The organism is Streptomyces sp. NPDC003034 (assembly GCF_053591375.1).
The window spans coordinates 167719-224176 of record NZ_JBSFTS010000003.1 but is presented as its reverse complement, the minus strand read 5'-3'; the positions used below and the strand labels follow the sequence as shown (position 1 = coordinate 224176).

General features: G+C 69.6%; 49 protein-coding genes and 5 pseudogenes (2 of these 54 running past the window's edge). 32 read left to right on the top strand and 22 right to left on the bottom strand.

Translation table 11 applies throughout. The features are described from left to right. The 16 genes from ACWDX7_RS05535 to ACWDX7_RS05460 form a co-directional block, all read left to right on the top strand. A protein-coding gene (locus ACWDX7_RS05535) for a hypothetical protein (RefSeq protein WP_451488207.1) crosses the window boundary here: on the top strand, nucleotides 1-163 show its 3' portion. Its footprint begins 155 nt before the window's first position; the window shows 163 of its 318 coding nt (coding positions 156-318); the start codon falls outside the window, past its left edge; it ends in the stop codon at nucleotides 161-163. A gap of 589 nt (nucleotides 164-752) precedes the next feature. Beyond that, nucleotides 753-1088 carry a hypothetical protein gene (locus ACWDX7_RS05530; protein WP_451488206.1) on the top strand — a complete coding sequence of 112 codons (336 nt, stop codon included), beginning with the start codon at nucleotides 753-755 and terminating at the stop codon, nucleotides 1086-1088. A gap of 152 nt (nucleotides 1089-1240) precedes the next feature. Further along, complete coding sequence (locus tag ACWDX7_RS05525; RefSeq protein WP_451488397.1) at nucleotides 1241-1708, top strand: DUF6233 domain-containing protein; 468 nt, start codon at nucleotides 1241-1243, stop codon at nucleotides 1706-1708. 124 nt (nucleotides 1709-1832) lie between these two features. Next, nucleotides 1833-2786: a hypothetical protein gene (locus ACWDX7_RS05520; protein ID WP_451488205.1), complete on the top strand. Its 954-nt coding sequence runs from the start codon at nucleotides 1833-1835 to the stop codon at nucleotides 2784-2786. A gap of 250 nt (nucleotides 2787-3036) precedes the next feature. After that, a complete protein-coding gene (locus ACWDX7_RS05515; protein ID WP_451488204.1) occupies nucleotides 3037-3849 on the top strand; it encodes a hypothetical protein in 813 nt (270 codons plus the stop codon). Continuing rightward, complete coding sequence (locus tag ACWDX7_RS05510) at nucleotides 3846-4628, top strand: hypothetical protein (RefSeq protein ID WP_451488203.1); 783 nt, start codon at nucleotides 3846-3848, stop codon at nucleotides 4626-4628. The genes ACWDX7_RS05515 and ACWDX7_RS05510 overlap by 4 nt, the downstream gene beginning before the upstream one ends. A gap of 338 nt (nucleotides 4629-4966) precedes the next feature. Beyond that, the gene (locus tag ACWDX7_RS05505; RefSeq protein WP_451488202.1) at nucleotides 4967-5647 is read left to right on the top strand and encodes a hypothetical protein; all 681 of its coding nucleotides are present in this window, start codon (nucleotides 4967-4969) and stop codon (nucleotides 5645-5647) included. A gap of 404 nt (nucleotides 5648-6051) precedes the next feature. After that, nucleotides 6052-7332 (top strand): cation:proton antiporter, encoded by a 1281-nt coding sequence (locus ACWDX7_RS05500; protein ID WP_451488201.1) that lies wholly within the window; start codon nucleotides 6052-6054, stop codon nucleotides 7330-7332. A 503-nt stretch (nucleotides 7333-7835) separates the two neighbouring features. Beyond that, nucleotides 7836-9242 (top strand): alanine racemase, encoded by a 1407-nt coding sequence (locus ACWDX7_RS05495; protein WP_451488200.1) that lies wholly within the window; start codon nucleotides 7836-7838, stop codon nucleotides 9240-9242. Nucleotides 9243-9292: 50 nt separating this feature from the next. Beyond that, nucleotides 9293-10273, top strand: coding sequence for an ornithine cyclodeaminase (locus tag ACWDX7_RS05490; RefSeq protein WP_451488199.1), 981 nt, complete (start codon nucleotides 9293-9295; stop codon nucleotides 10271-10273). After that, nucleotides 10270-11721 carry an MATE family efflux transporter gene (locus tag ACWDX7_RS05485; RefSeq protein WP_451488198.1) on the top strand — a complete coding sequence of 484 codons (1452 nt, stop codon included), beginning with the start codon at nucleotides 10270-10272 and terminating at the stop codon, nucleotides 11719-11721. Before ACWDX7_RS05490 ends, ACWDX7_RS05485 begins: the two co-directional genes overlap by 4 nt. Continuing rightward, nucleotides 11718-12860, top strand: coding sequence for a histidinol-phosphate transaminase (gene hisC, locus ACWDX7_RS05480; protein WP_451488197.1), 1143 nt, complete (start codon nucleotides 11718-11720; stop codon nucleotides 12858-12860). The genes ACWDX7_RS05485 and hisC overlap by 4 nt, the downstream gene beginning before the upstream one ends. Continuing rightward, nucleotides 12824-13840, top strand: a complete 1017-nt coding sequence (locus ACWDX7_RS05475) for a PLP-dependent cysteine synthase family protein (RefSeq protein WP_451488196.1) — start codon at nucleotides 12824-12826, stop codon at nucleotides 13838-13840. Before hisC ends, ACWDX7_RS05475 begins: the two co-directional genes overlap by 37 nt. Before the next feature lie 212 nt (nucleotides 13841-14052). Further along, entirely contained in the window at nucleotides 14053-15069 is a 1017-nt protein-coding gene (locus tag ACWDX7_RS05470) for an ABC transporter substrate-binding protein (protein WP_451488195.1), read from the top strand. Between the two features lie 81 nt (nucleotides 15070-15150). Continuing rightward, entirely contained in the window at nucleotides 15151-16179 is a 1029-nt protein-coding gene (locus ACWDX7_RS05465; RefSeq protein ID WP_451488396.1) for a FecCD family ABC transporter permease, read from the top strand. Next, nucleotides 16179-16994: an ABC transporter ATP-binding protein gene (locus ACWDX7_RS05460; protein ID WP_451488194.1), complete on the top strand. Its 816-nt coding sequence runs from the start codon at nucleotides 16179-16181 to the stop codon at nucleotides 16992-16994. The genes ACWDX7_RS05465 and ACWDX7_RS05460 overlap by 1 nt, the downstream gene beginning before the upstream one ends. 184 nt (nucleotides 16995-17178) lie before the next feature. Here the strand turns inward: ACWDX7_RS05460 and ACWDX7_RS05455 are convergent, their stop codons facing one another. Further along, nucleotides 17179-17784 carry a class F sortase gene (locus ACWDX7_RS05455; RefSeq protein WP_451488193.1) on the bottom strand — a complete coding sequence of 202 codons (606 nt, stop codon included), beginning with the start codon at nucleotides 17782-17784 and terminating at the stop codon, nucleotides 17179-17181. Between the two features lie 5 nt (nucleotides 17785-17789). Then, on the bottom strand, nucleotides 17790-18452 hold the full coding sequence (locus ACWDX7_RS05450) for a DUF4142 domain-containing protein (RefSeq protein ID WP_451488192.1): 663 nt from the start codon (nucleotides 18450-18452) through the stop codon (nucleotides 17790-17792). Nucleotides 18453-19287: 835 nt separating this feature from the next. On the opposite strand from ACWDX7_RS05450, the pseudogene ACWDX7_RS05445 reads away from it, so the two are divergent. The 3 genes and pseudogenes from ACWDX7_RS05445 to ACWDX7_RS05435 all read left to right on the top strand — a co-directional run. Then, nucleotides 19288-19716 (top strand): annotated as a pseudogene (locus tag ACWDX7_RS05445) (IS5 family transposase); the annotation flags it as partial. Nucleotides 19717-19831: 115 nt separating this feature from the next. Beyond that, complete coding sequence (locus ACWDX7_RS05440; protein WP_451488191.1) at nucleotides 19832-20242, top strand: hypothetical protein; 411 nt, start codon at nucleotides 19832-19834, stop codon at nucleotides 20240-20242. Nucleotides 20243-20841: 599 nt separating this feature from the next. Further along, nucleotides 20842-21807: a YihY/virulence factor BrkB family protein gene (locus ACWDX7_RS05435; protein WP_451488190.1), complete on the top strand. Its 966-nt coding sequence runs from the start codon at nucleotides 20842-20844 to the stop codon at nucleotides 21805-21807. Nucleotides 21808-21978: 171 nt separating this feature from the next. Here ACWDX7_RS05435 and ACWDX7_RS05430 read toward each other — a convergent pair whose 3' ends face one another. Beyond that, nucleotides 21979-22218 carry a hypothetical protein gene (locus ACWDX7_RS05430; RefSeq protein ID WP_451488189.1) on the bottom strand — a complete coding sequence of 80 codons (240 nt, stop codon included), beginning with the start codon at nucleotides 22216-22218 and terminating at the stop codon, nucleotides 21979-21981. A 6-nt stretch (nucleotides 22219-22224) separates the two neighbouring features. Beyond that, on the bottom strand, nucleotides 22225-22455 hold the full coding sequence (locus ACWDX7_RS05425; protein WP_451488188.1) for a hypothetical protein: 231 nt from the start codon (nucleotides 22453-22455) through the stop codon (nucleotides 22225-22227). A gap of 328 nt (nucleotides 22456-22783) precedes the next feature. On the opposite strand from ACWDX7_RS05425, the gene ACWDX7_RS05420 reads away from it, so the two are divergent. Then, nucleotides 22784-23230, top strand: a complete 447-nt coding sequence (locus ACWDX7_RS05420; RefSeq protein ID WP_451488187.1) for a hypothetical protein — start codon at nucleotides 22784-22786, stop codon at nucleotides 23228-23230. 457 nt (nucleotides 23231-23687) lie between these two features. Continuing rightward, a pseudogene (locus tag ACWDX7_RS05415) lies at nucleotides 23688-23849 on the top strand (ATP-binding protein); the annotation flags it as partial. A 287-nt stretch (nucleotides 23850-24136) separates the two neighbouring features. On the opposite strand, the gene ACWDX7_RS05410 reads toward ACWDX7_RS05415, so the two are convergent. The 3 genes from ACWDX7_RS05410 to ACWDX7_RS05400 all read right to left on the bottom strand — a co-directional run bounded on the left by ACWDX7_RS05410 (nucleotide 24137) and on the right by ACWDX7_RS05400 (nucleotide 27898). Further along, nucleotides 24137-24862 carry a DUF4241 domain-containing protein gene (locus ACWDX7_RS05410; protein ID WP_451488186.1) on the bottom strand — a complete coding sequence of 242 codons (726 nt, stop codon included), beginning with the start codon at nucleotides 24860-24862 and terminating at the stop codon, nucleotides 24137-24139. 1084 nt (nucleotides 24863-25946) lie between these two features. Further along, nucleotides 25947-27383 carry a hypothetical protein gene (locus tag ACWDX7_RS05405; protein WP_451488185.1) on the bottom strand — a complete coding sequence of 479 codons (1437 nt, stop codon included), beginning with the start codon at nucleotides 27381-27383 and terminating at the stop codon, nucleotides 25947-25949. A gap of 182 nt (nucleotides 27384-27565) precedes the next feature. Continuing rightward, entirely contained in the window at nucleotides 27566-27898 is a 333-nt protein-coding gene (locus ACWDX7_RS05400; protein WP_451488184.1) for a hypothetical protein, read from the bottom strand. 952 nt (nucleotides 27899-28850) lie between these two features. On the opposite strand from ACWDX7_RS05400, the gene ACWDX7_RS05395 reads away from it, so the two are divergent. From ACWDX7_RS05395 to ACWDX7_RS05375, 5 genes are all read left to right on the top strand, one after another. Further along, the gene (locus tag ACWDX7_RS05395) at nucleotides 28851-29336 is read left to right on the top strand and encodes a MarR family winged helix-turn-helix transcriptional regulator (protein WP_451488183.1); all 486 of its coding nucleotides are present in this window, start codon (nucleotides 28851-28853) and stop codon (nucleotides 29334-29336) included. 98 nt (nucleotides 29337-29434) lie between these two features. Next, nucleotides 29435-30925 carry an MFS transporter gene (locus ACWDX7_RS05390; protein WP_451488182.1) on the top strand — a complete coding sequence of 497 codons (1491 nt, stop codon included), beginning with the start codon at nucleotides 29435-29437 and terminating at the stop codon, nucleotides 30923-30925. A gap of 65 nt (nucleotides 30926-30990) precedes the next feature. Next, nucleotides 30991-31431: a pyridoxamine 5'-phosphate oxidase family protein gene (locus tag ACWDX7_RS05385; protein ID WP_451488181.1), complete on the top strand. Its 441-nt coding sequence runs from the start codon at nucleotides 30991-30993 to the stop codon at nucleotides 31429-31431. 397 nt (nucleotides 31432-31828) lie between these two features. Then, nucleotides 31829-33001 (top strand): PP2C family protein-serine/threonine phosphatase, encoded by a 1173-nt coding sequence (locus ACWDX7_RS05380; RefSeq protein ID WP_451488180.1) that lies wholly within the window; start codon nucleotides 31829-31831, stop codon nucleotides 32999-33001. Nucleotides 33002-33349: 348 nt separating this feature from the next. Further along, nucleotides 33350-33781 (top strand): MarR family winged helix-turn-helix transcriptional regulator, encoded by a 432-nt coding sequence (locus ACWDX7_RS05375; protein WP_451488179.1) that lies wholly within the window; start codon nucleotides 33350-33352, stop codon nucleotides 33779-33781. Between the two features lie 123 nt (nucleotides 33782-33904). Here the strand turns inward: ACWDX7_RS05375 and ACWDX7_RS05370 are convergent, their stop codons facing one another. From ACWDX7_RS05370 to ACWDX7_RS05320, 11 genes and pseudogenes are all read right to left on the bottom strand, one after another. Continuing rightward, complete coding sequence (locus ACWDX7_RS05370; RefSeq protein WP_451488178.1) at nucleotides 33905-35101, bottom strand: PP2C family protein-serine/threonine phosphatase; 1197 nt, start codon at nucleotides 35099-35101, stop codon at nucleotides 33905-33907. Between the two features lie 163 nt (nucleotides 35102-35264). Beyond that, a complete protein-coding gene (locus ACWDX7_RS05365; RefSeq protein WP_451488177.1) occupies nucleotides 35265-35660 on the bottom strand; it encodes a MarR family winged helix-turn-helix transcriptional regulator in 396 nt (131 codons plus the stop codon). A 252-nt stretch (nucleotides 35661-35912) separates the two neighbouring features. After that, a complete protein-coding gene (locus ACWDX7_RS05360; protein ID WP_451488176.1) occupies nucleotides 35913-37265 on the bottom strand; it encodes a PP2C family protein-serine/threonine phosphatase in 1353 nt (450 codons plus the stop codon). Further along, nucleotides 37262-38281, bottom strand: a complete 1020-nt coding sequence (locus ACWDX7_RS05355) for a SpoIIE family protein phosphatase (RefSeq protein WP_451488175.1) — start codon at nucleotides 38279-38281, stop codon at nucleotides 37262-37264. The genes ACWDX7_RS05360 and ACWDX7_RS05355 overlap by 4 nt, the downstream gene beginning before the upstream one ends. Beyond that, entirely contained in the window at nucleotides 38278-38757 is a 480-nt protein-coding gene (locus ACWDX7_RS05350) for an anti-sigma regulatory factor (RefSeq protein ID WP_451488174.1), read from the bottom strand. Before ACWDX7_RS05350 ends, ACWDX7_RS05355 begins: the two co-directional genes overlap by 4 nt. Next, nucleotides 38741-39151 (bottom strand): STAS domain-containing protein, encoded by a 411-nt coding sequence (locus tag ACWDX7_RS05345; protein ID WP_451488173.1) that lies wholly within the window; start codon nucleotides 39149-39151, stop codon nucleotides 38741-38743. Before ACWDX7_RS05345 ends, ACWDX7_RS05350 begins: the two co-directional genes overlap by 17 nt. Beyond that, entirely contained in the window at nucleotides 39148-40020 is an 873-nt protein-coding gene (locus ACWDX7_RS05340) for an STAS domain-containing protein (protein WP_451488172.1), read from the bottom strand. Before ACWDX7_RS05340 ends, ACWDX7_RS05345 begins: the two co-directional genes overlap by 4 nt. 733 nt (nucleotides 40021-40753) lie before the next feature. Then, a pseudogene (locus ACWDX7_RS05335) lies at nucleotides 40754-41220 on the bottom strand (integrase core domain-containing protein); the annotation flags it as partial. A 749-nt stretch (nucleotides 41221-41969) separates the two neighbouring features. Next, complete coding sequence (locus ACWDX7_RS05330) at nucleotides 41970-42356, bottom strand: VOC family protein (RefSeq protein ID WP_451488171.1); 387 nt, start codon at nucleotides 42354-42356, stop codon at nucleotides 41970-41972. Nucleotides 42357-42666: 310 nt separating this feature from the next. Continuing rightward, a pseudogene (locus tag ACWDX7_RS05325) lies at nucleotides 42667-43850 on the bottom strand (IS701 family transposase). A gap of 399 nt (nucleotides 43851-44249) precedes the next feature. Continuing rightward, entirely contained in the window at nucleotides 44250-44768 is a 519-nt protein-coding gene (locus ACWDX7_RS05320; RefSeq protein WP_451488170.1) for a MarR family transcriptional regulator, read from the bottom strand. A gap of 62 nt (nucleotides 44769-44830) precedes the next feature. Between ACWDX7_RS05320 and ACWDX7_RS05315 the strand changes: the two genes are divergently transcribed. Continuing rightward, nucleotides 44831-45691 carry an alpha/beta fold hydrolase gene (locus tag ACWDX7_RS05315; protein ID WP_451488169.1) on the top strand — a complete coding sequence of 287 codons (861 nt, stop codon included), beginning with the start codon at nucleotides 44831-44833 and terminating at the stop codon, nucleotides 45689-45691. A 125-nt stretch (nucleotides 45692-45816) separates the two neighbouring features. Here the strand turns inward: ACWDX7_RS05315 and ACWDX7_RS05310 are convergent. Continuing rightward, a pseudogene (locus tag ACWDX7_RS05310) lies at nucleotides 45817-46037 on the bottom strand (IS481 family transposase); the annotation flags it as partial. Nucleotides 46038-46319: 282 nt separating this feature from the next. Here ACWDX7_RS05310 and ACWDX7_RS05305 point away from each other — a divergent pair. Both ACWDX7_RS05305 and ACWDX7_RS05300 read left to right on the top strand, forming a co-directional pair. After that, nucleotides 46320-48188 carry an ABC transporter transmembrane domain-containing protein gene (locus ACWDX7_RS05305; protein ID WP_451488168.1) on the top strand — a complete coding sequence of 623 codons (1869 nt, stop codon included), beginning with the start codon at nucleotides 46320-46322 and terminating at the stop codon, nucleotides 48186-48188. Then, nucleotides 48185-49966, top strand: a complete 1782-nt coding sequence (locus tag ACWDX7_RS05300) for an ABC transporter ATP-binding protein (protein WP_451488167.1) — start codon at nucleotides 48185-48187, stop codon at nucleotides 49964-49966. Before ACWDX7_RS05305 ends, ACWDX7_RS05300 begins: the two co-directional genes overlap by 4 nt. Nucleotides 49967-50075: 109 nt before the next feature. Here ACWDX7_RS05300 and ACWDX7_RS05295 read toward each other — a convergent pair whose 3' ends face one another. Further along, nucleotides 50076-50867 (bottom strand): metal-dependent hydrolase, encoded by a 792-nt coding sequence (locus tag ACWDX7_RS05295; protein ID WP_451488166.1) that lies wholly within the window; start codon nucleotides 50865-50867, stop codon nucleotides 50076-50078. A gap of 145 nt (nucleotides 50868-51012) precedes the next feature. On the opposite strand from ACWDX7_RS05295, the gene ACWDX7_RS05290 reads away from it, so the two are divergent. From ACWDX7_RS05290 to ACWDX7_RS05280, 3 genes are all read left to right on the top strand, one after another. Continuing rightward, nucleotides 51013-53535, top strand: a complete 2523-nt coding sequence (locus tag ACWDX7_RS05290; RefSeq protein WP_451488165.1) for a DEAD/DEAH box helicase — start codon at nucleotides 51013-51015, stop codon at nucleotides 53533-53535. Nucleotides 53536-53614: 79 nt separating this feature from the next. Further along, nucleotides 53615-54505 (top strand): acyl-CoA thioesterase, encoded by an 891-nt coding sequence (locus tag ACWDX7_RS05285; RefSeq protein WP_451488164.1) that lies wholly within the window; start codon nucleotides 53615-53617, stop codon nucleotides 54503-54505. Nucleotides 54506-54688: 183 nt separating this feature from the next. Further along, a complete protein-coding gene (locus ACWDX7_RS05280) occupies nucleotides 54689-55093 on the top strand; it encodes a YchJ family protein (RefSeq protein WP_451488163.1) in 405 nt (134 codons plus the stop codon). Here ACWDX7_RS05280 and ACWDX7_RS05275 read toward each other — a convergent pair. Together ACWDX7_RS05275 and ACWDX7_RS05270 are read right to left on the bottom strand one after the other, a co-directional pair. Beyond that, nucleotides 55057-55911, bottom strand: a complete 855-nt coding sequence (locus tag ACWDX7_RS05275) for a DUF6397 family protein (RefSeq protein ID WP_451488162.1) — start codon at nucleotides 55909-55911, stop codon at nucleotides 55057-55059. The two genes, ACWDX7_RS05280 and ACWDX7_RS05275, sit on opposite strands and share 37 nt — an antisense overlap. Nucleotides 55912-56064: 153 nt before the next feature. Next, nucleotides 56065-56458: the 3' portion of a roadblock/LC7 domain-containing protein gene (locus ACWDX7_RS05270; protein WP_451488161.1), read on the bottom strand. 5 nt of this gene lie beyond the right edge of the window; the window shows 394 of its 399 coding nt (coding positions 6-399); its start codon lies beyond the right edge, outside the window — the gene reads right to left on this strand; its stop codon occupies nucleotides 56065-56067.

Here is a 56458-nt window from a genome sequence, read left to right as displayed (position 1 = left end):
AAGCCTGAGCCCCTCCGAGATCATCGCCTTCCGGGCACTACCGGGCAACGATGTTCTGACCTTCCCGATGACCGACCACGTCGATCCTTACGCGTACGTGCCGTACGTCGGAGCCGTAGCCGTAGCCGTAGCCGAGTGCGCAGCGGCCCACTTCCACCCCTGATCCCCAGTCAGCGCTAGTAGGCTCCGCACGCGGCCGGGGCCGCAAAAAGGGGCCCCGGACGGCGAGCCTGATCACCATGTCCTCGGATGCTCCCGAGGCGACCAGTCCGCGGCGTTCAGCTCAGCCCAGATCAGCCATGTGGCCCCGTGCACGTCCTGGGACCGCCATAGAGGCTGAACTCGCCTCGAAACCCGCCCGAGGCGTCATCAGGGAGGCCACCCCGGCCTGCCGCCCCTCCTGCCCAAAACAACGTCAGCCGTTCGCGGGCCACTGGCCGTGCGGCTGCGGTGGCCGACCTCGCGACGCTCTCCCAGCCTCAGGCCAACGCGCACTCCGCGTACCGAGCCGACAGATCCCGCACCCCGCATCCGTCCCGACGACCGGCAGATCCCTGCCCGGCCCTGGCGGTGCGGTCGTCCAACAGAGAAGGCCACTGGTGGCCGGCGAGTGGTCCCGACGAGGTGAGGTCGCGTGCTGCGCCGACCGCCCGCACGCCCGTCCGTCGCGTGTTCCGGGCAACTCCGATGATTGCGTCGATCAAGGTCTCGGCATCCATCTAGCTGGTCGGCAGCTACGAGAGAATGCCGCTATGGACCGAAAGATCAAGAAGGAATACGAGAAGACCAAGCGGGTTCTCGCCGAGAGGGAGCAGGCTGCGCATGATGCCAGCGGCAGCCTCTACACCATCACGCTCGACGCACCGCCTCATCCACACACCGCCGTCGGCATGGCCGTCGGAGCGGCGAGGCCGACTCCGATGGAAGCGGTGGTAAGCATGCAGCAGTACGCGCGTGCGCTCGGCGCCGATGGTGTGCTCGGTGTGGCGATATGCACTGATCCCGGAGGGGTCGGGATAGGGAGCTCGGAACTTACTCCGCGGTTCGTGGCGTATGGAACCGCCGTGCAATGGGCTCAGTCGGAGTGACCGGGGAAGTCCCGGTGCCAACGACGGACTGCCCGGACCCGAAGCGCCCTGGCTCAGGTCAGCCTTCGCTGCGATCAGCGAGTGGCCCCGCGGGCGAACTGGAAGGCGTCTGGCTGCCGAGTGGCCCGTAGGCCCCCGCCTCCACCGCCAGACTGGAAACTCGAATCCATCCGGACCGGGGCCGTACCGAAGGCGCTGCGGGTCCACGTCGGGGGCTGCCCGGTGAGGGGCGGGAAGGCCTCGGTCGTGAGGAGGCCCGCCGGATGCTCGCCGAGGGCGTCGGGCCCTGCCCGTACTGCAGCCCCGAGAAAGCACGCGGCATGACCTGCCGACGGCCGCCTCCGGGCGGTGGGTACGTGCGGAGGTACGGAAGCGGAGGTACGGAATGGGGGTGCGGCCTTGGCCAGCAGAGGCCGCGACGGGGGCCGCGCCCCGACCTGATGACTTCTCCTGCCTCGGGTCGGGACGGCGTTCAGCCGATCCGCATGGGCGGCCCTCCGGTGTACGGCCGGTCAGCCGGCTCCGCAGTACCTCTTCGGGACCGCCCTGGTGGCGACCGAGGTGAACTCGCGGTGAAGCCGGTGGCGAGCTCGGCCTCCTTGATCGACATCACCGTCTGACGGCCACGGACCCGGCCAGCCGGCGGCGGCCTGTTCGTCGGCCAGCGCCTGAGCGCCGTGGCGGGAGCGTGCCTACGCTGGGAGAGGCTCGCAGATCGTCTCCCAGCGAGGGTGATCGATGACAATGAAGCACATCGCTACCGCTGCCGCCGTTGCCGTCGTGTGCCTGCTGCCCGGATACACGCACGCGCCCACCCCGGACGGCGGTTCCTGTCCGACCTCGCCGTCGGACAGCTTCTGGCGTGCACCCGTGGACGCGCTGCCCGTGCACCCGAACTCCGCCCAGTACATCGCGTCGATCGGTTCCACGGAGCCACTGCACCCGGACTTCGGGTCCGGGCTCATCGACGGCCGGCCGTTCGGTATCCCCATCACCGTTTCGGACAAGCTGGTGCCGGAATCGAAGGTCTCCCTGGACAACACCGAGGAAAGCGAGACGTCCGGGTACCGCATCCCGCAGAACGCAAGGATTGAGAACGGTCCGGCGAGCGACGGGGACCGGCACGTCATCGTCTGGGACCGCGTCCTGTGCAAGTCCTACGAGCTCTGGGACGCACGCCAGCAAGGCGACAACGCCTGGCATGCCGGCTCGGGAGCGATCTTCGACCTGCGGAGCAACCAACTACGGCCCGACGGGTGGACGTCGGCCGATGCCGCCGGCCTCGCCATCCTCCCCGGTCTGGCGCGCCACGATGAGGCCGTGACCGGGCGGATCGACCATGCGATCCGCATCACCGTGCCTCGCTCGGACCAGAGCTACGTCTGGCCCGCACGGCACCAGGCGGGCTCCGCGGCGGACGAGTCGCTGCCTCCCATGGGGCTGCGGATGCGTCTCAAGAGCTCGGTGGACACCTCGCAGCTGCCTCCGCAGGCGAAGGCCGTGGCCGAGGCGCTCAAGAAGTACGGCGCCATCGTCGCGGACAACGGCTCCCCCTGGTTCATCTCCGGTGAGGAGCACGCCGGCTGGGACAATACCCAGCTCAACGCCCTCAAGGACTTCAAGGGATCCGACTTCGAGGCGGTCGACGCGTCCGGACTCATGCAGTCCCCGGACTCGGGAGCCGTCACGCCGAGGTGACCCCCACCAAGCCTTGATCGCGGCTCTCAGCTGCGACTCTCAGCTGCGGCTCTCAGCGTTCGGATGAGCTGGGACCGAAGCCGTTCGCGGAGGTGGATCTCCTCGCCGCTGAGCGGGTCATCGGTTCGGCGGATGCGTACGGGCTTGGGCAGCAGCCACTTCTCCTCGGTTTCTGTGCCGTACGGGCATAAATGCCCGGGTTGGTATTGAATGTGACATTGGGTGATCTTCGAGGACGTGGGAGTGCGTGATGGCTGGACCGGCGAACCTCGATGCCGCCGCACAGGTCTGGAAGTCGCTGCTGCCCGCGGCGGTGCCACTGGAATTCGGCCCGCCGCCCGTGAAGGTTCTGAGGAAGCGGTTCGAGGACGCCGCCGAACAGGTGCATCTCCTCACCCGTCAGTCAGTCAACTCCATCGGGACGGAGCTCTGGTACCTGAGCGGGGTGGCAGCAGAGGCCGAGACCGCCTACAGCCGCGGGCTGCACGCTCTGGCCGTCGAGCAGCTGAAGACCTACAACACGATGGCCCGGGCACTCCAACAGCAGTGGGACAAGGTCCCGGGCAGGGCGGAGCTGTCCGTGGCGCAAGACGAGCTGGCCCACGCCGCGAGGGACCTGTGGAAGGCCCTGGCTCCTGACGGGGTGCCGTACAACTTCCTTCCGGGCCACCGGGTCAGCCCCCAGGACGAAGGAGCGGCGAGCCAGAGCCTGCAACTGCTGGACACTCTCTGCCAGACCCTGTCCGAGGTGGAGGGCGCCCCTGACCTGAGAGGAGCCCTGCTGGAGGCGCAAGCAGCCACAGACTCCTTCGGTACCGCTGATGCCGAAACTGCGATCAAGGACCACTTGGAGCAGTTCAACACCCACCTGTCCCATGCGACGTGGACCGCCCGGAACACGCCCCACGAGCAGGACGTCGGCGCGCACATCGACGCTTGGAACGACGCCGCGAAGGACCTCTGGGAGCTCATCGCACCCGGCCAGTACTGGCAGCTGCTGCAGTTCCGGGTCAGCAGCCCTCAACCGCCCACTGCGCCTGCCCCCGATGAGCGCCAGCGGTGACCGCGATGCCGATGGCGCAGCTGCTGCAGGCCGTGGGCCAAGAGGTGCTCGCCGGGCAGGTGGAAGCCCTGTCATGCTGCCTGGCCGCCATCGACCACGAGGCGCTGCGCACCGGCGCCGAGGGCTACCCGGTGCCCCGCGTCGAGCGGGTGAGTGTGGAGCGGCCGGTCGCCGCGGCGACCGGGGGCGCGGTGCTGCCCGCGCAGCGGCACGCGCACGCCTCACTGCTGGAACTGATGGACCTGCCCTGCCTCACCGTCGAGCGTGCCGAACTCACCCTGTACCTGAACGTCCCCGAGCCGCCGGCCCCCGGCCGGCCGCTTCACTTCGTCTTCGCCCCGCCCGAGCAGGCCACCGTCACCGTGACCGTCCACCTCAGGCAGCTACCGCGGTCCCAGGAGCCGGCCTTGCCGGCTCTTCTGGCGATCAGTCTGGGCGCGGCCGGCAGCGCCGCCCCCTGGGACTTCACCGGCCACCCCCCGGGCACGCAGCAGACCGTGCAGGCCTGGAGTCTGCTGCTGGGCGTACGTCTGACCGCTCACCACCTGCCGAAGACGCTGCCGCCCGTCGCGGCCGCCGCGCTTGAGGAAGCCCTCGACGCCCTCACCCGGGCCACCTACCACTACTGCACCGGCGGCCGCCGTCTCCCACCGGCCGCCCTCGGCCCGCTCTTCGCCCAACTGGACGCGCGCCTGGCGCCGCATGCCAACGCCATGCCGGCACTGGCAGAGTTCGCCGCCACCGCACTGCCGCTGCGCAAGATGCTCACTCAAACTTGACGGGACCGCCTGCGGCTCTTCGCACACCCCAACGGCCGGCTGGGATGGTCCAGTCGCATCAGGTGTGCCGGGTCGTGGCCGTGTGTGGGTCGTCCCCGCGCACCCGCTGCGTCCTTGCCGCCTGGAACGGGGCACGGTTCCCGTGTGCCGGCCTGGTGCGCCCTTGGACGCTCTGGCCGGCGCTACGACATCTGCCACAGGAAGAAACGCTTCGCCGGTATCCGAAGGGGTGACTCCTCGCTTCAGATATGGCGGCTGCGTGCCGACTCGCCATAGTCATGGCTGTCGCGCCAGACATGTGCGCTGTTCCCCTATGCAGACACCGGAGGTGACCAGAAATGTTCGAAACGCGACGTGAGTTCAGGGACGCCGCCGAAGAAGCCCGCCCCGCGTACCTGCGCGCAGCCGGCGAACAGGACCAGGAAGGAGTGCGGCAAGCTTTCTCGCCCGAAGGGCTGGAGGTGGCTTTCGACGTCTACAAGGCCGCGCAGTGGGCTGTCGAAACCAAAAAGGGCGCAGGGCTGATCGTCGGCAATAGGCTGGACATGGACCATGTCGTGGCCACCGAAAAAATCGCGGGCATTGACGCCTCCATGATCAAAAATTTTGAAACAATGAGCGAGGCCACCAAGGAGAGCGGTCGGGGAGAAATCCTGGACTCCGGAAAATGGACAATTCTGGTTAACGACGCATGGCTGCTCGGCGGCATCCATTACATCGCGCAGTTCTTCCTCGCCTCCCCCCGCACCAAGGAGAACATCTACAGGACAGTACGCCCGGACTGGTTCAAGTCGGGCAGGCGCTTCCGTCCCGGCTTCACCGTATTCTCACGGGAATTGATCGGGCTTGTGGCATGCGGCTACTCATTCGACAGCCATAAGACCACCGGCGAGATCGCCTGGCTCCCTCACAAGAGCCATCACCCCGGAACCTTCACCTTCTCCCACTATCAGGCCAAGGTGAACGAATACACGAAGGGCACCAAGTGGCACGCATTGATCAGCAGCCTTCACCAGTAAGAGACGGGTGGTGGCGGCCGTGGCGGGCGTCTGCAACCGTCGCGCTATCGGCGGATCCGCCGCCGGATCCGCCGCGCCCACCCGCCGCCGCAGGAGGCCGTGCAGCCCGTCACCGGCGCGGCCAGCGGGCGCTCCTGGATCAAGGCGACGATCTAGGGCAGCCGGTCGTCCATCGGCTCTACCGGGGGCACCGGGGGTGAGTTGCAGGCCAGCCGGTCTCCTCGACCTCCGCGGGCATGCCTGTCAGGACGCGCGCCTGCCGGTCGCTGCGGGGGCCGACGAGCGGGAGGGAGCTCGGCTTGACCCCAGGGGTTCGCTGACCACCTCACGCTGTGTTCTCAGAACTGCGGCGTAATCGGGCAAGGCCCCTCATGAAGTGATCCGATTCGGACAGGCTGGGCCAGATGACAACACTTTCCGACGTCGTGTACCTGGCCATGGGGATCGGTGCGCTCGGTGCTGCCGTGCTTCCCCGGCTTGTCCTCCGCCGGCCGTTGTCGATGCCGATGGTGTTCCTCGCAGCGGGAATGCTGCTCGCTGTGCTGCCGACGTGGGTGCCTGTGTGGGTGCCGGTGGTGGAACCGGGGCGGGACCGGCTGTGGGTGGAGCACGCGACGGAGCTGTGCGTGATCGTGTCCCTGATGGGGGCCGGGCTCGCCCTCAACCGGCCCGTGGGCCGCCGTTCCTGGAGGGGGCCTTGGCGGTTGCTGGGCATCAGCATGCCGCTGACCATCGCGGCGATGGCCGTGGTCGCGGCGCTGGTCCTCCAGTGGCCGCTCGCCCCGGCCCTGTTGCTGGCGGCCGTGCTCTCGCCGACGGATCCCGTGCTGGCGGCGGAGGTGCGGGTGGGTGAACCCACCGACGCCGAGGACGACGAGGACGAGGTCCGGTTCTCCCTCACCGCCGAGGCAGGGCTGAACGACGGACTGGCCTTCCCGTTCGTCCTGGCAGCTCTCGCCCTGGCGGCGGCGCCCGGCGGCGCGTTGACGACAGGCTGGGTCGGGCCGTGGGTCCTCGTCGACGTACTGGTCCGCACCGGCGTCGGGGTCGCGGTCGGGCTCATCACAGGGCGGCTGCTGGGCTTGATGTTCTTCCGGGCCCGGCCTTCGGCGCTGCGGCTGTCCGAGCACATGGAGGGGTTCGTCGCCCTCGGCGCCACCTTCCTTGCCTACGGTGCCGCCGAATTGGTGCACGGCTACGGGTTCCTGGCCGTCTTCGTCACCGCCTGCACGATACGGGCCGCGGAACGCAGCCACGGCTACCACAAGGTCCTGCACGAATTCACCGAACAGATCGAACGGCTACTGACCGCCTTCCTGCTCTTCCTGCTCGGTGGCTACCTCGTCGCCTACGGACTGCCCTCTCTCACCTGGCAGGGGGCACTCGTCGGACTGCTCCTGGTACTCGTCGTGCGGCCCGCCGCGGGATGGATCGGGCTGCTCGGTGCCGGTACCGGACCTCGCGAACATCTGGTCGCGGCTGTGTTCGGGATCCGCGGCATCGGCTCCGCCTTCTACCTCGCCTACTCCCTCGGCCACAGCGACCGCTTCGACGCGCACGCACAGCAGTTGTGGGCCATCGTCGCCTTCACCATCCTGCTCTCCGTCCTGCTGCACGGCGCCACCGCCACCCCCGTCATCCGCCGCCTCGACCGCCTACGCCGCTCCTCCCCCACACCCCCCTGAACAACAGCCTGGCTGGTCCAGGTTCGTCGTACGCCTTCCCCTGGCCGTGCTCCTCTTCGGCGTTGTGAGCCCCGGCGCCATCGCGGCGCCCGCCGCCAGGCCGCATCCTCGGCCTGGACGGTGACCGTCAGCGGCCCGTCGCACCCGAACCCCGAAGGACTCGAAGGGCATGTCGTACGTCTGGCAGTAGGCGTCTCCGGTGCCATGGTGCCCCGCCGGGCAGATCGAGCCGGGCTCCGGCCAGCCCGACAGCCCCGTCCTGCACTGCGGCAGCCGTGATCCGGCGTGCAGGGGCGAGGAGCCACAGGCTTCACGTGGAGCTTCCAGGCATCCACGCCTCTCGCCCTCGGCGGCGCCTACGTCGAACTGCTCGCGTCGAAACTCGACGGATTCGCAGGACCGGACGCCCATGTGTGGCAATTGCTCCCCTTTTGCACCGGGGGAGCGGGTGCCCACTATGGCCGCTATTGAAAATGAGTGTCATCATCGTATAGAAATACGGGGTGCTCATCTCACGACAGGTGCTGGAGCGCCCGATGGCCGGAGTCCGGCCCTTCGCGCTCACCGCACTCCGGCATCCCACGGTCTCCACGCTCCTGGCGGATCACCGCGTCCTGCTGGCCGACCTTCTCGACGGCCTGGGGTCACCGCTGCACGTCGTGCTGCCCGAGATCTTCGAGGAGAACGTCGTCGGACTCCGGCAGGCGTTCGCCGAGGCGGGCGCCTCCGCTGACATCCTGTTCGCCAAGAAGGCGAACAAGGCAGGCTGTTACGTCACGTCGGCCGCCGCTCTCGGCGTCGGGGTCGACGTGGCCAGCACGCCCGAACTGATCAAGGCCCTGGCAGGCGGAGTCCCCGGACACCGGATCGGAATATCCGGCCCGGAGAAGGACGACACGCTGCACGCTCTCGCCGTTCAGCACGGCTGCCTGGTCGCCGTCGACTCGATCAGTGAGCTCCGCCGGCTCGCCGCAACCGCGCGGCTCGCTCGGCGGCAGGCCACTGTGGTGCTGCGGTCCCGGACGGTCGGCCAGCCCGGAAGCCGCTTCGGACTGTCCGCCGCCGAGCGGGATGCCGCTGTCGGTCTGTGCGCGGAACTCGCCGCCCACATCAGCCTCCGGGGATTCTCGTTCCACCTGAACGGCTACTCCACGGCGGAACGCGCGACGGCGGCGAACGAGATGATCGAACACTGCCTCGACGCCCGGCGGCGCGGCTCGCTCTCCGCGGAACTGGTCGACATCGGCGGCGGGTTGCCGGTTCGCTATGTCGATCCGCGGCTCTGGGACGAGTTCCTCGAGCAGAACGAGCCGGCCCACTACCACGCGGCCAGGGACTTCAAGGACTTCTATCCGTACGGCGGGCAGCCCGCGGCCCAGGCAGTGCGCGCGATCATGGCGCACCCGGTCGGCGGTGGCGAGAGCCTGTCTGCGAAGGCGGGACGCAACGGCATCCGGTTCGTCGTCGAGCCCGGCCGGGCCCTGTTGGACCAGGCCGGATTCACCATGTACCGCGTACAGCAGGTCGACGACCGACGGGACACCGACGGGTACGCCATCGTCACCGTCGCGGGCAGCAGTTTCAGTCTCTCCGAACAGTGGTTCAACAGTGACTACCTCCCCGACCCGCTGCTGATCTCCGCCCGGCCCGCCGCCGCCACCACCGCCGACGAGATGTTCCCGGCCTGCGTCGCAGGCTCGACGTGCCTGGAAAGCGACCTGGTGACCTGGCGGAAGATCGGCTTCCCGCGGCCCGTACAGCGCGGTGACCACCTGGTCTACCTCAACACCGCCGGCTACCAGATGGACTCCAACGAGTCACCGTTCCATGACGCCGCCCTGCCGTTGAAGGCCGTGATCCGGCTCGGTGACGAAGGGGCCCCGCCGCGCTGGCGACTGGACGGAATCTGATGCGACCCCGAACTAATCCGATGCGACCGCCGATGAAGGAGAAGCCTCGCATGTCACAGAGTTACGCCCCACCCGGGAAGTTGTGGCTGTTGCCGCAGTCCCAGCAAGAGGGACTGGACCTCGACCGCCGACAGGTGATCGCGGTCGTCGAGCAGGCCTACCGCGCGTTGCGCGAAGGCGGCTCCAACAACCCGGTCAAGACGATCATCGACGATCCCGACCACCGCTCGCTGAGCTATTCGATGGTGGCCAGGGACGCCGGTAGCGGCACTGTCTGCTTCAAGGCCGTCTACGAGTTCGACCCGCGCCGCAACCGGGACAGCTACCGGTTCCACTCGTTCGTCTTCCTCGTCGACGACACCACCGGGGCGCCCATCGCATTGATGGACGTGGTGAAGCTCGGACCGCTGCGGTCCTCGGCCACCACCGCGCTGTTCGCCCGCGCGGCCTGCCCCGACGCACGAAGCGCCCTGGTCGTCGGCACCGGTGTCCAGGGCCAGGCGGCACTGCCGATGCTGCTCGCGGCCCTGCCGAAGTTGGAGCGGCTGCAGGTGTTCGGCAGCTACCCCGACGGGCTGCGCGCCGTCCAGGACAGCGTCGAGGGCCGCGAGGTCGAGATCGTCAAGGATCTCAGGGAGGCCACCGGTGAGGCGGACATCGTGATCGGCGCCGCCGGCCTGTCCGTCACGGAGGAGGTCCGGCGTGACTGGATGAAGCCGGGCTCGGTCGCGGTACTCCTCGGGTACGGCGTGCACGCCGACGTGTGCCACCGCGCGGACTACCGGATCGCCACCGATACCGCCCAGATGCACGCCACCTGCGACGACCTGCGGGGCGCGGACGGCAGCCTGCCGTCGGTGGACGCCCAACTGCCGGACATCCTGCTCGGCCGGGCATCTGCCCGCCGCCATCCGGACGACGTGGTCTTCGCCTACAACAGCGGTATGGCGGTCACCGACGCCGCGCTGGGCCGGTACATAGCCGATCTCGCGCTGGCGGGCGGGCGCGGGGAAAAGGTCAGATTCTGGTGAGTAGCAAAACAACCGAAACGACCGAAACAACCGACACGACGGGTACGGCAGAGACCGGCGTCGGCTGGTGGGTCAAGAACTCGCGGACGCTGCTCAAGCTCGCGTTCCCGTTGATCCTGACCAACTTCGCCTATGTCGCGCTGACCACGGTGGACATCGTGATGCTGGGCAGGCTCGGCGCGGTCGAGATCGCCGCCGCCGGTCTGGCCATCGCGCTGTTCAACCAGCTGCGTACCACTGGAACAGGCCTGGTCACCGGAGTCAGCAACCTGGTGGCCGAGGCGCGGGTGCAGGGCGACCGGGAACGTATCGGCGCGCTGCTGTTCGCGGGGTTCTTCTGGGCGACCGTGTGCGGCGTGGTGTTCTGCGCGGTACTCCTGCTGGTCGGCCCGCTGCTCGTCCTACTGGGTCAGGACCCGGCGGTGGTCGACAAGGCAGGCGAGTTCCTGATGGTCCTGGCGCCGGGCATGCTGCCCTGCCTCTGGTTCCAGAACTTGCGGCACTTCACCACCGGGCTCAAGCGGCCCGGCCCGCTCCTGGCCATCACGCTGGCCTCGATCGGCGCGACCATCGGCCTGAACTACGCCTTGATCTACGGCAAGTTCGGCCTGCCCGCCTTCGGATTCGTCGGCGTCGCGATCGCCACCGTCACGGTGTTCCTGTTGTCCTTCCTGGCGTTCATCGCGGTGATCCTGCGAGACAGCGTCCTGCGCCCGTACCTCACGTCGCCCGACGCGCGGCGCTGGAACGGGGACGCGGTCCGATCCGTCTGGCGCCTCGGCCTGCCGATCTCGGGTACCTACGCCTCGGAGGCCGGGTTCTTCAGTGTGCTCACCCTGGTCATCGGCTCCCTGGGCGTCGACGCCCTGGCCGCGCAGACGGTGCTGAACCAGATCGTCTACATCGTCTTCATGATCTCCGCCGGGCTGTCGCACGCGGCGTCGATCCACATCAGCGAGGCCGACGGCGCGGGCGACTACGTGACAGCACGCAGAATGGGGCTCCTCGGCACGGCTTGGGGCGTCATCGCGACGCTGGCGGTCGCCGTCGTGTACCTGGCGATCCCGACCCCGATCGTGTCCTTGTTCATCTCGGCCGAGCACGCCGGCAACTCGGACATCGTCGCCCTGGCCGTGACCGGACTGCTGATCGCCGCCCTCATGCAGGTCTTCGACGCCACGCAGAACATCGGCAACGGCATCCTGCGCGGCATTGGCGACACCGCAGGTCCCTTCCGGATCTCCCTCGTCGGGTACTGGCTGATCGGGCTGCCCGCGGGCTACCTGCTCGGGGTGAGCGCCGACTGGGGCGTCGAGGGCGTCTGGATCGGTCAGACCATCGGCCTCGCGGCCACAGCCGCCATCCTGCTGGCCGCCTTCCTGCGCCGCGTCGACCGGCTCCACCGCGCCACGTCCAGCGCACCCGTCCCGCAACCGGAGTCGTCATGAACCACGTCCTCGCACCAGCCACTTCGGCCTCCTTGATACGCAGGGAAGTGGCGGGCCTGCCCCGCTACGATCCCGGCGCAGACCCGGACGAGGTGGCCGCCCTCAGCGGCTCCCGACGCGTGATCAAACTCTCCAACAACGAGAGCCCCTTCGACATCTCTCCGGCGGTCGCCGAAGCCGTACGCCTGGCCCTGGCCGACGGCGTCTCCCGCTACCCCGACCCCACCGGCAAACGGCTGGCCGAGGCCATCGGGAAGAGCCTGGACGTGCCTGCCGAGCGTGTCGTGCTCGGCAACGGTTCGGAGAACCTCCTGGAGCTGCTGTGCCAGGCCGTACTCGATCCCGGTGACCTGGTGGTCACCCAGGCGCCCGGGTTCAGCCTGCACGAGATCTTCCCCCGCGTCATGGGCGCCCGGGTCGAAAAGGTCCCGGTCACCGCCGAGTTCGGGTTCGACGCGGAGGCCTGGCGTGACGCGCTGGCCGCAGGCCCGAAACTCGTCTTCCTCGCCAACCCGTGCAACCCCACCGGCGCGATGCTCAACGCCGGCCAACTGGAGCGCGTGGTGGCCGCCACGCCGGCATCGGCCCTGCTGGTGCTCGACGAGGCGTACGGCGAGTTCGCCCGGCCCAACCCCGAGTACCCCGACGGGCTGGAGGCCCTGCGCGGACGGGACAGGCCGTGGATCGTGCTGCGGACCTTCTCCAAGGCCTACGGCCTGGCGGGGGTCCGGGTGGGGTACGGCGTCGCCTCCGACACCGCCCTGATCCAGGCACTGGACCGGGTCCGTACTCCGTACAACGTCAACCAGCCGGCCCAGGACGCCGCCATCGCCGCGCTGGGCGACCACGCCCACCTGGCGGACACGGTCCGCCGGACCGCTCTGGAGATCGCCAGGGTCACCGACCGGTTGCGCGGCGCGGGACTGGGCGTGATCCCGTCCTCGACCAACTTCCTGTTCATCGACACCGGCCGCCGCTCCGACCGGGTCGCCCAGGAACTGCACCGCGCCGGAATCATCGTCAAGGCGTGGCGCGAGCCGGGATACGAGAACTACATCCGAGCCTCACTGTCGACCCCCGCGGACAACGACGTCTTCGTGCGATGTCTGACGGAGATCTGCGCGAAGGACAAGCCGTGATCAGAAGCAAGATGTCCGACCTGATAGGGCGAACGCCCCTGCTCCGACTGCACGTGCGGGAAGGCGGGGCGACCGTCCTGCTCAAGATGGAGCAGTACAACCCCACCGGCACCGCCAAGATCCGGATGGCCAGGAACATGGTGGACGAGGCGGAGGCGGCGGGGCTGCTCACCCCCGGCGGGTGGCTGGTCGAGTCCACCTCCGGCAACACCGGACTCGGCCTGGCGCTCATAGCCGCCGAACGCGGATACAAGTTCACCGCCGTGGTGGACAACCACTCCAGTACGGACAAACTGCGCGGCATGCTCGCCTACGGCGCCGACATACTCAACGTCGCCGGCGACGAGGAAGGCCTCGCCACCGCCGAACGCGACACCGTGGCCGAGCGGCTCGCGGCCGATCACGGCGCGTACTGGACGGCGCAACACCGCAATCAGGGGAACCCCAACGGCTATCGGCCGCTCGCCCGCGAACTGCACGACGACCTGGGCGACGACATCCACTACCTGTACGGGGCCGTCGGCACCGGTGGTTCGCTCTGCGGCACCGGCCGCGTCCTGCGGGAACGCATCCCGGACCTGAAGATCATCGGCGTCGAGCCGGTGGGTTCCGTCGTCTTCGGCGGCAAGGGCGCGCCCTACCACCAGTCCGGCACCGGCACCCCCGAAGGCTCGGAGATCGGCGGCGTCGTCGACTACGAACTGATCGACGAGGGCGTCAAGGCCAGTGACTCGGAAGCCTTCGAGACCTGCCGCTACCTGGCCAGGAACTTCGGCATCCTGATCGGCGGCTCGGCGGGCGGCGTCGTCTACAAGGCTTTGGAACACGCACAGGGCGCCGGGCCCGAGACCACCATCGTCGTGCTCGTCTGCGACGGCGGCGACAAGTACCTGGACACCGTCTTCAACGACGACTGGATGGCGGCCAACGACCTGTTCGACGAACAAGTCGTCCGCCGGCTCGCCGCGATGCTGCGGTAACACGCCCCGCCCCGACCGGATGGCCAGCACCACCCGGCGCATCCGGTCAGCCGCCCGATGTGCGGTACGCGGTGCTCTGCGGCTGCCGCCGCAAAGCACCGTCACCCCCTGACGTGTTCCTCGACCGGGTTCTGCCAGGCGATCCGCCTGAGCTGCCAGGACCTTTCTGCCCTCGCCAACGAACTGGTACCTTCCTGCTAATGAAAACGAAAATGATAACCATAGCCACTGCGGCCCTGATGGTGCTCGCGGTTACGGGATGCACCGCAGACCCGGCTTCCGATGCCGGCAAGCGGGCAAAGACGACGGGGGCGGGCGCGACGACGACCTACCCGTTCACCCTCAAGAACTGCGGCACCGATGTGACCTACAAGGCCGCGCCGCAGAAGGTCGTCACCCTCAACCAGTCTGCCGCCGAGATCCTCATCCACCTGGGCGTGGGTGACCGGATCGCCGGGTCGGGCTACGAGATCGAGAAGACGCCGGACGCGATCGCCGCCCAGTACAAGAAGATTCCGCTCCTGTCCGCGCACGGGCAGGAGATCAAGCACGAGAAACTGCTCGAAGCGCAGCCGGACTTCGTCTACGGCTCCTTCGCGAGCATGTTCAGCGCCGAGCAGTCCGGCGACCGCAAGCAGCTCCACGACCTGGGCGTTCCGACCTACCTGACCGAGTTCGACTGCTCGTTCCACGAGAGCGTGGCGGGCGCGAACTTCGACATGATGTACGAGGAGTACCGCCGGCTGGGCAAGATCATGAACGTGCCCGCCGCCGGAGAGAAACTGGCCGTCGAGCAGCAGGCCGTCGTGCAGACGGCGCTGGGAGCCGTCAAGAAGCGGGACACTCCGCTGAGGGTGATGTGGTTCTACTCCACCTACGAGGGCACTCCGTGGGCAGCGGGCCCCGGTGGTCTGCCGCAGCACATCTCAGAGCTCGTCGGGGTCGAGAACATCTTCGCCGACGCGAAGACCAAGTGGGCGGAGGTGAGTTGGGACGAGGTCGCGGCCCGGAATCCCGACGTCATCATCCTGGCCGACCTGACCCGAGGCGAACCCAACGACACCGCCAAGGAGAAGATCGAGCTCCTCAAGAAGGACCCCCTCACCAGCAAGCTCACCGCGGTGAAGGGCGACCGGTTCATCTCCATCCCCGGCTCCCACATGGATCCCAGCTACGGCAGCGCGTCGGTGGTTCCCGCGCTGGTCGACGGCCTGAACCGGCTCGGGTGACATACCGCCATCATGACGATGAGTTCACACAAGACCGCCGCGCCGACCGGAAACGGGATCACCAGCCGTGAGACCGTTCCGGTGCGCCGGCGGCGCGCCTCGACGGTGGCGCTCTTCCTCCTGGCCGGGGCCGGGCTGCTGGTGTCGGTCGTCGCCGCGTCGCTGCTGGGCAGCGCGGACATCCGACCTCTGGATGTCCTCTCCACGATCCTGCGGCATGTCGGCCTGGGCGCTATCGCGCCCACCCCGCCCCTGCCGGGACTGCTGGACGCCCTGATCTGGGAGTCGCGCTTCCCCCGGGTGCTGCTGGCCGCCGCCGTCGGCATGGCCCTGGCGGTCTCAGGCGCCGTCCTGCAAGCGGTGACGAGGAATCCCCTGGCCGACCCCTACCTGCTGGGAGTCTCCTCCGGTGCCTCCACCGGCGCGGTCGCCGTGCTCCTGCTGGGCATCGGCGGAAGCATCTCCCTGTCCACCGGAGCCTTCGTCGGCGGCCTGGTCTCCTTCGGCCTGCTGCTGCTCCTCCTTGGCGGGGGGCGCGTGGCCAGCCCTTCCCGAGTCGTGCTCACCGGCGTGCTCGTGTCCCAGTTCTTCGCCGCGGTCACCTCGGTCATCCTCATGGTCAGCGGGGACGCGAACTCCACCCGGGGCTTCACCTACTGGCTGCTCGGCACCCTCGGCGGCGCCCGGTGGGAAGGGGTGACCGTCACCGTCGTGATCATCCTGATCGGTGTGGTCGCCGTCCAGTTCTTCGCGCCCGCCCTGGACGCCTTCACCTTCGGGTGGGACTCCGCGGCCGCCCTGGGGATCAACGTCACCGCGGCCCGCATCTGGCTGATGGTGCTGACCTCGGTCATCACGGCGGCCGCCGTGGCCGCCTCCGGCGCGATCGGCTTCATCGGACTGCTCATTCCGCATGCCGTCCGCATCCTGGTTGGCCCGATGCACCGCACTCTGCTGCCTTTGTCCGCGATCGTCGGTGCTGTCTTCCTCATCTGGGTGGATGCGTTCGCGCGGACGGCGTTCTCGCCCCACGAGCTGCCGGCCGGCGTCATCACAGCGCTTCTCGGCGCGCCCGCCTTCGCGCTGGTCCTGAAGCGTCTGGAGTCCTGATGGGCCACATCACCGCCACCCAACTCTGCTGGTCGGTCAAAGGCCACCGGCTGCTGGACAACATCGAGATAGCGGCACACAACGGAAAGACCGTCGGCCTCCTCGGCCCCAACGGCTCGGGCAAGTCGACCCTCCTGCGCCTGCTCGCCGGACTGCGGCGCCCCGACACCGGAACCATCCGCTACGACGACACGAGCCTGGACGACCTGCACCGCCGGGTGCTGGCCCGACGTCTCGCCGTCGTCGAACAGGACGTGTCCGCCCACCACCACGTCAACGTCCGCCAGGTCGTGGAACTCGGTCGCACACCGTTCCGCGGCCGCTTCGACGCCCTGACCGAGCATGACCGGCGGATCGTCGACGCCGCGCTGGAACGCACCGACATCACCGACAAACAGCACCAGAGCTGGCACACCCTCTCCGGAGGAGAGAAGCAGCGCACCCAACTCGCCCGCGCCCTCGCGCAAGAACCCCGGGAGATCCTGCTCGACGAACCCACCAACCACCTCGACATCCGCCACCAGCTCGAACTCCTCGACCTGCTGACCTCGCTGGACGTCACCTGCGTCGTCGCCCTGCACGACCTCAACCTCGCCGCCCGCTACTGCGACCACATCGTCGTCCTCGACCATGGCCAGGTCGCCGCAGCGGGCGCACCGGAGGCCGTGCTCACCCCGGACCTGATCAAGTCGGTCTACGGAGTCGATGTCCTCGTCGACCGCGAGCACACCACCGGCACCCTCCGCATCACTTACCTGGCTGCCACGGCCACGCTAACGACTGCCACGAAAGCGAGGCAACTCGATCCCCCGTAGGGTTCGTCAGCCGCCGACCACAACGACCTGGGCGCTGTCGTCGGCGGGTTCAGTGCAAGCTGTCGGCGTACACGCCATATTCATGTGCACGCCGACTCGCGCCCTTCTGGGCACCGAACCTCCAACCGCGTAAAGGAGCGTTGTACGAGGGGTCTGGCTGGTCGGAGACCGTAGCGGGGGCCTGCTACCGGGTCTGCGGGCTGGTCGGCGTGGTGAGCCTGGCGTAGAGGACGAGGTTGTTCGCGTAACGGCGGGTGTGGTGGTCGTAGGCGCCGGAGCACGTGACGAGGGCCAGCCGGTGGGCGCCTTCGGTTGAGAACAAGTCGGCCGGCAGCCGCGTCCGCGGGTATGTCCGCCGGGCGGTGATCTGGTAGCGGTAGACGCGCCCGTTGGCTCCCGTGACGTGGACGACGCTGCCCAGGCCCAAGGCGTGCAGGGTGGAGAAGGCGCCGAGCCCTTGCTGCGTGTCAACGTGTCCGGCTATCAGCACCGTCCCCCGGGCTGCACCGGGGGTGGCGCCCAGTGCCCACCATCCGCTCTGCGGGCCCTCTTCCGGCAGGGCCAGGCTCCCGTCCGGCCGGGCAGCGACGGGGTTCACCTTGGCCTGGAGGCCCTTGGGCCCGCGGATGAGCACGGGCAGGGAGGGTTGGGTCCCGACGGTCGAGCGGGTGGCAGGCAGGGCGCCCTCCTCGGCAGCCGGATAAGGACTGCCGAGGAGGGCCCATCCCGCCGCCATTGCCAGGCAGCCGCTCACGGCAGCGCCGGCGGTCAGGATTTTCCGCCCGTGCATCGTTGTCAGCGGGTGCCGGTGTGGCGGCGGCGAGCCAGCCAGAAGGCCGCGCCGGCGGTCAGGACGCCTCCACCCACGAGGCTGACGGCGCCGATCGTGTCGTAGCGGGAGTCGTCAGCGGCGAAGTGGCCGCCGCTGCCCGCGCTGATCGTGGCGGCTTCCTTCCCGTGGTGGCAGGTGCCGCCGCGGACCATGTCATGGTGCATGGCCACCACGGGGCGGGCGGCTCGTGCGGCGGCGACGACCTCGGCGTTACCGCCCACGGAGATCTCGCGGTCGATCAAGGCCAGGGCCTGACTGTGAGCGGCGTCCTGGCTGGAAAGCCAGGCAGCGTCATAGGCTGCCGTCCCTGCCTGGGCCTGCACGGCAGCCAGCTTCCTCTGCTGATCCGCAGTAAGGGAGGCCGGCAGGGCGATGTCGAGCTTGGCGGCCAGCGTCTTCAGACCGGCGTCCAGCTTGGTGTGGTGGCGGACCAGCACAGCGCCGACGCCCTTCACGCAGGCCGTCGTCGCGTGCTTCTGCGCGTCGCTTCCGGCCGCGATCTCCGCCAAGTTAACCTGGTGCGCCGCTTTCGCGAAAGCGGTGTCCTGCTCGGCGGCTGACGCGCTCGGCACGCTCAGGAAGGCGGCGGCTATGAGGGCGGTGGTGACCACCAGTCGGTTCGGCATTGTTGCTCCTTTGCGCGTGCGGGCATCACGGCACGCATCTGAAATGGCGCCTTGTAGCACCGAGCACCATTCCTTCCGCGCGGACACGCCGTGGCCACGCCAACGGATCCACATTCACCACAACAGCCCAATCGAAGTCGACCGGCCGGATGAACTGCCGGTCGATCCTCGGGCATCACCGCCGCTGCAGTGGGAGGTCGAGTCGGTCCGCACTGATCCGCCTCAAGGCCCTGCGAGCACCTCAGCGCGCGGGGCCCACCACCGGAGGAAGTGACCGGCAGGCGGATCGTCCGCGCAGCCAATGGTCAAGGTGAGTACGGTGACGAGCAGAGCGGCGTGGGCCATGCGCCAAGGCACGCGGCAGATGAATTCTGTGGTCACCGGCCGATCCTGAAACGGGCGCCACCGGCCCTCCCCTGAAGGTCACGGGCAGGCGTGCACGCGCCGACCACCGCCCGGCAAGAGCAACGGGTATTCGATGACCCGCCACAACTGACACTATGATCAATGTTCAGCGGTGTCGGTCACGATGCGCTGTCACCGGCCATCCCTACCGGCAACCTGCCCGAACAAACCCTCGCCGCCGCACAGGCGACTACGGCCGGCAGGAACACGGTCTGGCGGAGCCGTGGCCGGTTTTACGGTGGGTGTGTTGGGGCTTCGGCCCGGGGGGTTTCTTGAAGCCTGGACATGTCCTCCGGTCTGGGCTGGGGCGGGTACGAGCGCTTTCCAGGAAGGATCCGGTCGGTCGGCGAGACGGCGTCGTTCGGGCAGTCCGTCAGCCGAACAGCGACGGGGGCAAGTACCGGAAGGCGGAAGAGGTGGGCGTCTCGAACTGTGGCCGCTGATCGAGCCGTTACTGCCGAAACCGACGCCCAAGCCGGTCGCGGGGCGGCCGCGGGTTCCTAACCGGCAGGCTCTGTGCGGGATCCTGTTCGTGCTGCACACCGGTATCCAGTGGGAGTACCTGCCCCAGGAGCTCGGCTTCGGCTCAGGGATGACCTGCTGGCGGCGCCTTGCCGCGTGGAACGAAGCCGGCGTGTGAGACCGCCTGCACGCAGTCCTGCTGTCGAGGCTGCGGGCGGCGAAGCAGTTGGACTGGTCCCGGGCGGTGATCGACTCCAGCCACGTCCGGGCCGCTCGGCGGCCCAAAAGCGGTCCCAGCCCGGTCGACCGCGCACGGCCGGGCAGCAAGCACCACGTCCTCGTCGACGGACAGGGCATCCCGCTCGCGGTGTCGCTGACCGGCGGCAACCGCAACGACCCCGGATGGACCCGAAGCGGGGCCATCTGCCCGGCGGCGGGACTCAAATGGAGATCATGGAATTCGGAGACCGAGCCCGGCAGACCCCAGTCGGCCCACCCACGGAGATGCCCAAGTGACAGAAGCAGATCCCGACGTCGTGGTCGCCTGGACCCGAGGTGACACCACGGTCCGGTGGAGCGGCCCCGCGGGGAACGTCGAGAAGCAGTACGAGCTGCCACCACAGGATGTCCTGGCGTGGCGCGAGTACGGGGAGACGCTGGTGCTGGTGGTGGAAGCCATCAACAGCGCACCCTTCACCCCGTCGGACAACGCGGTGGTCTACCGTGCCGACGGCTCGGAGCGGTGCCGGCTGCACCCGCCGCGCGACCTGCTGCCGAACCCGGACGATGTTCATGGCTTCTACACCGCCTTCCCGCAGGACGGTCGGCCGCTCGTGATCATCGTCACGCGCAACGCGGGCGATTTCCAGGGCCGTATCGACCTGGAGACCGGCGAGATCGCGGAGACCAACACCTGGCGCTGAACCGGAGGAAAACGGGCGGAGACCGTGCGGGACGGCACCAACCGGAAGGGAAGGCACCTGATACAGCGGCACGTATGAGCGGCCTCTCTGACCGCCCAGCCAGGCCCTGGTCGGCGGTCCACGACAATGCCCACATCCGCCGGCGGAACGGTGTACGTGATTACTCGATCCACGGACAGACGACCTGTGCTGAAAGTCGGGGTATGGGGAGCGGCCGGCGTGGGGCTCACCATTTGGGGACTGCGGGGACAGCCAGGCCGCCACCGCCCGCGGTCACGTCCAGGCGCAGCCGCTTGAAGCGGAGCGGGTGACGGAAAGCGCCCGCGGCCGACTATCGCGCACGGTCACAGCGACCAAAATCGGATGTGACACGAGCAGACCGGCCCCAAGATTCGAAGTCGGGTCGCCCGGAGGGATCGTGCCTCCGAGCTCCCACAGAACCGTGCGTAACAGTCGCCCGTTACACGGCTCTTGCACCTTGATCACCACGCCGTCCCGGCTCGGGCCTGACAAGGTCATCGCGCCCGCCCATTCAAGCGGAGTCTGCGCACGATGGCGCCCGGTCGCATGGAAACGGGCCGGCGGAGCACACCTCCTGCATGGGAACAGTGGTGCACGTACCGCAGACGAGGGACATGATCGGTGAGGAGTTGTCCGGAGACGAAGCATGGACCGCGCTGCGCCGCTACGGGGGCCGCCGGCTGGCGACCGACGCGTTCCTGCGCTTCCGGTACGCCGACGGGTTCAGCTTCGCGCGGGCCCTCGCCTTCCAGTTGGTCATCGGGATGGTGCCGTTCGCCATCGCCCTGGTCGGGGTCTCTGCGGCGGCCCACACCGAAAGCGTCGGACGGCTGATCGAACTGACCTTGGGTGAGATCGTTCCGGCGGCCAGCGCCGAGCTCGTGAGTGAGGGATTGCTGGCCACCCGCACGCATGCCGGCGCCGACATGGCGGGCACCGTGGCCATGTGGCTGGGCCTCGGTTTCGCCGTACTGAACCTCGCATCGGCCATGGGCCAGGTCGAGCGGGGGTGCAACCGCATCTACGGGATAGAACGCGACCGGCCGTTCCTGGAGAAGTACGGCCGCAGTCTGCTGCTTGCGGTCGGTGCGGGCGGGCCGCTGGTGCTCGGCTTTCTCGTGACGGTGGCCGGCGGGGCGGTGGGCAGGGCCGTAACGGAGGTGTTTGGCTGGCCCGGCGCGTGGCTGAGCTGGTGGGATTGGGGGAAGGTCCCGGTGGGCGTGGCACTCGCCTGCATGGCATCGGCGGTCGTCCTGCGGTGGGCGCCCCGGCGCGACCAACCGGGTTACACCTGGCTGGCGTTCGGCTCCGTCGTACAGCTCGTCCTGTGGATCACGGCTACCTGGCTGCTGGCCCTCTACGTGGGACACAGCGGGTCCTTCGGTTCGTTGTACGGGCCGCTGACAGCCCTGATGGCCCTGTTCCTCTGGGCCAACCTGGCCGGCATCGCGCTCTTCTTGGGCGTGGCCTTCGCTGCCCAACTGGAGGCCGCCCGAGCCGGCATCACCAGGCCCGTGCATCCGGATCCCGGTTCCGGACCCTGACCGACTGTCGCAGGAGCCCGCAGCTGTGGTGGGGCTCTGCACGAGCCGGGCACCTCCCTCGCCGTGAGGTCCAGGCGCAGACGCTTGAAGCGTACCGGGTGGCGGTGACGCCGCCGCGGTCAACGGAGGTGTCGGCGCTGATCTCCGCAACGAGATCGGGGCGGACCAGGATCACGCCTGGGACGTCACGGCCGCCCCGGGCCGAGGCGAACCGCACCCTGATCCAGGGAGGGCGGCGCCGGCTGTGATGAGGTGCTCGCCGACCTGCCGGGCCGCCTCCGGGAGCAGGGGAACGGTGCGCCCGATGGCGCGCAGATGGCCGAGGGTGTCGTAGCGGCCCAGGACCAGGATCTGGGGGTGGGCCAGGCTGCTCGTGATGCCCCGATGATCGCCTCGGTGGTGTCGCGGCACCGGATTTCAGGCCTTCTTCTCCGGGCGTGGCAGCGGCTGTGAGTGCCCTCTCGCAGCGGCAGGTGGCAAGGGGTCGGGGGCGGGGGCCGTTCGCAGCGCAAGCAGCGTGGTGGTGGTGACCGGCTTGATGTCCAGGGTGACCTTGACGGTGTACCCGCCGGGGAGCGTCTCGCTCCGGACGGTCCCGTCCGCGGTCACCACGTCGCTGTAGACGACCGTGGAGTCGCTGTCGCGCACGTAGTCGCGGCGGACGGGGTCACCGGGGCGATCCTGCCGGGAAGCAAGCCGTTCAACAACGCCGTCCGGCACTTCATGTGGCAGTCCAGCCTGACGTTTTTCTACGGGGCGCGGGCTGCCAAGCGGCTCGGCGACGCCCACGAGTGGGGCGAGACGTGCACGCGGTACTCGTCGGCGCGGCATGCGCCATGGCACTCGCCCTGGTCGGCGGTGTGCTGTACTGGCCCACCACGCTGCTGATCGGCGCCGAAGGGCAGTGTGACGAGCCCAAGGGCGTGGATCGCCTGGCACAGGTCTCGGCCGTCGCCGTTCCACCGGCGCGGCCCCCGTGCGGGGCGCGAGCGGCGCCGAGTGCCTGGACGACAGCGGCACCGAAGTCTGGCTGGTCGCCGACACGTACTACACCTACGACGGCGATCCCGACAAGGTGGTTGACCACTACTGGGCCGCAGCTCCGGCCGCGGGCTGGAAGGCCACCGGGTCACGCCCGGAGATCACCCCTGGCTTCCCGCTCAAGGACATGTGCTTCCGCAAGGAAGTGGGCGGGAATCCGACGCTGCTCAGGGTCTCGTACTGCGCGGACAAGGAGTACTTCGTATCCGTGAACGCGGTCCTCGAAAGGATCCCGGCCGAGCTGCTGAACCGGCCGCCAGTCAGCATGGGGCGCCCACCGGGTCCGTACGGACCTGGTGGGCGCCCCTCGTCATTCCGTCGGCGGCTACCCGCTTCACGCGCTTCTCGACTCCGGACGCACTCGCTCACCCAACTGCATTGACCGTCCGGTGATGTGTCCCCTGAACTTTCTTCGCGGCCAGCGTCACACCACAGCGGATCTTCCCGCCTGTAGCAGGCAAGAGGGAATCCGACCGGCGCCCGCGTCCCGTGCGGACCGCCACGGGTCGCGATCCTCCTCGCCGCGCTGGGCCCGGTTGAAGCCACGTGGCGTTCTTCGCCGAAGGAATGGCCGCGCAGTGGCTGAACCGGGATCCGAGCCAGTCTCCACCGCAGGTGGGCCGTGCGGGAGTCCATGAACCCTTCGCTATCCCGCGTGTCTAGGACGGCCTTTCTTGGCTCCGGGGTAACGGGTTCGGCTGGCCCCACCTGAGGAACGGTTTGAAGTGGCCGCACCTGGCTGCCTGGTGGCACCGGTGCACGCGGTTGGAGTCGTGCCGGATTGACCCGCTTGGCGGCCGGGATCACGCTGTGTGGCTTCGTGGTCACGGCCGTGTCAGTCGAACAGGCCGTTTACCGAGTGGGACCAGACCTTCACCGACAAGCGGCTCTGCCAGGCCATCGTCGACCGGCTTACATGCGAAGCCCACATCATCGAGACCGGAACCCAGTCATTCCGTCTCGCCGGCACCACCGCCAAGCGGCAGGCCGCCGCGGCCTGACCTCTCCGTAGACCGAAACGTCGACGGGCAGGCACCCATAAAGGTGCCCGCCCGTTCACATGCCTGTCAGGGGACGCGCCCGGGCGGGCTCGTGCGCCACACGCTACCGGTCCTCGACAGCCGCCCCCTGCACCTCGATCGCTCCGCCCCAGGACAGCCCGAAAACGTCACCCGATCGAGGGGGCACGGGAATTCTTGTGAATGGCCGGGCATGCTCCTCGCTTCACTTGATCAAGCTCTCAAGAGTGGGGGAGGCCCTGCGAGCGCCGGGCCCGGTGGGTGCTACGTCACGCTTTGGCGCTGTTCATGCCGCTGGTGACGACAATCGCGGCCACATCGCCGTTATTGGTCCGCCCCAACCAGACGACGCCACCCGACTGGGCCGTGAACGTGACGAGATCGGCTTGTTGCGACTCGTCGCTGATCCGCTCGCACCCGTCCGGCAGCTGTCCACTGTCACGCGGCTCCCAATGGCCATCCACACACGTGCGAAATGGCGCGGACAAGGTCGTCCACGCACCTGCGTCGGCGAAACAGCCAACATTGGCGTCGGAGTAAAAGCGGGGTTCCTCGCCTGGCTGAAGCCGGTCGACATCGTCCTCGACACCCAGGCCCATCTCCCACCCGATCACAGGGTCGTCGCTGATGCGCAGGCGCGTCGCGGCACACTCAACGCCATCGAAGTGCTCGCCGAAGAACTCGTACGGGCCCGCCGTCCATGCGATCTCCACTCGGTAGACGCCTGGGGGAATGCGCACCGCCAGCTCCCGCGAGGGCCTCGTTGGCACTCCCTTCTCGTATCTCCAGGTGTCATCGTCATCCCACGGCGCATCGACGACAAGACGGCCACTGGGTACACGAATAGTGGTCACCTCCTCGATGCCCGTCACAACGATGGGTGTTGTCGGATCGTCGTACACCGTCCCCAGGTGAGCGCCGGGCGTGAAAGCCGTCTCCAGGTACCAGGTGGCCTCAGGCCCGGCTGCCAGCCGAGCGTCTCCGGCCCACTTCATGTCTCACCCCTCCTCGCCGCCCGGCCGGGCGGTCAACCGAAACGTATGTGGGCCCGCTGACATCGGCACTTCGCGCATCGATCTCAAGTTCCGGCTGCCCGGCCGATCACCCTGCTGCGCGGCTAGACGGGAGTAGGCCTGGGGAGTTGCGATGAGTAACTCTGAGGCCATGTGAGCACGAGGTGGGGACATTCAAATGTCTCCATCAGGGGTGGGGCCACTTCAACCCGTTCCTCCGGGACACCACCTGAACCATTCACCCACACGGCCCAAAGGTGGGGCCACTGCGGACCGTTCCGGTGGGGCCAAAACAACCCGTTGAAAACACCCGCGCGACGTATCGCTCCTGCGGAGGCAGCTGAAGCCGGATGCCGCCTTCGGACCGAACACGTACGAGCCTGGCGGTCTCGTGGCAACCGCCCGTCTGACGTAGTTCCACGAGGAGATGCTGAGACGACATCCTCACGGTCCGGCTCCGCAGAGTCACCCCGATGAGACACTTCATAGTGTCTGGAGAACCGTCCAGCTTCTGCTCGTAGGCCACCCCTGCACGCAGCGCAGCCGGGCCCGGCACCGACTGCGCAGCCTGTGCCAGCATCGGCTCAACCGGCGGTCTCAGCATCACCCCCGGGGCCTGCCTTCCGTCCTCCCTCCAGAGTCCCCGGGCCGGACACACCCGGCCCGGCAACCGTCCAGGGCGTCATCCATCCGAGGGGCCGCCGGGGCCGTCTGACGAGCTGTAGGACCTGTGTACGGCACGGTAACGGCATGCGCCGCTGGTCCCTGCCCCTGCTCCTCACACCCACAGCCGCCCGGAACTGCCCCCACTGCACAAACCCGTCACCATCGTCGCTCTGCTGGCCACTCCCGAGGCCGCGCGACCCACCATCCCAGCCGCAAGCCGGAACGTGATCCCGATGCGCAGAAGCTGACACCGTCCGAGGGGAATCGGCGCGACACGACCAGCCGCCGTTCACTACTGTCACCTGCGAAAGGATGTGGACATGGCACTGGTCAAAAAGGGATCGCGGCTCGTCACCGTGGACGGCACCACTTACCGGTGGGGACTCCGCGGACGGCCGACCTACGACCAGGGACTGGTACACCCAGCCATCGGTGAGTCCTTCTGCTTTCCGCTCCCCACATCCCCAGTTGGTTCACTCCGTGAACCAACTGGGGGCGCAGAGCCGCAGTGAGGAAAATGCAAGATCCGCATCACACCCGCCACCTCACCGGCAGCAGCGCCTGACCACTCCGCGGTGGTCTGCCCCAAGCACCCGGTCGGGGCAGGCCTCCCGACCGGGAAGCAGGGACTTCTTTGGCCGTTCCGTGGCCTCCGTTCTGGGCAACGCCGCAAGTTCGTGTATCGCGCACGACTGATGGAAGCCAGTGCAGCCGGTGAAGGCTTCGGCCCCGGCCCTTTCGGGATCCTCAGGGATCGGAGAGGGGCGGGGCCGAAGATGGGTGCGGGCAGCTCAGTAGCTGCCTTGGGAGTTACTGGGTCATGGCACCGAAGGACGATCCAACGGTGGGCAGGCCTTTCCAGCCTGGTAGGTCTGCACCGGGTCAGCGGCGCGGGAGAGCAGCTTGGCCCAGGGGAGGGCGTGGACTGCGCCGTGCGGGTCGGCCCGTCGGGCATGCCGACGTACAGGTGGCTGGCGCCGGCCGTGAAGTAGGCGCCCACCTTCTGTGAAGTTCCCGGCGTGCCCGGCAGGCCCGCTGTGCCGGCCTCGACGACCAAGTCGGTGGCGCCCGGTGCACCGACGGGCGGGATGACACGGATCGAGCCGGCGTCCTTGACTGTGCCGAGGTCCTCGCCGGGGACGCCGACTGCGACGAGCAGGTTCTGGGCGGTGCTGACGGCGCCGGGCTGGAGGCTTACGGCGGACACCTCCTTACCGAACTGGTCACCGGCTTCGTCGTCGCCCGTGATGTCGGCCGTGCCCTGGAAGATGTCGTGCAGTTGGGTGACGTTGCCGGCACCGGTGACGCGGAGGGTTACCACGCGGCCGGAGTCCTGGATGCCGGCGGTGGCGGTGTCCTCTCCCGGGGAGCCGACGGCGATGATCGTGTCCGTGGCGGGAGCGATGCCCGCGCTCGTGCGGTAGGGGACGGCTGAGAGCGCAGCGCCGAACAGGTCGCCCGTCTCCGCAGTGCCGCTGATGATGTCGCTGTCCTGATCGAGGAACATCAGCGAGTCGGGGGTGCCGGTGGCATCGAGCTTGTGGCTGAAGATCTGGATGCTGCCCGAGGTCGTCTTGGTGCCGATCGCCTCGTCCGGGGAGCCGATCACGATGTGCTGTGGCGAGGCGGCTACCGAGGTGCCGAACCGGTCACCCTTCTCCGGCTCGCCGCCGATGCCCGCCTTGCCTTGGTGGATGGAGACGTTGGTGGTGCCGGTGCCGTGCAGGTAGAAGACGCTTCCGGTGTCGACGACGCCGTCTACGTCCTCGCCGGGAGCGCCGATCACCAGGTACGGCTCACCGGTGGCAGTGGCACCGGCAGCCAGAGCGTGGCCCATTCGGTCACCGGCCTCAGGACCCCAGGCGGCCATGGCCGAGTTGCCCTGCTCCAGCAGGAGGACGGCCCGCGGGTGTTCTCCACGCGAGCCACGCACGTCAGTCGGCCGCGGGCTCCACGCCCCGTACGCGCGTCACCCTGCGGCTGAACTCCAGGCGCCCCGCCGCCGGGAGCAGCCACCGGCTACAGGGTGATGGCCAGCAGGATCACGGCCATCGGCGGGATCAGCGCGGCTCGCCCAGCCCACCGGCGCGCCCTGGCCAGCGCCGGGCGGCCGGGGAGCAGCCGGGAGACCACCACGAGCAGCGGGGTGATGGTCCAGGACGCCCACCAGAAGGCCATGGTGACCGCCACGGTCTGGGGGTGGGCGTCCGTGGCCATCGGGGCGAGCGCTCCGAAGAAGAGGGCCACGGGAATAAGGAGCACCGTCCAGGCCGTCGTCCACATCGACACCCCGTCGGGGCCCAAGTTCTCAGCGGGACGGGCGGCGGTCGGGGCTGGGATCGCTTCAGGCATGGGCACAGCCAAGCAGCTCCGGCTGCCGATTGCCTGCGCGGGTGTACTCAAGGCACCTCGCTCCTGGTACTCATCTGGCCCGGGCGGCCAGCGCCGGGATCCCGGTGCCGGCCGGTGCGCGCCGTCGACACCGCGCGGGGGCCGCCCTCTGCCAGCAACGGCAGTCACAGCACGGTGCCGTGCAGAGCGCGACGCTCTGCGGGCATCGACTAGCGGCGGGCCGCGAGGCCGGTCTGGAGTTCCTCGCCGATCGCGTCGCACAGCGGCGCCAGGACCTCGGCGGCCGCCGTGTGGGACAGGTAGGCCGGGGCGACCTCAAGCATCAGCTCTCCCAGCGCGTGGTTGTGGGCGGCGATGTCGTCGACGACGCGGCGCAGCGAGCGTGATCCGCCGGCGGGCCCTCGATCAGCGTGGGCGGGGTGGTGCGGACGTCGCGGACGGCCTGGCGGACCACCGCGTGCACCGTCGGCTCGTCGAAGGCCTTTGAGCTATTGTGGGCGAGCGTGGCGAGGCGGCGGGTGATGAGCTCCGCGACGTCGTCCGTGCGGTCGGCGACGGCGATCAGGGCGCGAGGCCATTGAGGAGGAGGGCGTGAGCGTCCCGAGGGCTGTCTGCGTGCATCCAGGCATCGTAGGTCGAACAGCTCGGGCGCCGGAGTCACGCCTGTCACTGGTCGGGAAGCGCCGTCCACCACCAATTCGAGCCTCTGTCGCAGTTCGCCGCAGCAGCCCACCACGCAACGCACTGCCACGAGAAAGCCGAGGCCCGACCTGATCCCTGTCCCCGGCACGCACCACGGCGGTCCCGCCCGCGTTGGAGCCGCCCCCGCACACCGCCTCCGAGCGTCTGGAGCCCCGGGCCCGCGCACCCGCCGGCGGCCTGGTCCGCCCGGCTTCATCAAGGTCTCTTCCGGATAATCCACCTCGGATCGAATTGCTCTACGCTGGCAGGCATGACCGCCATGACACCCGCGCGCACCGAACCGGACCTGTCGTTCCTCCTCGACCACACCAGTCACGTCCTGCGGAGCAAGATGTCCGCCGCCCTCGCCGAGATCGGTCTGACCGCCCGCATGCACTGCGTGCTCGTCCACGCCCTGGAGGAGGAGCGCACCCAGATCCAGCTCGCCGAGATCGGCGACATGGACAAGACCACGATGGTGGTGACGGTCGACGCCCTGGAGAAGGCAGGCCTGGCCGAGCGCCGCCCCTCCCGTACGGACCGGCGGGCCCGGATCATCGCCGTCACCGACGAGGGCGCCCGCATCGCCGGGCAGAGCCAGAAGATCGTCGACCGCGTGCATCACGACGCCCTGGCCGCCCTCCCCGAAGGGGACCGGGAGACCCTCCTGCGGGCCCTGAACCGCCTGGTCGACGACGGCCTGGCGACCCCCGCCGAGACACCGCGCAGCGCCCGCCGGGCGCGCCAGTCCAGGTAGACGCGAAGCGAGGACAAAAATAAGACCGAAGAAAATCGTCTGCAACAAAACCATCTGCTACGGTCACTCCTGTCGCCCCAATTGACAGGAGGCACCGCATGTTCGCCACATCCGGCTCCGCGCCGCCGCCCGCTTCTCCCGCCACTCCGCGCTCACGCCGGCTCGCCCTCGCAGTCATCGCCTCCGGGATGCTGATGACCGTCCTTGACGGCTCCATCGTGACCGTGGCGATGCCGGCCATCCAGAGCGACCTGGGCTTCACCCCCGCCGGCCTCAGCTGGGTCGTCAACGCCTACCTCATCGCGTTCGGCAGCCTGCTCCTGCTGGCCGGCCGGCTCGGCGACCTGATCGGCCGCAGGCGCATGTTCCTGGCCGGCACCGCCGTCTTCACCGCCGCCTCGCTGCTCGCCGGCATGGCCACTTCACCCGCCGTACTGGTCGCCGCCCGCTTCCTCCAGGGCATCGGCAGCGCGATGGCCTCCGCCGTCAGCCTGGGCATCCTGGTGACCCTGTTCACCGAGCCCAGGGAGCGGGCCAAGGCCATCGGCGTCTTCAGCTTCACCGGCGCGGCGGGCGCGTCCATCGGCCAGGTCCTGGGCGGCGTACTGACCGACGCGCTGAACTGGCACTGGATCTTCTACATCAACCTGCCGATCGGACTCGCCGCCCTCGCAATCGCCGTACGCGTCCTGCCCGGTGACCGCGGCCTCGGCCGCGGGGCGGGCGCGGACGTCCTGGGCGCCGCCCTGGTCACCGCCGGCCTGATGCTCGGCATCTACACCGTGGTCAAGGCCGAGGAGTACGGCTGGACCTCGGCGCGGACCCTCGGCTCCGGCGCCCTCGCCGCCGTCCTGCTCGCCGCGTTCCTCATCCGTCAGGCCACCGTGAAGAACCCTCTGATGCCACTGCGGATCTTCCGCTCGCGCAGTGTCTTGGGCGCCAACCTGGTCCAGATCCTGATGGTCGCCGCGCTCTTCTCCTTCCAGATCCTCGTCACGCTCTACCTCCAGAAGGTGCTCGGGTACGGCGCCGCCGAGACCGGGCTGGCGATGCTCCCGGCGGCGGCCGTCATCGGCGCCGTCTCTCTGGGGGTCTCCGCCCGCCTCAACGCCCGCTTCGGTGAGCGCAACGTCCTGCTGGTGGGCATCGCGCTCCTCATCGGGGTCCTCGCCCTCCTCACCCGCGTCCCCGTGCGGGCCAGTTACGCCGTCGACCTCCTCCCGGTCATGCTGCTCGCCGCGGGCTTCGGCCTCGCGCTGCCGGCGCTGACCGCACTGGGCATGTCCGGCGCGAGTGAGGAGGACGCCGGGCTCGCGTCCGGGCTGTTCAACACCACGCAGCAGATCGGCATGGCCCTGGGCGTCGCGGTCCTGTCCACCCTGGCCGCCTCCCGCACCGAGAGCCTCGCGGCGGAGGGCCGGACGGCGGCCGAGGCCCTGACCGGCGGATACCACCTGGCCTTCGCGGTGGGTGCGGGACTCCTGGTCACCGCCTTCGCCGTCGCCTTCGCGACGCTTCGCCGCCCCGGGCCCCAGGCCGCCCAGCAGCCCGCTGACAGGCCGGCTCCCGCCCACGCCGCCGCGCTCTGAGCCGCCCGCCCCCTTCCAGCCCCCACCACTCCCACCCCATCCCGACCACCGAAAGGCTGATCCCCATGAGCGAGAAGACCGACACCGAGACCACCGCCGGTACCACCCAGAACGACGGCCCGGCTCCCCGGGTGCTCACCGACCAGGAGCTCTCCCAGCTGATGGGCCGCCAGCAGTTCGGCGTACTCGCGAGCGTCAGGAGCACCGGCCACCCGCACCTGTCGACCGTCCTCTACGAGTGGAACGCCGAGGAGCGCCTCCTGCGGGTCTCCTCCACCGCCGACCGCCTCAAGGTCCGCCAGTTGCGCCGCGACCCGCACACCTCACTGCACGTCAGCGGCCCGGACGTCTGGTCGTTCGCCGTGGCGGAGGGCGAGGCCGAGATAGTGGACCCGGCGGACAGCGCGGCGGACGGCGAGCAGCCGCTGCCCGACCGGCGCGTGATGATCCTGATCCGGGTCTCCCGCCTGTACGGGACCGCCCTGGACCTCCCCGCCCAGGACTGACGGGGGTCGGGCGACTGAGCGTGCTTGCGCGCGCATCACGTACCCCACGGGGAGGGTCTCGACGGCGGCGAGGACTGACGTCGACGACCGCGCGCGCCGGCCCACGCCGCCGCAGCGTGCGCCCGCGCCCGCCCCGCCGCCGGTAGAGGTGGATGCGCCGAACACCCGGGCTCAGCGATTGATGTCCCCGTCACAGGTCACAGGCGGTAGAGTAGGCGACAGTTGCTTTATGGCAACTATTTAGGAGATGAACAGTGGTCGACAGTCGGAAGATGCGGATGACCTCCGCTCTTGCCGGTTCGCACGAAGTTCGTTGAGCGCGACCGCCATGCGTCGACGGCCGCCTCGGCGAGCCGCCCGATCTACACGGCCACTTCTCGGAGAAATGACGCTCACCATGACGAATTTCCTGGCTGTGGAACGCGCCCTGCGCACCGCTGCACCGCACGACCTTCTCCAGACGGTGCGCTCCGCACTCATTGCGCACTACGACGCTCTGGCAGTCGACCTTCTGATGGCCGATTACAGCTTGAGCGTCCTCCAGCAGGTCACAGCGCTCCCGCATACCGCAGAACCCCTGCCGGTACAGGCGACACCGGAGGGTCGCGCTTTCGGCAGTCAGGAGCCGTACGGTCAGTACTCCGTCCAGGGCAACGCCCTTGATCTTCATCTGCCGGTGACCGTGCGAGGTGACCGGCTCGGGATCCTCACGGTGCGCATGCCCGAGCACATGTGTACGGCGGAGACCGTCGGGGAGCTGACGGACGTGGCGGAACTGCTGGGACACGAGATCATCGTGGCGGAGCGGGACACCGACCTGTACCTGCAGGCCCGTAGGGCCAGCCGGCTGACCCTGGCCGCCGAGATGCAGTGGCAGCTGCTGCCCGGGCGGGCCTGCGCGCGCCCGGAGTACGCGATTGGTGCCCAGCTGGAGCCCGCCTACGACATCCACGGCGACAACTTCGACTGGTCCACTACCGCGGAAGCCCTCACCATGACCGTCACCAATGGGATGGGTGAGGGAATCCAGGCCTCGCTCCTGACCAACCTCGCGGTCAATGCCCTGCGCAACGCCCGCCGGGCCGGGATCGGTATCGCGGATCAGGCGGCGCTGGCGGACCAGGCTGTTTACGGTCAGTACCACGGGCGGGAGTACGTCTCCACCCTGCTGCTGTCCTTGGAGCTGGCCACGGGACGCGGCCAGGTGGTGGATGCCGGCTCGCCCCAGCTGTGGCGGTACCGGGAGAGATCCGTGGAGAGAGTCCAGTTCGAGGCGCAGTTTCCGCTGGGGATGTTCGAGGAGTCGCACTACGCGGCTCAGGGCTTTGAGGCCCTTCCGGGGGATCGCTTGATCTTCGTCAGTGACGGGGTGTACGGAGCCGCAGGCGAGGGCGGGGAGGTGTACAGCGAACGCGCACTGGCCCGCGCCATTCAGGCCACCAGTTTCCTCCCGGCCGCCGCGGTGCCGCGCGCGATCCTGGAGGAGCTGGCGGCTTACCGTGATACCGCCGCCGAGGACGACGCGCTGGTGACCTGCTTGGACTGGTTCGGTCGGCCCCCAGCGGCTTAACCTGGCATCGGGTGGACCCGCCACCGGCTGCTTGTCTGCCTGCCGGCAGTCCGGCCTCGACCGACCGGTGGCAGGTCTGGGTGACTGTCCGGCGGGCGCCTGGGCACCCGGGGTGTGTCCATCGTCCACGGCGGCTGCGTGCCGCCAGCAAACGGGTGTCCTTCGTTCAGCGGGCAATTCTGGCGCTTGACAGGGATTACTTTTCTCACAGAGGGCAGACGACGCGTATTCCTGTTCAGCCGGAGGCCCGTCACCGGCGGTGTGGCCTGAAAGGGATTGCACCTGCTTATTTGGGGAGTGACGGCCGCTATGGACCGTGCGGGACTACCCGAAGACCCTCTGTCTGCCATGGCGCAGGAGGTGGCCGACGCCGCGGCAGCGCTGGTGGACCTGTGGGAGCGCACCGCGCACACGGCTTCTCCCCGGCTGTCGAGCCTTCAACTGCGGGCCTTGACGGTCACACGTCGCAGCCCGGGCATCAATCTCACCCGGTTGGCTGAGGAGGTCGGTGCGGGAGCGCCCGCGGCCAGCAGGCTGTGCGACCGGCTCGAAGCCGCCGGTCTGCTGCGTCGGCAACGGAGCACGGACCGTCGACGCGAGGTGGGACTGATTTTGACGCAGCGTGGTCACGAGACAGTGGAGCGTCTGTACGAGCGGCGTTCCCAGGCGCTGCGTGAGGTGCTGCTCGACATGCCCGCCGATCACCGTCAGCACCTGCTGGACGGCCTGCGCGCCTTCACGGAGGCCACGGAGCCTCCCCGCCACTGGAGGGCCCCGTAGGCTGCAGCGGCGGTCCGTCCCGGGCTCCTCGGCCGCCGTGCCGCGATGGCCACAGCGGTCGGTCGTACGGACTGCGGACCGGTCGGCCCGTGGCCTTGTGACTTCGCCGCCGCTCGCCGTGGATCATCGCGCGGGCTGCTGCCCGCCGTGCCAGTCCATGCAGACGACGGCGGCGTCTTGAGGGAGTTCCCAACCGCCGTGGTGCTGCACGAGGCCGTCGACGAGCGCGCGGGCGGTTTCGTGCGTGGAGGACCGTCGGGTGGCGGCGATGGTCTCCTTCAGGGCACGTTCGCCGAAGGCGCTGCCGTCCTGCGTCGGGGAGCCGTGGACGCCGCTGCTGACGATCACCAGGCGGTCGCCCGGGGCTACGGCGAAGGGTTGCCGGCGGTAGTCGGTTTCCTCGAACATGCCCAGCGGTGACTGGGCTTCGAACGTGACGCGCTGCACGATGTCGTCGCGAAGCCGGAACAGCTGGGGCGATCCGGCGTCCACCGCCTGCGCTCGTCCGGTTCTCAGGTCGAAGCGCAACAGGAGGGACGGCGCGTAGTGTTCTCCGCCGTATTCGGCGTAGATCGCCTGGTCGGCGAGGGAGGCCTGGTCTTCGAGGGGGATGCCTGCCCGGCGAGCGTTGCGCAGGGCGTTGACGGCGAGGTTCGTCAGCAGGGCCGCGTGGATGCCGTGGCCCTGTCCGTCGGTGACCGTGATGGTCAGGGAGTCGTCGGTGGTGCTCCAGTCGAAGTTGTCGCCGCCGATGGCGTACGCCGGCTCCAGGTGGGCGCCGAGGGTGTACTCCTGCCGGCTGAACCCGCGGCCGGGCAGCAGCTGCCACTGCATTTCGGCGGCCAGTGTGAGCCGTCTGCGGCGGCGGGCCTGGAGGTAGAGGTCGGTGTCCCGGTCGGCCACGACCAGCTCGTGTCCCAGTGCGGTGGCGAAGGCCGCCAGTTCGAGTACGGCGGGAGCGCCCTCGGCGGGTTCGGGCAGGCGCACGGAAAGAACGCCCAGTCGGTCGCCCCGCACGGTGATCGGCAGGTGGGCGATGACGGTGCCGGGGTCGTCGGTGACTTCTACGACGGGAGCCTGGGCGGAGAACGCACGGCCGGCTGGAGCGCCGTCGCGGACAGCCACCTGGGTTCCGGTCTGGGGCAGCTGCGTGACTGGTTGCAGCACGGACAGTCCGTAGTCCGCGAGGAGCACCGTGACGTCGCTTGCCTGGACGTAGGTGGACAGCAGTTCCCGGGCTGCTGAGAGCAGAGAGGTGGGAGGTGCCGCTCGTAGGGCGCTTTCCGCAGCGCCGAGCCAGGCTTCGGAGTGGTTGTGCATGCCCTCTCCCCTCGATGCCCCGGCCCGGTGTGCGCTCGTGGGCGGGAGCCCGGCCAGCGTCGCAGAGGCATGATTTCTCATCATCCCTCTCCGTCGGCCGGGCGGCCAGGCCCCTGGCCGGACCCGGCGGTAGGGACCGGCATCGGGCGGGGCGGCCTGCGGGTCAGGCGGTGTCCGAGAGGCCGTTTCCTGCGCCTGGCGCGAGGTCAAGGCCGACATGTGCGACGGCTGCGTCATGGAAGGCTGTCAGGCCTTCGGCGAGGGAGCGGCGGTGCTGGGGAGACATCTCCTGGAGCACCTCGGCGATCTTCTGTGTCCGCAGTGCCCGGATGTCCGCCAGGACGGCGCTTCCGCGCCGGCTCAGGCTCAGCTCGACTTCGCGCCGGTTCGTGCTGCCGCGGGAGCGCTGCAGCAGGCCTGCCGCTTCCAGGCGGTCGCACAGGCGGCTGACCGCGGGCGGGGCGGAGCCGAGCGCTTCTCCGAGGTCACGCAGGTTGATCCCCGCCCGCTCTTCGATCACGGTCAGAGCGCGCAGCTGCGACGGTGGGACAGGTCCCACGGCGGTGGTTTCCTGCAGTGGGCGCCACAGGACCTCAAGCATTTCCGCGACGGCGCATGCGTCAAGGGCCTCCTGCTCATCGGCGCGGGAGTGGAAGGCTCTGGGCATCGCACCACTGTGTCACCCGGGAGCTCGTTTGTCAGGCGCGGCATCACGCGGGCTTGCCGCCCTCGTCGGGGGCGGCGTCGTGTCGCTTGCGGCCGAGGTTGGTGCGCCTGCTGAACCGCTCGCCTGAGGAGTGCGGTTGTGCGCTCACGCGCTGGTGTCCGAAGCAGGCCGGGCCGTTGCGTCCCGGGATGTGCGGCGGGCGTCTCTTTGCGGGCATGTGCTCTTGAGGGCGGGTGGGGTGATGCGTATGGCCAGGGCGAGGGTGTCGTCGCGGTGGAGGACGACGTGGTGCATGTCGGCGGCGATGGCGGCGGGGATGTCGGCCAGGGCTCTGGTGGCGTGGATCCGGGTGGCGCGGATGAGCCTCTTCTCCCCCTCGATCGGATCTTTGCGGCTTTCGGTGAGGCCGTCGGTGTACAGCAGGAGGAGGTCGCCGGGGCTCATGCGGGTGCGGAGAGGCTCTTCGCTGCCGGGGAAGGGGTAGCCGATGCCTCTGCCGCGTGCTTCCAGGTAATGGGGTGTTCCGTCCCCGCGAAGGAGCAGGGCGGGTGGGTGGCTGCCGTTGGCGAGGTGGAGTTCTCCGGTGGCTGGGTCGAGTCGGGCCAGGAGGACGGTGGCCATGAGGTCCGGGTCGAGGGGCATGAGGATTTCGTGGGTGCGGGTGAGGATCGACCGCAGTGAGTGGCCTTCGAGGGCGAGGGTGCGCACGGCGTGGGTGACGTTCAGGGCGCTTCGGGTGCTGCGCACCCCGTGCCCGAGGGCGTCCACGACGGTGATGTGGAGGGTGCCGTCGGGCAGGACGAACCAGTCGTAGAGGTCCCCGCCGGTGGGGGCCTCGGGGTCGGCCGGGGCGTAGTGGACGGCGAGCTCGATGCCGTTGACGGCCGGCGGGGGCGGGCGCAGTGCGTCTTCGAGTTCTCGCAGGACCTGGCCGTGGGCCCGTCGCAGTTGTTCGTCGCGTTCTTCGAGCTGTACGTAGAGGGCCAGGACACCGGCGTTGGTTTCGGCGAGTTCGTGTTTGAGGCGGCGGTGCTCGGCGGTGAGGGCGTCGGCGAGAGCGAGAGTGGTCCGGAGTTCTTCGTCGATGTCGCGGGCCTCGGACCGAGATGGCCCCTGGGCAGGTACGCGGGGCCTGGAGGGCGGGCACGGGGAGGAACCGTGCTCCTCCTTGCGGTCCCTTCGGGGCAGGGGGATGTGCCAGGTCGCGGAGTCGGGGGAGGTGACCGGGGCCGGCAGGGGCAGGTTGGCCGTGGGGAGCGGTGTGGTGGCCTCAGGGGCCCGCAGGGTGATGACCAGCTGGGGGCGCTCGCTTTGCGGGGTGTTCTCGTGGCTGGTGCAGAGGACGACGGGCCGGCCGGCGTGCAGCTCGTCGGCCGCGAGGTCGGTCACGGACAGCACCAGGCGGCCCCTGACGTCAGCGGGCAGCCCGTAATCGCTCGCGAGACGGCGCACGGTGCGGCGCAGGGGCGTCAGAGCGGAGAAGTGCCTGGCCTTCATGTTCGCCTGGGCTGCGGCCGGACGGCCAGCACGGTGGCGTCGTCGCGGCTGCGGTGGTAGCGGTGCGCGACGGCAAGGGTTTGCAGGGGCAGGGGCAGACGCAGGAGGTAGTGGGGCGGGCTGTGGGCCCACCGGTTATCTATGCCGTCGCTGTGCAGTACGACAGCGGCTCCTGGTGCGAGGTCGACGGTGTGCAGGCGTGGGTCGGGCATCCGCCATCCGACTACGCCGGGCTGGCCGGACAGGCGGTGGTGCACCTGGTCGTGGGTGAGGGCCACCATCCGTACGTTGCCGATTCCGCAGTACTCGACTGTTTCGGCATGCAGCCGTACCAGGCCCACTGCTGCGCCGCGGCTGTGGCGCAGGACACGGTGCATGGCTCTCGCGATGTCGGGAAGGTCCCGTTCTCCTGTGCTGCGGACGGAGCGGATGGCTGCTTGGGCGACTTCGTCCGCTTCCATGCCGTGGCCCAGGCCGTCGATGACCGCGGCGGTACGGACGTCTGCGTGGTCCAGGACGGCGGCGGCGTCCCCGCAGTACTGTTCGCCGGCTGCGGGCAGGCGGATCAGTGCCGCCTGCTGTGGAGCCGCCGCATCGCGCTGCTCGGGCACGGTGAGGCGCGCGCAGGCCAGTGTCCCGGTGCCGGCCCGCGTGCTGATCGTGAAGTCGGTGGCGATGCGGCGGACAGCTCCCAGGCCTGCGCCCAGGGTGCCCGTGGTGGTGTAGCCGTCGGTCAGGCACCGGTCCAGGTCGGGCATTCCCGGGCCGTGGTCGGCGGCCAGGATTTCCAGACCGCCACCGAGCGGGAGTGGCTGCAGGTACAGGGATCCGTCATGCGCGTGCTTGTCCAGGTTGCTTGCCAGTTCGGATGCCACGACCGCCGCCTTGTCGGGCATGGCGCCGGGCAGGCCGCACTCCCGGGCCAGGGAGCGGGCGGTCTCGGCAGCCAGGTGCACGGCGCTGTAATGGTCGATGCGGACATGAGCGGTGGGGCCGCCCGGAGTGGCGGATGTCATGGGCGGGTCCACCGGGTGACCGAGACCGTCGTGCCTTCGCCCGCAGCGGTGTGCAGCTCGAATTCGTCCATGAGCCGGCGAGCTCCGCCAAGGCCGTGGCCGAGTCCCGCGCCCGTGGTGAAGCCGTCGGTCAGAGCCTCCTCGACGTGGGCGATACCGGGACCGTTGTCGCTGATCGTCAGCCGTAGGCCCGCGGCACCGACACGATGCAGGTACTCGATGCGCAGGGCCCCTCCCCCGCCGTGGATGTAGGCGTTGCGGGCCAGTTCGCTGGCCGCGGTGATCACCCGGGTCTGGTCGACGATTCCGAAACCCACGGCGACGGTGGCCGCGCGGACGGCGTGGCGGACCGCCAGGAGATCCTCTTCTGTCCGCAGCTCGATACGAAGGGGTGGGGAGGGCTCCGCGGTCTCTTGCGGTCTTGTGGGGGCGTCGGTCCCCGCGGCGGTGGGCCTGTGGTCAGAGAGTCGTGTCATGTGGTGCCCTTCTCGGGGGCTGCCCGCCCTGGTGCCATCCGAGCGCGGCCATGCCGTGCTCCGCGTTGAGGGCGGTTTCGACGCCCGCGAGTTCCAGGCCGAGTTCCACGAGGGTGATGGCCACCGGGGGCCGCATGCCCGCCACGATCACCCGGGCTCCCAGGAGCCGTGCCATGGTGGTGAGTTCCATCAGGGTGCGTGCCACGAAGGAATCGATGATCTCCAAGCGGGAGATGTCGATGAGCACGCCGTGGGCACGGTCGGCCGCCACGCGCTCGGTGAGCTCTTCGGCGAAGGCCACCGCGGCCTTGTCGTCGAGTTCGTCGAGGAGGCCGGTGACCAGGACACCGCCCAGCCGCAGTATGGGAACACCGGTAGTCGGATGACTTCTCATCGCGGCTTCAGGGCGTGCGACTGGGGGGCGGTTCCGCTGGTGATCTTGATCGCTTCGGACAGGGCGTCGGCGAGCGTGGCGCGGGTGAGGATCCCGCCGAGGTCGATGCCCAACTGGGCGATGGTCTGGGCAATGGTCGGGCGGATACCGCTGATGACGCAGTCGGCGCCCATGAGCCGCACGGCGCTGACCGTCTGCATCAGGTGCTGGGCGACCGCGGTGTCGACGGTCGGCACACCCGTGATGTCGATGATGGCGACCATCGCTTCGTGCTCCTGGATGGACTGGAGCAGGTTCTCCATCACCACCTGGGTCCTGGCGGTGTCGAGGGTGCCTATCAGCGGCACGGCGAGGATGTGCTGCCACAGCCGCACCACGGGCGTGGAGACCTCCAGGAGTTGGCGGCTCTGCCTGCGGATGATCTCTTCGCGGCCTTCGGCATAGGCCGCGAAGGAAAGGACCCCTGCGGCGTCGAGCAGCTCATTGATCAACAGCGCGGCGGCGAACAGGTCACCGGCGTCTTCCGTGGTCAGCTGAACCGCCTCCAGCACGGCTTCCTTCAGTGCGAGAACGGCCAGTGACGTGGCGGTCGGTGTGGCCCCGGCCCGTGCCCGTCGCAGCGACAGATCGCTCACCGCCCGATTGAGGTCGCGGTGGGAGCTGACCACTTGGTCGATGGGCAGGGAGGTACCCAGACCGGAGATCAGGGCAGCGACCAGGGCGTCGGCCTCTTCGCGCAGGTCACGCTCGCCGACGGTCGCCCGCAGCTCGGCGCGGGACTGCTGGAGCTGCACCCACCGGTCGGCGACCTCGTCGCCACGCGCCTGCAGGGCTTTGGTGACTCGCTGCCGGACGTCCGCACTGCTCACAAGGGATCCCTTCACTCCGTCGGGCGCCCACCGGATACGGCCGGCGCGGTGACGGCACTGTCACGCCTGGAGCACAACATATCCCGCTTGCGCAACTATTGCCATACGGCAAATATACGCGGGGTTTCCCGGGCGGGTGATGGGCCGGCGGCCGCTGAGGACCAGCACGGGCCCAGCGCGGGACCGGCTCGGACCAAGCCAAGCATGGCGCGCGGTGCGGTTCTCGTGCCGGGCCTCTGTCGATGGGCGCACGAACGACCACACCATCGGGCGAACCCCTCGGACCTCTCGTCGAGGGCCCGGACATGGTCGACGCCGGCGTTCACCACCAGAGACGGGGGGCACACGTTCCGCCTCGCACCGCAGCGAGTACCCCCGTGCGGCACCGGCAACCGGCTTCGGCCGTGTGGCGGCTGCGCGTGAAAAGTGAATCTTTCAGGTCGATGATGTGGTCATCTGGTGGTGGCTGGGCGCGTCGGCGGAAAACCAGGGGGCCTCACCCCTTGGCGGCCCACTGGAGAACCGTCTCTCCCGTCACGTTGTGACCAGGCGTGACGCGATCCGGACCGGCGCGGACACGGAGGCACTGCGAGGAGGGTCACCTACACCGCAGGGCCACGCCGACCAGGCGTACCGCTGGAGATCTTGAACGGGCGCTCTGCCGCGCGGTTGGAGCGCTACGGCCGGGAGGGCAGGACGACGACGGCGGCGGTCACATCCCTCGCTCGGCGAATCAGCCCACGCAGTGCACGGATCGGCGGCCTCCACTAGGTGTATGCCCTGGGAGGTTGGGGACGCCGCTGGCGGGTGGTTTGCCTGCGAGCGAAGTGTGTCCGCGGTGGTGATTGTAGGTATGCAGCCAGTCGGGGAACGCGTCGCGTCTTCCTTGCCCTGAGCGGTAGGGGCGGGCATAGGCACACTCCTCCAGCAGGGTGCGGTTCAGCCGTTCGACCTTGCCGTTCGTTGTGGCCGGTAGGGCCGGGTTCGATTATGGGCTTCTGCCAGTGCGTCCCGCCAGGTGTGGGACTTGTAGCAGGAGCCGTTGTCGGTGAGGGCGCGTTCGACGGTGATGCCGCAGGCGGTGACGTAGGCGTGGGCCCGGGCCCAGAAGCCTGTGGCGGTCTCCTTCTTCTCGTCCGCGTTGATCTCTGAGCAGGCGAGGCGGGAGTGGTCGTCGACGGCGGTGTGGATGTAGCTGTAGTCGGCGCCGGACTTCGTCTTGCGGCTGGCTTGGCGGCCGAGGGCCTGTGTTGACGCTGCATCGCACCATGTTTCCGGGACTGGTGCGCCTGTCAGGGCCTCTGTGATCGGTCTGGCATCGCCCAGTGATTCGCGAACAAACGCGGAAGGCGAGGGCGCCCCGGAGGTGCGCCCGGCGATGAGCCCAAAGGGCCCGCCAGGGCCCGCAAAGCGGCGGGCGGGCCGGCGTATGGCACCCTGGGCCACCCTCAGAAGCAAAGACCCGTACGGCAGTCCAGGACCCTGCTCCGCCCCGTCTACCGCCCTGTATCCGCCGCCTGTTGGCAGGAGATACCCCGAGAGCGGAACAGGCCCCGGAGGGGTCAGCAGCGCCCCGTACAGCGCACGATCGCGGCCAGCACCTCACGATCACCGTGGCGACGCCGGCCACCACCCTGTGGCCGCGATGGTGCTTCCGGAACCACTCGCTGGAACACCAGCCGCTCAACGGTCCCCACACCGGGAGGCTACCGACCTCAAGGAGAAGACCCGTAGTCAGCGGCCCATTCGGCCCTGCTCGTCAAACCGAAGCAGCACCCGCAGGAGACGCCACACCCCGACCATCACACCCAGCAGCGCGCCCCCACCAGCACGCCCTTCTCCGCTGAACCAGAGATGCCAAGGGCCAGGGCGAGAGTCAAAACGACGGTGAAGATCACCGCAGCCAGTTGGGCGTGGCTCTCCTTGAGCGAGGGCCACACACCACGGCCCTACGCCTGCTCCTTGTACACGGCTTCGATGTTGTTGCCGTCCGGGTCGTCAACGAACGCGCAATAGGCGCGGTACTCAGGCCAAAGCCGGGGTTCGTACCGAGACGTGCCACCAGCGGTCAGGGCAGCCTCATAGAAGCTGTCAACCGAGGCTCGGTCTCGTGCGGTGAACGCGATGTGTGCGCCCCGGGTCACCGTGGCGTCGCCCGCGGAGTACAGACCGAAAGAAGGAGTGTCCAGCTCCTCTTCCCAGAACTCCGCTCCGCCGTCAGCCGCTTCCCCGACAACACCGAGAGGCTTGAGCGCGGCAGTGTAGAAGCGGGTGCTCGCCTCAAGGTCCGAGGCGATGAAGGTGACGTGGTGGATGAAGGGCCATCGTTGTGTCATGACCGCGCAGTCTACGAGTGCCGACGTCAAAGCCTGGCACCGGGCTTGACGTAGCACCGCGTACGTCGACCCTGGCGGCGGCAAGGGCTCATACGCTGCATCCCGTCCCCACTACCTGGGAGAGCCACACCCAAATGAGATGACTTCTAATACTGCAACGGTGCTTGCCTTGACGGTTGGGCAGTTTCTGGTGGTGTGTGGCCGCGTCGTTTGTAGTGGCTGACGCGGGCTTGGAGCTGTCGTCTGCGGCGCCAGTGTGACCAGTGCAGGACGTGGTCGATGCTTGGGCAGGGCCGGGTGAGCCGGCTGATCAGGCGTCGGAGTTCGGGGAGGGTGAGGGGTATGAGCTGGGCGGATCCGTTTCTGCTTTCCCGGTATCCAGTGCGCGGGCCCGCAAGACGGTGAGGCAGGCGTGGGCGGCCATGGCCAAGGTCATGTGGCGGTGCCAGCCGTCGTAGCGGCGGACCTGGTAGTCGTCCAGGCCGCATTCCTGCTTCGCACTCTGGAAGCATTCCTCGACTGCCCACCGGCTTCCCGCGATGCGGATCAGCTCGTCGAGTGTGGTGTCGGCCGGGCAGTAGGCGATGTAGTAGGAGATCTCCTCGGGCCTGCGGACACTTCGGCGGGCGATCACCCAGTGCCGGCGGTCCCCGCGGTGCCAGGGCCGGACCTCGACCCTGGCCCAGTCGTAGATGCGCGGCCCGTGGGCGCCGTTGCCGCAGGAACGGCGCTTCCACTTCTGCCGGGGCAGTCTGGGAAACAGGTCGTGGACAGGGTGGTCGATGGCCCAGCGGTGACGACGGTGTCGTGCCGGGTGGTGGCCATGACGTGGAAGACATCCGTCCGCTCCAGTTCGGTCCGCCAGCCTTTGGAAAAGCCGTAGGCGGCGTCCGCGGTCACCCACCGGAACGGAATCTTCTCGGCGATCGCGCGGCGGACCATGGCCTTGGCCATGACCACCTTCGTCTCGAAGGCGACCGTGTCGTCGATGCCGGCGGCCCGGCACCGGTCGCGGTCATCGGTCCACGAGGTGGGCAGATAGAGGCGGCGGTCGATCAGGGTGCGGCCCCGGTTGCCGACGTAGGCGAGGAACACTCCGATCTGGGAGTTCTCCGTCCGCCCGGCGGTTCCCGAGTACTGGCGTTGGACGCCGGCCGAGCGGACACCCTTCTTCAGGAACCCGGTGTCGTCCACGATCAGCACCGCATCCGGATCGCCGAGATGCTCGACGACGTAGTCCCGCACGTCGTCCAGGACCTCGTCCGCGTCCCAGTCGATCCGGTTCAGAAGCCGGTGGATCCGGTCCGGACCCGTATGCCCGGCCTCCTCGGCCAGCGTCCAGCCGTTCTTCCGCTCCAGCGGAGCTATCAGCCCCTGCATATAGGCAAGAGCCGACTCCCGCGGCTCCGACCTGGCAAAACGGTGCACGAACCGCTCTTGCAGAACCTTCAGTTCACCAGCCCACGACCGGGCCTGAACAAGTTCCCCATCCATGACCTGACAAACGACCGACCTGCCCAACCGTCAAGGCAAGCACCGTTGCAGTACTAAGGGTCCAGCCAACATGAGCCTTGTCGCGGCGCCAATCACGCGACCTGATCAGCAATCAGAAGGCCGACAAACTGCAGGTCAAAGCCTCAAAACAGGACCACCTACGAGCTCACGCCGCCGACCATCCGCGCGGCTTGACAGAGCGCATGAGGAAGCGATGACAACGTTCGATGGCACAAGTAGTCCGATCAGGTTGACGGGCGCGCGAGTTGGCGCCGGTGGACATTTCCGATGCTCAGCAGCGGACCGGGGAGCGGCCGTCGCCGTGTCCGGGCGCTGCCCAGGGCATGCCGGGCCAGGAGGATCGCGCTCCTCAGCCCGCGGGGGGGCGGCTCGGGGGGGTTATCGGTCCTGTTCCGGGCTGAGCACGGCGTGAGCGGCTGTCAGGAAGCGTTTGACGGTGCCCCGTTCGGTGGGGCCGAAGGAGTCCAGCACGCCCAGCAGCCTGTCGATGACGGGGCCGAAGAACTCCTGGCCCAGACGGATCGCCTCCGGTTCGATGCGCAGCAGGACACGGCGCCGGTCGCGGTCGTCGCGGATGCGAGCCACGTGCCCGAGCCGCTCCAGCCGGTCGATCACGGCGGTGGTGCCGGCGGAGTTGAGGCCGAGGCGGGCGCCGAGCAGGCCGGCGGTGGCGGGCTCGCCGGCTCGGGCGGCGTCGAGGAGGCAGATCAGGGCCCGTACGTCGGTGTTGTGCATGCCGTTGCGGGCGGCGAACTCGGCCTGACGCAAGCCGAACTCGACGGTCACGGCGCGCAGCAGGTGCACCAGTCCCAGGGTGTCCGGCTCCCGCGGCCAGCGGCCGCTGCCGTCGGACCTGCCACGGCCGTCGTCCTGGTTGTCGTCCTGGTTGTCGCCCATATCGCCTCCGCCTAGGATCTCTCGCTGAGCAAGATTATCGCGTGGCGAGAGAATGGTTGACCATGTCCGTGTCCGTGCCCGGTTCCTTCCGTACCGCCTATGACGAGGTCCTCGAACGGTGGCCCGGGCCGGTCGAGCGCGCCGACCTGCCGACGCCCTACGGGGTCACCCGAGTCAACAGCTGCGGCGCGGTCACGGCGCCGCCGCTCGTCTTGCTGCCGGGCGGCGGGGCCACCTCCACGGTGTGGGGGGCCTGCGCCGCGGCCGGTCTCGCCCGCCGTCACCGGGTGCACGGCGTCGACCTGATGGGGGATCCGGGGTTCAGCGTGCCTCAGCCCGGGCGTCCGGTCCGCTCCGTCGACGACCTCGCCGGCTGGCTGGACGCGGTCCTCGACGGGATCGGTTCCGCGGGCCCCGGCGCGGGTCCAGTGCTGCTCGGCGGGCACTCGTACGGGGCCTGGATCGCCGCCCACTACGCAGCCCGGCGCCCGGAGCGGGTCGCCGGCCTTGTCCTGCTCGACCCGACCCGGGTCTTCACCGGCCTCCGCCCCGGCTACGTCCTGCGCGCGCTGCCGATGCTGGCGCGGCCCACCCCGGGACGGATCCGTTCCTTCCTCGCCTGGGAGACCGGCGGAGCCGCCCTCGACACGGCCTGGCTGCGGCTCCAGGAAGAGAGCGCCGGCTTCCCGGCCGTCCGCCCGGTCATCGGGCCGCTGCCGGACACGGCCCCGCTGCGGAAGCTGTCGGTGCGCGTGCTGCTGGCGGGGCGCGCCCGCTGCCACGACCCCGGCCGCGTCGCCCGGGCCGTCGCCGAGGTGCTTCCGGGAGCGTGGACCGAGGTCCTGCCGGGGGTCTCGCACCACGCGTTCCCGCTGGCCGCGGCCGACGGGATCGCCCGACGGCTGGACGCCGGGTCCGGCTAGCCGGCCGGCCCTGGCAAGACGGCGCCCGCGCGGTCAGCCCTTGCTCGAACAGCGCGTCGCTGACAGCCTCCTCGGAGCGGGGCGACCACGGTCTTGCCGTCCTCAGTGGTGAAGGGCAGGCGCACGTTGTCGGTGAGAACCCGTTGGATGCGGGTGATGCCGTGGGCGCGGAAGAACGCGGCGGCGCTGGTGAGGAGGCCCGCGCAGGTCGCGACCCTATCATCCGGGTGGATTTCGCTGTAGGCCAGGCGGGTGTGGTCGTCGATGGCGGAGTGGATGTAGTCGAAGCCCACGCCGGTCTCGGTGGCCGGTCGGCCTGGCGGCCCAGCACCTTGTGGCCGCCGCCGTGTCGACGCGCATCTGTCGGCCAATCGGATGTGCGAGGTGGGCATGAACCGTGCGACCGGCCGCGGCCACCACTCGGCTCTCCTCGAACTGGAGCGCGCCAGCCGACCGTGAGCGCCGCGTGAGCACCCGGCGCGCCCCCGGCATGACCAGGCGGTACGTCGTATGCCGCGCCCGCGAACCTCCTGCCGACGGGCCGCCGCCGACGGAAAATCGATTGCCCGGAGCTGGTCCGGAGGCGAACCTTGCACGGTTTGAACCACTCGACCACTCATGGGGCGTTATGCAGATCAGCGATCTCCCGTATCCGGACCCAGGGGTACCGGACGCTCGCTCCGGCCCTCGCCTCCTTGTGTGGCTCGGGCGCGGTCAACTCGGCGGACAGGCCAAAAGCCTGTGCTGGGGGTTGCTGCACCACTGCGGCATCGCCGGACTGCCCTTCGCTGTCGGCACCGGGATCGACGCGGTCGTGGACCGCGACGGCGGCCGGCTGCTCGGGGTCGGCGCACTGATCGTGCTGCTCGGCGTCGCCATCTCGCTCGGCGACGCCATGCTCCACCGGACCGCCGTCACCAACTGGATCACCGCCGCCGCCCGGGTACAGCAACTGCTCGCCCGCAAGACCGCCGAGCTGGGCTCCGCCCTGACCCGGCAGGTCGCCGCGGGCGAGGTCGTCGCCGTGTCCACGGCAGACGTCGAGAAGGTGGGATGGTTCGTGGAGGCGGTCTCCCGCTTCCTGGCCGCCGCCCTGGCCATCGTGCTCATCTGCGGGGGACTCGTCTTCTACGCGCCCGCCCTGGGAACCGTCGTGGCCATCGGCATGCCGGTGCTGGCGCTCGCCGCCCTGCCGCTGCTCCCCCGCGCCACGCGGCGCGCCGACATCCAGCGCGAGAAGGCCGGCAAGGCGACCGAGCTGGCCTCGGACACCGTCGCCGGCCTGCGGGTCCTGCGCGGCATCGGCGGTGAGGAGCTGTTCCTCAGTCGCTACCGCGAGGCTTCGCAGGCGGTCCGCGAGGCCGCTGTGCGCAGCGCCCGGATGTGGGCGCTGATCGCGGCGATCCAGGTGCTGTTGCCCGGCCTGCTGCTCATCACCGTCGTCTGGTACGGCTCCGCTCTCGTCCTCGACGGCCGGCTCGCGGTCGGTGAACTCGTCGCCGTCTTCAGCGCGGTCTCCCTGATGCTCTACCCGCTGCACAGCGTGCAGGAGATCGCCATGGCGTACTCCTTCTCGCGGCCCTCCGCCCAGCGGGCCGCCCGGGTGCTGTCGCTGACGCGGACCGACGCCGCGGCGCGTCCCGCCGGCACCGGGGCGGCTTCCGCGCCCGCTGCGGGCGGGGACCTGTACGACCCGCGGACCGGGCTGCTGGCCCCGGCGGGCCGGTTCACCGCCGTCGTGTGCGGGCACCCGGATCTGGCGGGCCGCCTCGCGGAACGCCTCGGCGGCCACGCCATGGACGCGGACACCGAGACCGGTCCCGGGCCCTCGGTGCTGCTGGGCGGGGTCGCGCTGGACGAGCTAGAACTCGACACCGCGCGCACCCTGGTCCTCGTACAGGACAAGGATCCGGTGCTGCTGTCGGGGACACTGCGCGAGCTGTTCGACGTACCGGCCTCCGGAGCGGTCGACCCGGGCGCGGCGCTGGAGGCGGCGCAGTGCGGGGACGTACTGGACGCGCTGGCGCAGGCGGCGCCCGACGGGGTGGACGACCCGATGGAGGCGCGGATCACCGAGCGCGGCCGGTCCTTGTCCGGTGGCCAGCGCCAGCGTCTGGCACTGGCCCGGTCGCTGCTCACGGATCCGGAGGTGCTGGTGCTGGACGAACCGACCTCGGCGGTCGACTCGCACACGGAGGCCCGGATCGCGGAGGGTGTGGCGGCCCTGCGCACCGGGCGCACCACGGTGGTGCTGGCCTCCTCGCCGCTGCTGCTGGACCGCGCCGACCGCGTGGTGTTCGTGCACGAGGGCACGGTGGCCGCGGTCGGTACGCACCGCGAACTGCTGCGGGCGGAGCCCCGCTACCGGGCGGTCGTCACTCGTGAGCCCGAGGAGGGCGCCGGAGGCGGCGACGGCGCCGCGGCGGACGGGAGTAGCGCAGGGCTGGAACTGACGGAGCTGACCGAAGCACTCACAGAGATCGAGGAATCCGCATGATCGGCGTGGCTCCGCCCCAGTACGATCCGGCGGCCCCGGCGTCGGCCACCACTTTGCCCGTGGGCACGTCCGCGACCGTACGGGGCTATGTGCGCGGCCTGTTCCGGCGCCACCGGCGGGCCTTCGTGGTGCTGGTGGCGGTCAACGCGGCCGCGGTGATCGCCTCCATGGTCGGCCCCTATCTGCTGGGCCGAATCGTGGACGACCTCGCGGCGGGGGCGCGCGAACTCCATCTGGGGCGCGTGGCCGTGCTGTTCGCGCTGGCGCTCGTCGTGCAGACGCTCTTCACCCGGCTGGTCCGGCTGCGCGGGGCGATGCTGGGTGAGGAGATGCTGGCCGATCTGCGCGAGGACTTCCTGGTGCGGTCGGTGGGGCTGCCGCCGGGAGTGCTGGAGCGGGCCGGTACGGGCGATCTGCTGTCGCGGATCACCACCGACATCGACCGGCTGGCCAATGCCATGCGGGAGGCCGTGCCGCAGCTGGCCATCGGCGTGGTCTGGGCGGGACTCCTCTTCGGCGCCCTCGCGGTGACGGCGCCGCCGCTGGCCCTGGCCGCGCTCGTCGCGCTGCCGGTGCTGGTGATCGGCTGCCGGTGGTACTTCCGGCGGGCGCCGTCGGCGTACCGCTCGGAGGCGGCCGGTTACGCGGCGGTCGCCGCCGCGCTCACCGAGACCGTGGACGCGGGCCGCACCATCGAGGCGCACCGCCTGGGGCGGGACCGGATCGCGCTCTCGGAGCGGCGGATCAAGGAATGGACGGGATGGGAGCGGTACACGCTCTTCCTGCGGACGGTCCTCTTCCCCGTCATCAACGTCACCTACGTGACCATCCTCGGGGCCGTTCTGATGGTCGGCGGCTACTGCGTACTGCGGGGCTGGATGTCGGTGGGGCAGCTGACGACGGGCGCGCTGCTGGCGCAGATGATGGTCGATCCGATCGGCCTGATCCTGCGCTGGTACGACGAACTGCAGATCGCCCAGGTCTCGCTGGGGCGCCTGGTGGGGGTACGGGAGATCGAACCGGACGCGGGGGATCCGAAGGTCTCGCCGCAGGGCCGGGGCGTGCGGGCGGACGAGGTGCGCTTCGGCTACCGGGAGGGCGTCGACGTCCTGCACCAGGTGTCGCTGTCCGTGCCGCCGGGCACCCGGATGGCACTGGTCGGCCCCTCGGGCGCGGGCAAGTCCACCCTGGGGCGGCTGCTGGCCGGCATCTACGCGCCCCGGACGGGCGCGGTCACCCTCGGCGGGGCGCGGCTGTCGCGGATGCCGGCGGAACGGGTGCGCGAGCACGTGGCCCTGGTGAACCAGGAGCACCACGTGTTCGTGGGTTCGCTGCGGGACAACCTCCGGCTGGCGCGGACGGACGCCGGGGACGCGGAGCTGTGGGCCGCGCTCGGCGCGGTTGACGCGGACGGCTGGGCCCGGGCCCTGGAAGCGGGCCTGGACACGGAGGTCGGTTCCGGCGGCACGGCGCTGACCCCGGCGCAGGCGCAGCAGATCGCGTTGGCCCGGCTGGTGCTCGCGGATCCGCACACGCTGGTGCTGGACGAGGCGACATCGCTCCTGGATCCGCGGGCCGCGCGTCATCTGGAGCGTTCGCTGGCACGGGTGCTGGACGGCCGGACCGTGATCGCGATCGCCCACCGGCTGCACACGGCGCATGACGCGGATGTGATCGCGGTGGTCGAGCACGGCCGGGTCAGCGAACTGGGCTCGCACGACGAGCTGGTCGCGGCCGGCGGCGCGTATGCGGCGCTGTGGCGTTCCTGGCACGGCTGACCGCCTCCGCCGACGGCTCGCTCCGGCTCCGGCCCCCGCCCCGCTGCTACGAGGGGGCGGGGGCCGGACGTACTCCCCGGGCGCCGCAGGGCGGCCCTGGGACATTGCCCTAGATGAAACCGAGGGCCGATGCGCCGCCGACCCCGCCGAGCAGCATGAACACCGGCATGAGGACCTTGAGCTCCACCCAGCTGCCGGCGCGGAAGCGCATCATCTTCGGCGGACCGATCGGGTACCAGCGCTTGCCGGCGATCGGGAGGGGCCACAGGATCGGGCAGCCGGAGACGGTCAGCGCGTCACCGATGTCGTGGACCAGGGCGCCGAGGAGGACCGGCAGGCCGAGCCAGAGGTACTCCTGGCCGGGGGCTGTGAAGAGCCAGCCGGAGCCGTTGCCGGGCTGGTCCAGTACGCCGGCCAGGATCCAGGCGCTCGTCGCACCGAGCAGCCAGACGAGGATGTCGCTGGACATCCGGGCGGCCCGCCACAGCAGACCTTCGACGGCCAGCACCAGGTGCACGAAGAGCAGGACGAGCACGCCCCAGCGGTCGGTGCTGACGGCGAGAGCGGAGGCGCCCGCTCCGATCAGTACGGCCCAGATCCAGGTGTGCGTCAGGGTGCGGTGGCCGCCGGTGCGCCGTGCGTCCTTCCTGGTGCGGGTGGCCTTGTAGACGCCGTAGGAGATCTTGTCGACCACCTCGCACAGGCCCCGCGAGAGGGGGCCGAAGGCGCGGGAGATCGTCGCCGACTTGTGGTCGAGGTCGGGAGCGAGCGCCGCACCCGCGCAGATCAGCGCGCCGACGACGAGGACCGGCCAGGGCATGGGGTGTCCGGCGGCCGCCGTCGCCGCGCCCACGCCCAGCCACGCCGCTGCGCCGGACAGTGAATGCGCCGGACCCATCATGGTCGTTCCCCGCCCCGGTGGTGATGTGCTCGGGCCCCGTCGACCGTGTCGTTCGGGCCTCATCGACGGCACAGCGTACAGTCGATGATCTTCATCCCGTCCTCCGGTTCCCTCATACGGGGGGAAGCCAGGCAAGATGGGGGGTGTGACCCTCATTGATCAGCTCCCGCCGAACGCCGACCCCGATGCACTCTTCGAGGCTTTCTCCTCGTGGGCGGAGGACCGGGGCATCACCCTGTACCCGGCGCAGGAGGAGGCGCTGATCGAGGTCGTCTCCGGTGCGAACGTGATCCTGTCCACCCCGACCGGTTCCGGCAAGAGCCTGGTGGCGGCGGGCGCGCACTTCACCGCCCTGGCTCAGGACAAGGTCACCTTCTACACCGCTCCGATCAAGGCGCTGGTGTCGGAGAAGTTCTTCGACCTGTGCAAGCTCTTCGGCACCGAGAACGTCGGCATGCTGACGGGCGACGCCTCCGTGAACGCGGACGCCCCCGTGATCTGCTGTACCGCCGAGGTGCTCGCCTCCATCGCCCTGCGCGACGGCAAGCACGCCGACATCGGCCAGGTCGTGATGGACGAGTTCCACTTCTATGCGGAGCCGGACCGCGGCTGGGCCTGGCAGATCCCGTTGTTGGAACTGCCGCAGGCGCAGTTCGTCCTCATGTCCGCGACCCTCGGCGACATGAAGCGGTTCGAGGAGGACCTGACCCGGCGCACCGGCCGCCCGACCACGGTCGTCCGCTCCGCGAGCCGGCCCGTCCCGCTGTCGTACGAGTACGTCACCACGCCGATCACTGACACGATCACGGAGCTGCTGGAAACCCGGCAGGCCCCCGTCTACATCGTGCACTTCACCCAGGCCCAGGCGGTCGAGCGGGCGCAGTCGCTCATGAGCATCAACATGTGCACCCGCGAGGAGAAGGACAAGATCGCCGATCTCATCGGCAACTTCCGCTTCACCACGAAGTTCGGTCAGAACCTCTCCCGCTACGTCCGGCACGGCATCGGCGTGCACCACGCCGGAATGCTGCCCAAGTACCGGCGCCTGGTCGAGAAGCTGGCACAGGCCGGCCTCCTCAAGGTCATCTGCGGTACGGACACCCTCGGTGTCGGTGTCAACGTCCCGATCCGCACGGTGCTGTTCACGGCGCTCACCAAGTACGACGGCACCCGCGTCCGCACGCTGCGCGCGCGGGAGTTCCACCAGATCGCGGGGCGGGCCGGCCGGGCCGGATTCGACACGGCGGGCTATGTGGTGGCTCAGGCGCCGGAGCACGTGATCGAGAACGAGAAGGCGCTCGCGAAGGCCGGCGACGACCCGAAGAAGCGCCGCAAGGTGGTGCGCAAGAAGGCCCCCGAGGGCTTCGTCGCATGGTCGGACATCACCTTCGAGAAGCTCATCGCCGCGGACCCGGAGCCGCTCACCTCGCGCTTCAAGGTCACCAACATCATGCTGCTGTCGGTCATCGCCCGGCCGGGCGATGCCTTCAAGGCGATGCGCCACCTCCTGGAGGACAACCACGAGCCGCGCAAGTCCCAGTTGCGGCACATCCGCCGGGCCATCGCGATCTACCGCTCGCTGCTGGACGGCGGTGTGGTCGAGCGGCTCGACACCCCGGACGCGGAGGGCCGCACCATCCGGCTCACCGTCGACCTCCAGCAGGACTTCGCGCTCAACCAGCCGCTGTCCACCTTCGCACTGGCCTCCTTCGACCTCCTGGACCCCGAGTCCCCGTCCTACGCGCTGGACATGGTGTCGGTCGTCGAGTCCACGCTGGACGACCCGCGTCAGATCCTGGCCGCCCAGCAGAACAAGGAACGCGGCATCGCCGTGGGCGCGATGAAGGCCGACGGAATCGAGTACGAGGAGCGGATGGAGCGGCTCCAGGACGTCACCTATCCCAAGCCGCTGGAGGAACTGCTCCTCCACGCCTACGACGTCTACGCCAAGAGCCACCCCTGGGTGCGCGACCACCCCGTCTCCCCGAAGTCGATCATCCGCGACATGTACGAACGCGCGATGACCTTCACCGAGTTCACCTCCTTCTACGAGCTGGCCCGCACCGAGGGCATCGTGCTGCGCTATCTGGCCGGGGCGTACAAGGCGCTGGACCACACCATCCCCGACGACCTCAAGTCCGAGGACCTCCAGGACCTCATCGCCTGGCTCGGGGAACTGGTCCGCCAGGTGGACTCCAGCCTGCTGGACGAGTGGGAGCAGCTGGCGAACCCGGAGGTGGAGACGGCGGAAGAGGCTCAGGAGAAGGCCGACCAGGTCAAGCCGGTGACCGCGAACTCCCGTGCCTTCCGCGTCCTGGTCCGCAACGCCATGTTCCGCCGCGTGGAGCTGGCCGCGCTCGACCACGTCAACGTCCTCGGCGAGCTGGACGCCGAGTCCGGCTGGGACGCCGACGCCTGGGGCGAGGCCATGGACGGTTACTGGGACGAGTACGACGACCTGAACACCGGCCCCGACGCCCGCGGCCCGAAGCTGCTGCAGATCGAGGAGGACCCGGCGCACGGCCTGTGGCGCGTCCGGCAGACCTTCGCCGACCCCAACGGGGACCATGGCTGGGGCATCAGCGCCGAGGTCGACCTCGCGGCCTCCGACGAGGAGGGCCGGGCGGTCGTACGCGTCACCTCCGTCGGCGAGCTCGGCGCCCTCTGACCGGCCCCCGTATCCCGCCGGCTCAGCCGGCCCCGGCATCACGCCGCTTCCGCCCGGACCTGACAGTGGAGAACCTCTGATGACGAACCCCGCCGAGAGACTGGTCGATCTGCTCGACCTGGAGCAGATCGAGGTCAACATCTTCCGGGGCGCCAGCCCGCAGGAGTCGCTCCAGCGCGTCTTCGGCGGCCAGGTGGCCGGCCAGGCGCTGGTCGCCGCGGGCCGCACGACGGAGAGTGACCGTCCCGTCCACTCGTTGCACGCGTACTTCTTGCGCCCCGGCATCCCCGGGGTGCCGATCGTGTACCAGGTGGAGCGGGTGCGCGACGGGCGGTCCTTCACCACGCGCCGGGTCACCGCGGTCCAACAGGGCAAGACGATCTTCAATCTCACCGCCTCCTTCCATCACCCGGAGGAGGGCAGCATCGAACACCAGCTGCCTCCTCGCCTCGATTTCCCGCACCCGGACTCGCTCCCGAAGGTCGTGGACGAGATCCGCGAGCACCTCGGCGCCCTGCCGGAGGCGCTGGAGCGGATGGCCCGCCGCCAGCCCTTCGACATCCGGTACGTGGACCGGCTCCGCTGGACTCCCGAGGAGCTCAAGGACGCCGATCCCCGCAGTGCGGTGTGGATGCGCGCGGTCGGCCCGCTGGGCGACGACCCGCTCGTGCACACCTGCGCCCTCACCTACGCCAGTGACATGACCCTCCTCGACGCTGTGCGCATCCCCGTGGAGCCCTTGTGGGGCATGCGCGGCTTCGACATGGCCTCGCTGGACCATGCCATGTGGTTCCACCGGCCGTTCCGGGCGGACGAGTGGTTCCTGTACGACCAGGAGTCCCCCATCGCTCACGGCGGCCGGGGTCTGGCCCGCGGCCGCATCTACGACCTGGAAGGCAGGCTGCTGGTCTCGGTGGTCCAGGAAGGCCTCTTCCGGCCGTACCCCGCACCGCCGTCCCCTCCGGTGTAGGCCCCCTGTCCACACGTCGGAGCCGTCCGTGGTCGCAGCCCGTCCGAGCGGTCCCGCCCGTCCGATCCGTCCGGGCGATCCGGCCCGCCGGACTCGTCCGAGCCGTCCGATCCGTCCGATCCGTCCGGCCGTCTGAAACCGGCTGGCCCGTCCGATCCGTTCCCCCAGGAGCTGAGTACTTCCGTGTCCACCCCGGCCGCCGTCCCCTGCCCCTGCGGGCTGCCCGCCACCTACCCGGAGTGCTGCGGCCGCTTCCACTCCGGGGCTCATCAGGCCCCCACCGCCGAGCGGCTCATGCGCTCGCGGTTCAGCGCCTTCGCCGTCGGCGACACCGCCTACCTGCTGCGCTCCTGGCACCCCTCGACCCGTCCCGGCCGGCTCGACCTGGATCCCGGGCAGCGCTGGGAGCGGCTGGAGATCCTGCGCACCGAGCGCGGCGGGCTGTTCGACACGGAGGGCTCGGTGGAGTTCCGGGCGCACTACCGCGAGGGCCGGCACACCGGCTCACTGCGTGAGCACAGCGCCTTCTCCCGGGAGAGCGGGGCCTGGTTCTACATCGGCCCCCTCTCCCCCGTCGACTTCGACTGACCGCGCGCCCCGGTCAACGCGAACTCCAGGCTCGTGCGGTACCAGTGGACCTCTTCCGGCAACTCCGCCCGCAGCAGCCGCAGTGCCACGGCCGCGGACGCCGGCACTTGGGGGTGCCCGTACGGCGGGGGCGGGGCGAGCGCGGCCAGGAGGATTCTCTCGGCTGGATCCGGCACCAACTCCCGGACCTCCTCCTCCGGAAGTACGGCGGCCAGTACGGCCGCCCGCTCCCAGGGGCCCGCGGACCGTCCGAGCAGGAGCCCGACATGCCGCGCCCGCCATTTCCGCGGCCGCAGGTCCGTCCTGGCCGCCAGCAGCTCCCGGTCCGCCGGGGGTGCGGCCCCCCGCAGCATCCCCGGCTCCCGCGCGGCGAACTCCCGTAGCTCCGCGGCCAGATAGAGCCACACCACCGCCCGGTACCGGTTGATCCGGTAGCCGACCGGGATGACGTGACCGCAGCGCGCCAGCCGGGTGAACCGGCTCGGGCCGATCCCGAGCACCTCCGCTCCCGCCTCGGCTCCGGCCACGGTCTCGACCCGCTCGCGCAGCGCCTCCGGCCAGGCGGCATCCGGCCGGCCCTCGGCCGCCCTGACCCGCTCCAGCTCCGCCCGCGTGTATCGCGCGGCGCCGCCGGCCGCCGACGGACCGGCGCGCACGATCCCCAGCTGAACCGCCCGCGCGAACTCGCTCCGGCTCAGCCCCAGTTCCCCGGCGGCCTGCACCCCGCCCAGCAGTCCACCCGCGTCCGCGCCATCCTCTGCGGTGCTGCGCGCGGCCACGGCGGCCTCGTCACGCGACACCATCTCCACCTGCGACATCACGGTCTCCCCCCACCAGCAACCGAATTATTACCGTCTGTGACAACAGTAACTCAGCGCAACATTGCCGTGGAAGGCCTGTGGATAACTTTCAGCAGCGCCAGCACCACTAGCTGCGACGAGCAGCCGCCTCCTGTCCGCGCCTGCGGTGGGTCAGCCTCCCGTGATGCGCCGCTCCGCCACCCCCAGGTGCTCCCCCACCCGGTTGACCAGCAGCGTCATCTCGTATGCGACCTGACCGATGTCGGCTTCGGCACCGCTCAGCACGCACAGGCAGCTGCCGGGGCCCGCCGCCATCACGAAGAGGACTCCCTCGTCGTACTCGACCATGGTCTGCCGGACCTCGCCCGCCCTGAAGTGCCGCCCCGACCCCTTGGCCAGGCTCTGCAGACCGGCCGCGACGGCTGCCAGGTGCTCCGCGTCCTCCCGCGCCAGCCCCGCGCTCGCCCCCGTCACCAAACCGTCATTGGACAGCACCACCGCATGCCGCACCTGCTGGACCCTGCGCGTCAGATCGTCCAGCAACCAGTCGAGTTGCTTGTCAAGT

Excerpts from the sequence above, each read along its gene's own strand:
- ACWDX7_RS05530 (WP_451488206.1), top strand. The coding sequence starts at position 753 with ATGGACCGAAAGATCAAGAAGGAATACGAGAAGACCAAGCGGGTTCTC.
- ACWDX7_RS05520 (WP_451488205.1), top strand. The coding sequence starts at position 1,833 with ATGAAGCACATCGCTACCGCTGCCGCCGTTGCCGTCGTGTGCCTGCTG.
- ACWDX7_RS05515 (WP_451488204.1), top strand. The coding sequence starts at position 3,037 with ATGGCTGGACCGGCGAACCTCGATGCCGCCGCACAGGTCTGGAAGTCG.
- ACWDX7_RS05505 (WP_451488202.1), top strand. The coding sequence starts at position 4,967 with ATGTTCGAAACGCGACGTGAGTTCAGGGACGCCGCCGAAGAAGCCCGC.
- ACWDX7_RS05500 (WP_451488201.1), top strand. The coding sequence starts at position 6,052 with ATGACAACACTTTCCGACGTCGTGTACCTGGCCATGGGGATCGGTGCG.
- ACWDX7_RS05490 (WP_451488199.1), top strand. The coding sequence starts at position 9,293 with ATGTCACAGAGTTACGCCCCACCCGGGAAGTTGTGGCTGTTGCCGCAG.
- hisC (WP_451488197.1), top strand. The coding sequence starts at position 11,718 with ATGAACCACGTCCTCGCACCAGCCACTTCGGCCTCCTTGATACGCAGG.
- ACWDX7_RS05475 (WP_451488196.1), top strand. The coding sequence starts at position 12,824 with ATGTCTGACGGAGATCTGCGCGAAGGACAAGCCGTGATCAGAAGCAAG.
- ACWDX7_RS05470 (WP_451488195.1), top strand. The coding sequence starts at position 14,053 with ATGATAACCATAGCCACTGCGGCCCTGATGGTGCTCGCGGTTACGGGA.
- ACWDX7_RS05460 (WP_451488194.1), top strand. The coding sequence starts at position 16,179 with ATGGGCCACATCACCGCCACCCAACTCTGCTGGTCGGTCAAAGGCCAC.
- ACWDX7_RS05455 (WP_451488193.1), bottom strand. The coding sequence starts at position 17,784 with ATGCACGGGCGGAAAATCCTGACCGCCGGCGCTGCCGTGAGCGGCTGC.
- ACWDX7_RS05450 (WP_451488192.1), bottom strand. The coding sequence starts at position 18,452 with ATGCCGAACCGACTGGTGGTCACCACCGCCCTCATAGCCGCCGCCTTC.
- ACWDX7_RS05435 (WP_451488190.1), top strand. The coding sequence starts at position 20,842 with ATGGGAACAGTGGTGCACGTACCGCAGACGAGGGACATGATCGGTGAG.
- ACWDX7_RS05410 (WP_451488186.1), bottom strand. The coding sequence starts at position 24,862 with ATGAAGTGGGCCGGAGACGCTCGGCTGGCAGCCGGGCCTGAGGCCACC.
- ACWDX7_RS05405 (WP_451488185.1), bottom strand. The coding sequence starts at position 27,383 with ATGGGCCACGCTCTGGCTGCCGGTGCCACTGCCACCGGTGAGCCGTAC.
- ACWDX7_RS05400 (WP_451488184.1), bottom strand. The coding sequence starts at position 27,898 with ATGCCTGAAGCGATCCCAGCCCCGACCGCCGCCCGTCCCGCTGAGAAC.
- ACWDX7_RS05395 (WP_451488183.1), top strand. The coding sequence starts at position 28,851 with ATGACCGCCATGACACCCGCGCGCACCGAACCGGACCTGTCGTTCCTC.
- ACWDX7_RS05390 (WP_451488182.1), top strand. The coding sequence starts at position 29,435 with ATGTTCGCCACATCCGGCTCCGCGCCGCCGCCCGCTTCTCCCGCCACT.
- ACWDX7_RS05385 (WP_451488181.1), top strand. The coding sequence starts at position 30,991 with ATGAGCGAGAAGACCGACACCGAGACCACCGCCGGTACCACCCAGAAC.
- ACWDX7_RS05380 (WP_451488180.1), top strand. The coding sequence starts at position 31,829 with ATGACGAATTTCCTGGCTGTGGAACGCGCCCTGCGCACCGCTGCACCG.
- ACWDX7_RS05375 (WP_451488179.1), top strand. The coding sequence starts at position 33,350 with ATGGCGCAGGAGGTGGCCGACGCCGCGGCAGCGCTGGTGGACCTGTGG.
- ACWDX7_RS05370 (WP_451488178.1), bottom strand. The coding sequence starts at position 35,101 with ATGCACAACCACTCCGAAGCCTGGCTCGGCGCTGCGGAAAGCGCCCTA.
- ACWDX7_RS05360 (WP_451488176.1), bottom strand. The coding sequence starts at position 37,265 with ATGAAGGCCAGGCACTTCTCCGCTCTGACGCCCCTGCGCCGCACCGTG.
- ACWDX7_RS05355 (WP_451488175.1), bottom strand. The coding sequence starts at position 38,281 with ATGACATCCGCCACTCCGGGCGGCCCCACCGCTCATGTCCGCATCGAC.
- ACWDX7_RS05350 (WP_451488174.1), bottom strand. The coding sequence starts at position 38,757 with ATGACACGACTCTCTGACCACAGGCCCACCGCCGCGGGGACCGACGCC.
- ACWDX7_RS05345 (WP_451488173.1), bottom strand. The coding sequence starts at position 39,151 with ATGAGAAGTCATCCGACTACCGGTGTTCCCATACTGCGGCTGGGCGGT.
- ACWDX7_RS05330 (WP_451488171.1), bottom strand. The coding sequence starts at position 42,356 with ATGACACAACGATGGCCCTTCATCCACCACGTCACCTTCATCGCCTCG.
- ACWDX7_RS05320 (WP_451488170.1), bottom strand. The coding sequence starts at position 44,768 with ATGGGCGACAACCAGGACGACAACCAGGACGACGGCCGTGGCAGGTCC.
- ACWDX7_RS05315 (WP_451488169.1), top strand. The coding sequence starts at position 44,831 with ATGTCCGTGTCCGTGCCCGGTTCCTTCCGTACCGCCTATGACGAGGTC.
- ACWDX7_RS05305 (WP_451488168.1), top strand. The coding sequence starts at position 46,320 with ATGCAGATCAGCGATCTCCCGTATCCGGACCCAGGGGTACCGGACGCT.
- ACWDX7_RS05300 (WP_451488167.1), top strand. The coding sequence starts at position 48,185 with ATGATCGGCGTGGCTCCGCCCCAGTACGATCCGGCGGCCCCGGCGTCG.
- ACWDX7_RS05295 (WP_451488166.1), bottom strand. The coding sequence starts at position 50,867 with ATGATGGGTCCGGCGCATTCACTGTCCGGCGCAGCGGCGTGGCTGGGC.
- ACWDX7_RS05285 (WP_451488164.1), top strand. The coding sequence starts at position 53,615 with ATGACGAACCCCGCCGAGAGACTGGTCGATCTGCTCGACCTGGAGCAG.
- ACWDX7_RS05275 (WP_451488162.1), bottom strand. The coding sequence starts at position 55,911 with ATGTCGCAGGTGGAGATGGTGTCGCGTGACGAGGCCGCCGTGGCCGCG.